Raw genomic sequence first — 54,926 nt, forward strand, 5'->3', positions numbered from 1 at the left:
AAATGGAGTGCAGATTAATTCGTCACTTGTGACGACATCTGCCCTGACTTGCACTAAATGTGCTTTGTATTTCTTGAATTAACAGGTACGTTTTGTCTTGTTTAGTTTTCAAAGATCATTTGTTAAGCGACCTTTATATTATATCTAAATCTTAATATAAAGTCAACAACTTTTTTTAATTTCTTTTTTTCTCTCATTGCCCGTTTTTGTGGCAACGAATAATAATATACCACCATATTAATAATAGTGCAATACTTTTTTTAAAAAAATATAATAAAAGAAACAACAGCCAATATACAGCTGTTGTTTCTAGGATGATTAGCGATGTCTCATTTGCGGGAATAATAAAACATCTCTAATAGAAGGTGAATTTGTCAAAAGCATAATTAACCGATCAATACCGATTCCCAAACCACCTGTAGGTGGCATTCCATATTCCAATGCTTCAATATAATCCTCGTCCATCATATGAGCTTCATCATTTCCTGCTTCACGTTCTTTAAGCTGGTCCTCAAACCGTTCTTTTTGATCTATCGGATCATTTAATTCAGTAAATGCATTGGCATGCTCACGACCGACAATAAATAGTTCAAACCGATCTGTAAAACGAGGGTCATCTGGATTCTTTTTAGCAAGTGGTGAAATTTCCACAGGATGACCGTAAATAAAGGTTGGTTGAATAAGAGTTTCTTCAATTTTTTGCTCGAAGAACTCATTAATGATATGCCCAACAGTCATATTTTCATTGATTTCAATCCCATGTTCCTTAGCGTATGTTTTTGCTTCATCTAAAGATACTTCTTTCCAAAAATCAACACCAGTCACTTCTTTAACAGCATCTACCATATGAAGTCTCTTCCACTCAGGTTTAAGGTCAATCTCATGTTCACCGTATTGAATTGTTGTAGTACCATAAACTTCTTCTGCAATGTGGGCAATGAGGTTCTCAGTCAAACTCATAATATCTTTATAGTCAGCATAAGCTTCATAAAGTTCAATCATTGTAAACTCAGGATTATGCCGAGTGGAGACTCCTTCATTACGAAATACACGTCCAATTTCATAAACTTTTTCTAACCCACCAACAATCAGCCTTTTCAAATGAAGCTCAATCGCAATTCTCATATAGAGCTCCATATCAAGTGCATTATGGTGTGTCATGAACGGACGAGCAGAAGCGCCTCCTGGAATATCGTGCATCATAGGTGTTTCAACCTCTAGATATCCATGGCTATCCAAGTATCTTCTCATTGATTGAATGATTTTACTGCGCGCGATAAATGTTTTTTTGCTATCAGGATTCATAATTAAATCTAAGTATCGTTGACGGTAGCGTTGTTCTATATCCTTTAGTCCGTGATATTTATCAGGAAGTGGGCGAAGTGCTTTTGCCAATAGTTCAAAGGATGTCGCTTTAACAGATAACTCGCCTACTTTTGTTTTAAACATCACACCCGTGATACCGACGAGATCACCTAAATCAGAGCTTGTAAATAATTCATACTCTTCATCTCCGACACTGTCTTTTCTTATATAAATCTGTATTTGTCCTTTTAAATCTTGAATATGAGCGAAACCAGCTTTACCTTTTCCACGTTTCGTCATCATCCGGCCAGCAACCGTTACTTTAATGGCTTTTTCTTCTAGTTCTTCTTTTGTGAACTCACTGTATAGATCATGAAGTTCAGCTGATTGATGGCTGCGTTCAAAACGCTGACCAAACGGATCCCTACCGCTTTCTCTTAATTGATTCATTTTGTCCCGTCTGACTTGCAATTGGTCGTTTAACTCTTCATGGTTTTGTTCTCCATGATTCATCAGTATCACTCCGTTACTTTTATTTTTTGAAAAAAGCAGAAAAACTGCCAGTTAAAACTGGCAGTGAGCAGAGGAAGGCTTTATCCTGCTTTTTCATCCTGAAGCTCTTTTGCCTCTACTTCAATCGTAAACGCATCCAAAAGCTGGACAAGTTCAGCTTTTGTTTCACAATGATTGATTTCATTCCGGACCTTCGCGTTTCCTCTTATGCCTTTTAAATACCAGGCTGCATGCTTTCTCATCTCGCGAACTGCCACATTTTCTCCTTTTAATTCAATTAAACGATCAAGGTGAAGCTTGCAAACAGAAATTTTTTCACGCACCTTAGGTTCATCCTTTAATTCACCTGTTTCAAGGTAATGAACCGTACGGTAAATCATCCAAGGATTTCCCAAAGCGGCCCGACCGATCATTACACCGTCTACTCCTGTTTCATCAAGCATACGTTTGGCATCTTGAGGGGTGTTCACGTCCCCATTTCCAATAACAGGTATCGAAACAGCCTGTTTCACCTCTTTGATGATATCCCAGTTTGCCGTTCCTTCATACATTTGCACACGGGTCCGCCCATGAAGAGCCACAGCTTTTCCGCCTGCCCGTTCAACAGCTCTAGCATTTTCAACTGCATAAATATGATTTTCATCCCAGCCCATTCTCATCTTAACAGTTACAGGCTTATCAACAGCTTCAACAACTGCAGAAACCATTTCATAAATTTTATTAGGGTCAAGCAGCCATTTAGCACCCGCATCACACTTCGTAATCTTCGGCACTGGACATCCCATATTAATATCAATAATATCAGCTGTTGTGTTTTGGTCAACAAATTTCGCTGCTTCAACAAGTGTTTCTTTTTCGCCACCAAAAATTTGTAAGCTCAATGGTTTTTCTCGCTCATCAATATAAAGCATCCCCATCGTTTTTGCATTGTTATAAAGGATCGCTTTATCACTTACCATTTCAGCGCACACTAATCCAGCTCCGAATTCTTTCACCGTTAATCTGAATGCAGAGTTACACACTCCTGCCATCGGTGCCAACACAACCCTGTTTTTTAATTCTATATCACCGATCTTAAACATTTTTTGTCCTCCTTTCTTATTCCTTTGGAGGGGATAATTCCTCCATTGTTAAATTTAAAGTTCTAGCTATATCTCTGACCATACGATCAGATGGTATACGATTTCCCCGTTCAACTTCTCCAAGAACAGAAACGGATACACCCAATGTCTTAGCGAGCCCTTCTTGGGTATAGCCTTTTAATTTTCTATACGCACGAATTCTTCTACCCCAGATTTCTGCTTCCATACCCTTACACCTTCTCGATTTTTTACATCATCTATAGACCCCTTAAAATCAGGAAAAATCTCTAGCAATGGGATGAGTACAAACAAGCGTTCATTCATTCTCGGATGGGGAATGATGAGTTGTTCTGTCTCAATATTTTCACGATTATACAGTAAAATGTCAAGATCTACAGTCCTCGGCCCCCACCTTATTTCTCGCGTTCGACCCAACTCACTTTCAATACTTTGCATCAACTGAAGCAATTTGAACGGAGAGAGGGACGTCTTAACTCCCACAACCATATTTAAAAAGGGGTCCTGTTCAGTATACCCGACAGGGTCGGTTTCATAGATTGAAGAAATATCAAAAACCGTCACACATGGGTGTTGATGGAGGAGTTGAATTGCTTTTTTTAAATAGACTTCCCGCGGAGCGATATTCGAGCCAAGCGCGATATATGTGGTGTGTTTCATGGGCGTGTTCTCGTCATTTCTATAGCTACAGATCGATAATGACCAGGTATCGGCGGATCAGGTTTTATCACTTTAACCGTACATTTCTGCACTCTTTCAAAACGCTTGAATACCTTCTCAGCAATCGTTTCCGTAATCGATTCAACAAGCTTTACCGGCTTTCCTTCGACAACCTCTTTGCACAACTCATAAAGCTCTGCATAATTAATTGTTGCTTCAAGACAATCCGTTTTTCCCGCCTCACTTAGATCTAAAAATGCAGTTAAATCGACACGAAATCGCTGTCCAAGCACATTCTCCTCTTTGTATACACCATGATAACCATAAAACTCCATGCCTTCGATATAGACTTTATCGATGATAAACGCCCCCTTTATCCATCATAGCATCCATCATTTTAGCCATTCTCGAGATTTGTTTGACATCATGCACTCTAACGATGTCACATCCTTTTTGAATGCCGAGGCAAACGGTAGCCCCCGTGCCTTCTGCCCGCTCCTCAGGCGGAAGATCCAAGACTCGTCCAATAAATGTTTTGCGTGAAGTCCCCAATAGGACTGGATATCCTAGCTGACAAAATGTCTCTAACTGTTTCATGACAGCAAGATTGTCGGAATAGGTTTTAGCAAATCCGATCCCAGGGTCAATCACAATATGGTGATCTTGGACTCCAGCAGTTTTTGCAATACTCACACTTTCCATCAGATCTGATATCATATCAGGTATTAAATTTGTATAATTTCGCTCTTTTCGATTATGCATTAAAACAATCGGTACATTATGTGTAGCTGCGATAGATGCCATTTGAGGATCTGCTTTAGCTCCCCAAACATCATTGATGATGACGGCACCTGCTTTAATGGCTTCATCCGCAACTTTCGCTTTATAAGTGTCAATTGAAATCGGTGCATCGATTTCCTGAACGAGCTTTTCAATGACAGGAATAACTCTTGTCAGTTCTTCATCAAGTGAAACCTTATCTGCACCAGGCCTTGTTGATTCCCCGCCGATATCAAGAATATGAGCCCCGTCTTTCACCATTTGGTTCGCATGGATCACAGCCCGATCGATACTGTTGTATTTTCCGCCGTCTGAAAACGAATCAGGTGTTACATTTAAAATTCCCATAATTAAAGTTTGATCTTCATATGACAATGTGTGATGTTTTGCAGTAAGCCGTTTTGAACGAATCAATGTTTGCGGTGTCATATCCTTCACCCTCTAAATCATTTATAGTCGTTTATTGTAGTTCTATCTTTAGCATATAGCTGTTGTAGACATTTTGCCATGTTTCCATTCTTTCCTGGATAGACAACATGACCAATTTTGTAAAACGGCACAATTTCTTGCACAGAATTGGTCATCCAAGCCTCATCTGCACGTAGTAAATGTTCCAATGAATATTCCCCTTGCATGACTTTTATATTCAATTTCTCCAGAAGCTCGATGACATAACGCCTTGTTACACCATCCAAAATTCCAGTTTTAAGGGAAGGTGTAAACACACTGTCGTTTATTTTCCAGAAAATATTAGAAATGATCCCTTCTGCTACAGCCCCATCATCCGTAAGAAAAATCCCTTCTTTTCCCGGATCATTCCCCAACTCCCTTTTTCCGTACAAGTTGTTTAAAAAATGATGAGATTTTAAGCGAAATAAGCCCTCAGGGGTATTTCTACGAACTTGTAGTACAACTCCTTCCTTTTCAGCAGGAACGGATTCCGGTTGAAAAGGGTTGATCAGCACCATAAGGACGGGATTTTTGTAAGGTTCAGCAGAAAGACCTGAACCAGCTATACCAGCAGATAGATTTACTCGAACCCTTGCATCTCCATTTGTTAGCTGATTGATCTCTAAAAGCTTTCCCAATATTTTCAGCACATCATCTTCAGTCAAGGATACTTCGATTTTCAGGTCGTCTAATGCTTTTTTAAGTCGTTCCATATGCCATTTTAAAAGAAACGGCTGACCTTGATAAAGACGAAATGTTTCAAACACACCAATGCCATATAAAAAACCATGATCAAGAGGAGAAAGTCTTGCTTCCTCCTCCTTCACATATTCACCGTTTAGATAGACGATCATGCGTTCACTTTCTTTCGGTAAATCTTAATAAAGTTTTTCAGCATTTCTTTTCCAAATGGTGTCATAATTGACTCTGGATGAAACTGAACACCCTCAAGTGGCAGTTCCTTATGCCTGATCGCCATGATTTCCCCTTCTTTTGTCCATGCAGACTTGATAAAACAGTCAGGTAATGTGTCATCCTTTACAATTAAGGAATGATACCTAGTAGCAATCAACGGGTTTTCAAGATTTTGAAAAATCGTTAATCCATCATGGAAGACCTCTGAAGTTTTCCCATGCATTAACCGCTCTGCTCTAATTACATGACCGCCAAATGCTTGGGCAATTGACTGATGTCCAAGACACACTCCGAAAATCGGAATTTTCCCTGCAAAAAAGCGGATCGCTTCAAGACTAATCCCTGCTTCATCTGGGCTGCATGGTCCAGGGGAAATCATCAAAAAGTTAGGTGACATATCCTCTATTTCCGCTACGGTGATTTCGTCATTTCTCTTCACAATCAATTCTTCACCAAGCTCACCTAAATACTGAACCAAATTGTAAGTAAATGAGTCATAATTATCAATCATCAATATCATAGCTCAACTCTCCTCTGCTCTTTTTTCTCTTCTTCACTCAACTTTAACGCCGTTACCATCGCAACTGCTTTTTTAAATGATTCTTGATACTCATGCTTAGGATTGGAATCAATGACAATCCCTGCACCTGACTGCATAAAAGCCTGACCTGCTTTAACAACAATCGTTCGGATGACGATATTAAAGTGCATATCTTGATTATATCCAATCCATCCTATAGAACCAGTATAAAGCCCTCGCCTCGTTGGCTCAAGTTCCTCGATAATTTCCATTGTTCTAACCTTTGGCGCTCCTGTAATTGTACCACCCGGAAATACAGCATGAATCACATCTACTGGATCACATTCTTCTCTTATTTCTCCACAAACATTTGAAACGATGTGCATGACATGGGAGTACTTTTCAATGACCATAAATTCGTTGACTTGGACAGAACCGTACTTTGCCACTTTACCAAGATCGTTTCGCTCTAAATCAACAAGCATCACATGTTCGGCACGCTCTTTCTCATTCATGATTAGTTCAGCGGCAAGCACCAGATCTTCGGTATCATCAGCTCCACGGGATCTTGTTCCGGCGATGGGTCTCGTCTCGAGCAGGGAACCTTTCTTTTTAATGAGTAGTTCGGGAGACCCGCAAATCACTTGAAAATCAGGTGTTTCTAAATATGCCATATAAGGTGAAGGATTGACTTTCCTTAACATTTTGTAGACTTCAAAAGGCGGTACAGTCAGCCTCTGTGATTGTCGCATAGAAAGATTGACCTGAAATACATCTCCGCTCGCAATGTATTGTTTTATTTTTTCCACCGCTTCAACAAAACCAGCCTCCGTAAATGATGGAGCAAACGTTACTCCATCACTTTCATCTTGGCTTACTCGTTTTGTATGTTCCCGAAGGTCTGACATCCACATCGTTTCAAGTATACCTAGTTTCACTTCTGCTTTCGTTTGATCTTCACCACAGTGAGTAATCAACCAAAGCATTTCCTTCACATGATCATAAACGGCTACATCATCAAATACTAGAAAAAATAAATCTGGTGTTTGCAAGTCATCGATCGCCAAAAGTTTAAACTTTTCAATATAGCGAGCATAATCATAACTTAAAAAACCGACTGCCCCGCCCTGAAAATCGGGGAAGTCAGCAATCGTTTCCGTTTTCAGTCTTTGAAACCATTCAGTAAACTGTACGAATGGGTCTCCTTCCCTGTATAATGTTTCTCCTTGATAACGAATTTTGGTAATACCATCTTTCCCCTCTGCTATAGCGACTGGATCAAGACCAGCTATACTGTATTCTCCACCTCTAGCGCTTTCCAGAAGAATGTGGTGATCTTTGCCTACTGCAAGGCATTCATACTGTTTCAAAAATTGTTCATAGGAGTAAGGTATTGTTCTGGCTACTGGCCTTCTTACTGTCATCTTATCATTCCTCTGCCAATAATCTACTGTTCTTATTGTAGCAAATCTTTTTTTGAGGAAAACAAGATTTAATTTCCAATCTGAAAAATCCCCCTAAGTATGGTCACTCAGGGGAATTTTTTTTTAACTATTAATCAAACTGATATAACGGAGTGCTTAAATATCTCTCACCATTGCTCGGAGTCACAGCCAGCACCTTTTTACCTTTTCCAAGCTTTTTGGCAACTTGGAGTGCGGCAAAGATAGCCGCTCCTGATGAGATTCCACCAAGAATTCCTTCTTCTCTTGCAGCTTTCCGAGCGAATTCAAATGCTTCTTCATTTTTTACTGTGATAATGTCATCATAAATATCCGTATTTAAAACCTTAGGAACGAAGCCTGCTCCAATTCCTTGAATTTTATGAGAACCTGGTTTTCCTCCCGATAGAACGGGGGAATCAGTCGGTTCAACGGCAACCACTTGAATAGATGGATAATTCTCTTTCAACACTTCTCCTACTCCAGTAATTGTTCCTCCAGTTCCAATACCTGCTACAAATGCATCAAGTTGATCAAACTGTTCAACAATTTCTTTTCCTGTTGTACGACGGTGGACTTCGGCGTTCGCAGGGTTACTGAATTGTTGAGGCATAAAGTAGCCATGCTCTTTCGCGAGTTCTTCAGCCTTTTTTATTGCCCCTTTCATCCCTTCAACTCCAGGAGTCAACACAAGTTCGGCTCCATATGCACGAAGAAGGTTGCGACGTTCAGAGCTCATTGTGTCAGGCATAACAAGAATTGCTTTAATCCCTTTTGCAGCAGCAACCATCGCTAGCCCAATTCCAGTGTTACCACTTGTCGGTTCAATTAAAGTATCTCCCTCTTTCAATAAACCTTTTTCTTCTGCATCTTCAATCATTGCTAGCGAAATCCGATCTTTTACACTGCTTCCTGGATTCATATACTCAAGCTTTACATATACATCAGCACTATCTGTCTCAACAAGGCGATTCAATTTAACAACAGGTGTATTTCCGATTAAATCATAAACAGAGTTAGCAACACGAACCATCCTGAGCACCTCAATTTCCGAGTATTTTTATTGGTATTATACCTAATATCAAAAAATTTTGTCAATCGTTTTAAGAAATAGTAAAAGTCCGCTAAGTGATTAGCAGACTTGATCATTCATCTCGAAGGGCTTCAAGCTCTTCCTTAGTAAATATATATGTTTCATTGCAAAAATGGCACTGCGCTTCCGCTTTTCCATCTTCATCAATCATTGCTTGAATTTCTTGTTTACCTAATCCAATAATCCCACTTGCGAATCGTTCTTTTGAACAATTGCATGTGAATTTGACAGGAATGGTCTCAAGCACTTCAGGTTCTTCCCCTAAGACGACACTTAGCACTTCTTCCGGTGTAAGCCCCTTTTGAATCAATTTAGAAATAGGTTCCATCTGAGAAAGATTCATTTCAAGCTTTTTAATCGTTTTCTCATCAGTCCCTGGCATTAACTGAAAGATAAACCCACCAGCAGCCAAAATGGTATGATCAGGATTGACAAGTACACCTACTCCTACTGAAGAAGGGACTTGCTCAGAAGCAACAAGATAGTATGTAAAGTCTTCCCCAATCTCACCTGAAACGATCTCGACCTGTCCCGTAAATAAATCGCGCAAACCGAGATCTTTAACAACACTTAATGTGCCAGAAGTTCCAACAGCTCTTCTAACGTCAAGTTTTCCTTGCTCATTTAATTCAAAGTGAATTTGCGGGTTTGATACATACCCTCTAACTTCTCCTTTTGCATTTCCATCAGCAATAATGGCTCCGACTGGTCCGCCTCCTTCAATTTTAACCGTCAGTTTATCATCACCTTTCAGCATAGCTCCCATCATGACGGTTGCTGTCATCGTTCTACCTAAAGCTGCTGAAGCTGTTGCCCATGTCTGATGACGGCTTTGTGCTTCCGAAATAGTTTCAGTTGTTCTAGCGGCATACGCACGGATTTTACCTTCATATGCCATCGCTTTCACTAAATAATCCATTTGTTATCCTCCTAAATACTCCCCACACGGTTCCGCTCATAAATTAATTCAAGCCCTTTTAACGTAAGAAACGGATCAACAATATCAATACAATCAGACTCCTCTGCAATCAATGACGCTAGTCCACCGGTTGCAATTACTTTTGGGTTTTCTCTTAACTGTCGTTTCATACGTTTGACAATTCCTTCAACCTGTCCAACATAGCCGTATAGAATTCCCGATTGCATAGCACTAATCGTATTTTTGCCAATAATGTTGTCCGGTCTGGCGATTTCAATTCTTGGAAGCTTTGCAGCTCTAGAATAAAGTGCTTCTGTGGAGATTGTAATTCCTGGCGCTATCGCTCCACCCAAATATTGTTTATCCTCGTTAATACAACAATATGTTGTAGCGGTTCCAAAATCAACGACAATCAGCGGACTCCCATAAAGATGAATAGCCGCTACCGCGTTTACAATCCGGTCTGCTCCGACTTCTTTAGGATTATCGTATTTTATGTTTAATCCTGTTTTCATTCCGGGACCAACAACTAATGGTTCAATTTGAAAATACTTTGTACACATTCTTTCTAAAGAAAACATAATTGGCGGCACAACTGATGAAATAATAATTCCTTCAATCTGATCAAACATCAAACCTACATAATCAAATAAGGAACGAAGGAGCATACCAAACTCATCCTCCGTTTTATGACGGCTTGTCTCAATTCGCCAATGATATTCAAGCTCTCCATTATGATACACACCGATGACGGTATTCGTATTTCCCACGTCTATCACAAGTAACAATCTGATCACCACTTTGATTAGTTTCTCTTACTTTAAGATAAAACATTCTACCCTCATACAATACACGATTAAGATTTGATTTGTAAACGAATCAAACCGCTAAAGAAATTGGCCATTTAGAAGTATCCGGCATTTTCATAAAAAGGATTGAAAGGATCAATGTACACCCTTTCCGTTTTTGCGAAGCATCCATCCTTTAAATGTGTCATACAGTCATTTTTGCGGGATTTACACCAACAAGTCTTCAATAGATGAACACAACTCATAACACTGTTCATGGGTAGGCGCGTGTGGCTTTAAAACCTTATCAATAAGAAAAACTGCCAAAAAGCTTGGCAGTTTTTCTTAAAAAAATTACTCTTTTTCATCGTTTTTTATTTCTGTATCTCTTTTATTAATGTTGACTTTCATGTCATCTGTTTGTTGTTCGTCATCTGAGAAATTACGTTCAGGAAGTTTTCCATGTTCCATCAGATGCTTAATTTGCTCAGCATCAAGCGTTTCGACTTTTAGCAATGTTTGTGCGATCAGTTCAAGTTTATCGCGGTTTTCAGTAAGAATTGTTTTAGCACGTTCATAACATTGCTTAATGAAATGCTGCATTTCTTTATCAATTTCATACGCAATCGCATCGCTGTAATTTTGATCATTGTTAAAGTCGCGACCCAAGAAGACCTGCCCTCCTTGGGACTGTCCGAATTGTAGAGGCCCGAGTTTTTCAGACATACCAAACTCTGTGACCATCCGTCTCGCAATCCCTGTTGCACGCTGAAAGTCATTATGCGCTCCTGTGCTGACTTCACCGAAGATAATCTCTTCAGCCACACGACCCCCTAACAACCCAACAATTTTGTCGAGAAGTTCCGGTTTCGTTTGGAAATAACGGTCTTCCTTTGGAAGCATTACCGCATAACCACCTGCTTGCCCACGAGGAACAATTGTAACTTTATGCACCATATCCGCCTCATCCAACACAAGTCCAATCACTGTATGTCCGGCTTCATGATAGGCCACAATATTGCGTTCTTTTTTGGAAATGACCCTGCTTTTCTTAGCTGGCCCTGCAATGACACGGTCTGTCGCCTCATCGATATCACGCATATCGATTTTCTTTTTATCTTGACGTGCTGCTACAAGTGCCGCCTCATTTAAAAGATTCTCAAGATCCGCTCCAGAAAATCCTGGTGTACGCATTGCAATTGCGTTTAAATTAACGGTTTCATCTAACGGTTTATTTCTAGCATGTACTTTTAGTACTTCTTCACGTCCTTTAACATCAGGGCGATCAACAGTAATTTGACGGTCAAAACGTCCCGGACGCAATAATGCAGGGTCTAATATATCAGCACGGTTTGTTGCTGCAATAATGATGATCCCTTCATTGGCACTGAATCCGTCCATTTCAACAAGCAACTGGTTCAACGTTTGTTCGCGTTCATCATGGCCTCCGCCAAGACCAGCACCACGTTGACGTCCAACAGCATCGATTTCATCGATAAAAATGAGACATGGCGCGTTTTTCTTAGCATTTTCAAATAAATCACGAACACGTGATGCACCGACTCCGACAAACATTTCAACGAAGTCTGATCCACTAATACTGAAGAAAGGTACGCCCGCTTCACCAGCACAAGCCTTCGCTAGCAATGTTTTACCTGTACCAGGTGGGCCAACTAAAAGTACACCTTTCGGAATTCTAGCACCGAGTTCAACAAACTTCCGTGGATCTTTAAGGAAGTCAACGACCTCGACCAGTTCTTGCTTTTCCTCATCTGCTCCAGCAACATCTTTAAACTTGACGCGTTTCTTCTCTTCTGTATAAAGCTTCGCTTTGCTTTTACCAAAGTTCATGACACGACTTCCGCCGCCTTGAGCTTGATTAAGCAGGAAGAAGAAAAGAATGAGGATAATAACAAAAGGGATTATGGTAGTAAAGAAGGTCATCCATCCGCTTGTTTCTGGTGCGGGTTCAACTTCAATCTTCGTTTCCTTAACCTTTTGCAGAATTTGATCTGATCCTCTTCCTTCAGGAACATGGGTTAAGAAATACTCGTCTTTGCTATAATTAGTTAGCTGTCCCCTGACCTCATAAACACCTCTAACAGGTTGAATGGATACACTTTCAACCTTCCCTTTATTAAGGTTTGAAACAAAATCACTATACGACATATTTTCGGTTTTCGGATTTGCGTTTTGGAAGAAGCTCACAACTCCGATCACAACTAATAAAATAAGTAAATAAAAAATGGTATTACGGAAGACCCGATTCATTCCTTACCTCCTCCCACAGTAAGCACAACTATGTTCAATAGTATCATAGAAAATCATTCCAATACAACAGTTATCCTTTTTATACACAACTCGCATATTAGCTCTCATAAACCGACGGTTTGAGTACTCCGATATACGGAAGATTGCGATAGCGTTCCGCAAAATCAAGACCATATCCAACAACAAATGCATTTGGTACTTCAAAACCGACATAATCTGCTTTAATGTCTGCCTTCCGTCCGCTCGGTTTATCGAGAAGAGTGACAATCTTGATGGACTTTGCTTTGCGATATCGGAAAAGCTCTACGAGGTAACTCAGCGTTAGCCCACTGTCAATAATATCTTCGATAATTAAAATATCTCGCCCCTCTACAGATGTATCCAAATCTTTAAGGATTTTTACTTCACCAGAGGAAACTGTAGAATTTCCATAGCTTGATACATCCATGAAATCCATTTCTAAATATGTATCAATATGCTTTAGGAGATCTGCCATAAACGGCATTGCTCCTTTTAAAACACCAATGGCCAACGGAAACTTATTGCTGTATTCTTCTGTCAAAGTCGCGCCAAGTTCTTTGACTTTATTTTTGATCTCTTCTTCAGAAATCAAAACCTTCTCAATATCATGTTTCATTCTCTGTTTGCCCCCTACACTTTTTCATGCTGTCTATATTGTAATACAATGCGCTCATTGTTTGTATCATCATGTTCTTCAAAAATGGTTTTTTTCAGACCGGGTATCCAAATAATCATTCCAACCGCGTCTGTCACAATAGGCCAACTGTCTCTTTTTTCGAGAGGCACTTTTTCATTAATAAATATATCTTTTACCTTTTTTGAACCATTCATCCCTTTAAGTTTCATTCTGTCCCCTTTTTTCCTTGTTCGTACATAAAGGGGGAATTGAACCTGCATTGGACTAGTTGCAAACATATCATTCCCTTTTGATACATCCTCTGGATCTTGCCTACGCACATGAATTGAAAAGCCGTTAGGAAGCAGCAGCTCTGTTTCATCCGTTCCATTTATTTCATAATGATAGGAGATATTTTCGCTTTGTATTGGAAGAAATGTAAACAAACATGTATGATAAGATTTGACTATCTTTAACCCATCTGGAAAGTCAAGTGAACCGGATGGTTCTTTTTTTGAAACCCATTCCAGAAACACTTCAATATGATGGGCAGAAAACACGGATGGAACGTTTTCATAAAGATAGTTTAATATTAGTTGAACTCCTCTCCTTTGTAAAGGCATTGGAAGGCTTAGAAGGTTTTCAATTTTGATTTCAACAGTAGAACTCGACTTTTTTGTGATGACTGTATTCATCTTCTCTTTCGTTAATACCTGTAAGAACAATTCATCTTCGGCCAACGCTTCACTGACGGACTGAAAGCGTTTATGTACATCTTCTGACTCTTTTTTCAATAGAGGGAGTACATGGTGTCTCAATCTGTTTCGTGTATAGTCATCTTTGTTGTTACTCGGATCTATCCTAAATGGGATTTGATTCACTTTGCAATATTGTAAAAGGTCTTTTTTTTCAAGTCCCAAAAACGGCCTTATTAGCCACCCACCTCCAAATTGGCGTTTTGGTTGAATGCCGGCAAGCCCTAAACCGATCGTTCCTTTTATCAACCTCATCAACATCGTCTCGATTTGATCATCGCCATGGTGGGCCAATGCCAAATATTGTGCTTGATGTTTTTCCATTTGCTCTTTAAAAAACTGAAAGCGGCATTCTCTTGCAGCTACCTGTTTATTCAGTTTTTTCTCATCAGCATACTTTTGAACATTGATTCGCCGTGTTTCACAAAGCACTCCCTTTTGATCGCAATATGTTTGAACAAAGCGCATATCTTCCTCAGATTCCCTACCTCTGAACATATGATCCACATGCACAGCAATCAATGTTGCAGTGCTTGGCATCATGCTCTTGAGAATATGGAGCAGAGCCATGGAGTCAGGCCCTCCGGAAACACCAACCATGACCGTTGTTCCATTAAATGACAGATTATTTCTTTTCATAAAATCTTCTATACTCTTCACAATGGTCCTCCACCTAATCGCAGGCTTATTTCAAAAGATATAAATATCCTAACACTTTCCCTCAGTCCCTGCAAAGAAGAGCTATCCGCTCACAACAAATTGTTAAATAAAAAACAAAACAATATAGGCAAAATAAAGAGCAAGTACACTGACTACAATGATGACTGTTTCAAATACTCCGCCTGATTTTTGATGTTTTTTCGACCGTTGCAACGATACTGTCTTTCGCCTATGTTTTGCAAGCCGTGAGGGAGAGGATTGGGAATGACGAACACTTCTTTGTTTAATAGCTGAACGGCCTGTCTCAAGTAAATCGAATTTCATTTCATCAGCCGTTTTGTAATTTCCCTTTAAAGCAGCCGCTAAAACTGTTTGATATGTTGTTAAAAATGGATGGTTGTTAATGACTGATAAAAGCTGGGTCCTTGGATTCTCAGTCTTCTTAAATTCCTTCTTTGTTACACAGTTCACCATGATCATAGCAACCGAAAACAGATCATATGATGGTTCTGCTCGTCTAGTTCCACATTCCCAGTACCCCCTATCAAAAAATTCTGTATACTCCTTAATCGCGCGACCTTCTTTTGTCGTTCCTCCAACATCAATACAGCGAATTCTTGCAGGAGACTCTGTCACAATCAAATTGTCAGGCTTTAAATCTCCAAATATCCACCCTTCTCGATGAATAATTGATAAATTTGACAGTAGTTGGCTGATTAAAACCGGTATCCATTCCTCTCCTTTGTCTTCTATATATTGCAAAAGAAGTGGTCCTTCAATATATTCCATGACATAAAATGATAGTTTTTGATGAGTTCCTGAAAGTGACATATCATCCACATCAAAAAAACAAGGCCCCATTGCACTTGCTTGGGCCCTTGAAAAAGATTTAAGCACATTCACTTCTGAGGTAATGGATAAACTATCATCACTTACTTTTAATGCCACCTGGCTTTGTTTTGAGTTTGCCAAGTAAACAACACCATTAGCCCCTTTCCCAAGCTGTTTGATAATCTTATATGAGTGATTGTTCCACTTTCCAACAACTGTTGAACCAGGCTTTAAGCTAGCCGCTAAACTTGTCGAAGCGTTTTTCATCATCTTCTAACATACTCCTTCTTGAGCGATTATTATTAAAATAGTTAATCGCTGCTCGGATTGCTGGTCCTGTTGGTGTAATGCCTCCCGCAGCAAGTCTAGAAAATAGAGAGGAAAGAGATTCAAACTTTGGTGTCCAACCCTGCACAAGTTCCACTTCTTGTTTTTTCCCGGGAAATATAAACATCGCAAATTCATTATCACCTATTCTTGAATTAAGGCTAATGGACAAATCAATTAATGCTTCTTTCACAGTTGGAAGTTTGGGATTCATGCTTGCGCTCGTATCAACAAGCACTAGGACATGTAAATGAACAGTTTCTCCAAGTTCATCAACTACATCCATCACTTCCCCGCGTTGATCAGGAGGTAGTTCATCCATTTCTGTCTGTTTACCGAGAATTTGTTTAAGTTCTTGATTAACTACACCCTGAAGAGTTTGTGTCATCGCTTTTTTCGTCACCATCTGAACAGTTTGTGACAGCTGTGAAGCGTAAACAACCTGATGAACACCACCTCCAGCAAGAGCGATTCCTTCAACTTCACTCATTGCAGATTGATCCATGGAACCTTCTTCCATAATCCCAATCACATTAACAGTTATTCCCTGTTCCTTTGCAAAAGCTGCTATTGCCTGAGGGTCTTCACCGCGGTTTGAACAGCCGTCCGTAATAAGCAAAATTTGATTTAAATGCCCATTTTTCATATTTATTCCTCCTGAACAAAGATATCTTTTTTCAATTCCATCTTCGCCAGAAGAAAATTGATTTATACGAATGCTAAGAAATCTCTTGATTCTTTCTAAAAAGACCCGTTGTTGGAATAGATGCCCATTTCGGTGTATTATGATCTATTTTGATGACTAGTACTGTCATATCATCATCTATTCGTCCCGATCTTGTCCGAATCACCTCTTCCATAATCAAATCGGCGATTTCTTGCGGATTTTCGGTTTTAAGCGACTTTAATTTTCTCTTCATCCATAAATCATAATTTTCCACATGACGTGGCCCTTCAAAAATACCATCACTCATCATGATCAGAATATCCCCTGCTTTTAATTGTTCACTGACAACATCAACATCAAATTCAGTTATAATACCAATTGGTAAGTTGCTGGCCTGCACTTTAATGATCTGCTCACTTCTTTTAATAAAACTCGGTGTTGACCCAATTTTTAAAAACTTGCAGTTTGCATTTTGCAAATCGAGAATGGCTAAATCAAGTGTGGAGTAAATCTCATCTGTTGTTCTTAACGAAAGGATACTATTAATTGTTTTAATCGCTACTTTTTCATCAATTCCTGACTGAAGAATTTTCTCAAGCAGCTTTATCGTTTCATTACTTTCAAGGTGTGCCCTTGCTCCATTTCCCATTCCATCACTGATAGCAGCAGCATATTTCCCCAGACCAAGTTCCATCATATTATAGCTGTCCCCTGAGACAAGCCCCCCTCCTTTGGCCGCATGCGCCACTCCTGTTTTCACCCGATAAGATTTTGCTGAACCAAAAGCCACATGACAATAGCCGTTCGGATGGCCGGCACACTGCTCAGCCTTTACAATAATTTGTTCTTCTAAAATATCGGAAAGCATTGGAGCAATTAGTTTTTCACATTCACCATGACCATTGCAATATGGAATACTCATTTCAATGTCAATATTACCTTGATCAAGACTATAGATTTCAACCTGTTGGATTTCAATACCAAAATGCTGAAGTGCCTCTGTAACCTGTTCTTCTTGAACAAAGTGCTGTTCTCGCTCCCTTTTGATTTCCCGAGAAAAATCGGCCATGACCTGAGAAACACCGAGAAGTTGTTCAGCAACAAGCCGCCTACTGTCATGAATTTTTTGTTTCAATGTTTGATTGGCTCTAAAGTGTGAGAGTTCGTCTTCTATCAATGCTTCAACCTGCTTCGATTTTGAACAATGCTGTTGAAACTCTTTCTTTAGCTTGCGGTTTTTGTAGTAATTTTTTTCTTCTGTTTCCTGCATAACCTGTTTCATGATCTCATATGTTTTATCAAAGTTCTCTACCCAGCACTTGTTTTTTTTATAACAAGATTGACAGGAGTATTCGGTAACAGAACTTAATAACAAGTCGATTTCTTTTTCTTTGCTCTCTTTGTTCGAAACAGAATGATAAAAGGTGGCAAAACTTTCGGATAAAGCATAAAAAATATTTGAAAACTGATCTACTTTTTGAGCTGTAACATCGCGAATTTTTCTTGCATATTGCTGCTGTTCTTGGGAGTGTTCAATCGTTCCAGGAATATACTTGGCCACCTTCTTTGTGATTGACTGTGGTGTTAATAAAAAGAGACCAATTGCGATCAAGGATTCATAAAGTGTCGGTATCAGCTCTGCTGAACCCTCTCCATATAAAGAAATGAGCAATGATCCAATTAGCAGACCAACCGCAGCTCCAACTTTTTTTCCTTCTTTCAACAACCCACCAAGCAGACCGGAGAAAGCCAACAGGCTCATCTGGTAAAGATTACCAATATTTGCAAGACTTAAAATCAAGCCAGTGACAACTCCAACTGTACACCCGATACTAGCACCACCGATAAATGCAAACACAAGAACCGTATATCGAGCTAATATGAGTTCAGCCTGCAAACCTTGAAAGGAAACTCCTGTTAATCCAGTCAAAACAGAAGCAATTAAAATCATAAAACAAATAATTTCCTCAATTTTTAAGGATTGTTTTGCTCGTTTTGATGTTACAATCGGTAAACTTTGCAAAAATATTAGTGTTAAGATAAAAGCTAAGCCAGCTTCGACAAATGCCATTACATAATAATAACTTGTGACTTTCCCATATTGTGCATAGACAAATGTGCATCTTGCCAATGCCATAGATAAAAAGATCACAACCGGTAATGTTCTGAATCCATCTTTTATAATCAGTGAGGTCATTTTTGAGCATATTGTAAACGACACAAGAGCTAACAGAACGAACAGAGAGTGCTGTACAGAGATACTTAAAGCCCCTGCAAGCAGAGCCAAACACGCTAAGAACGCTTTATCCTTCTTAATGAAAAGCATGACTCCGAAAAATGGCAAAGCAAAAGGGATCACTTCTGACAGAATGAAAGCTCGTCCCAATAAAAAACCGATCACCATGTAAATGAGCCCTTTATACAAAAAGAGCGAATACAACCGTTGTATGATAGACATCGTTATTTTGTTGAACCAGGAATTCATTTTTTGAATGACAGGTCCTATAAAGGGGTTATTAATTCTTCTTTCCGCTTTTTCCATGCTTTCATCTCCCACTCATTTATTCATTGCTTACCATTATAACGAAAGATGAAATAGGATTTTGTCAAAAGAAGGTAACGATTTCAAAGAAATTCTCGACGGTTTATGCAGTATGTTCCAATCTCTCTTGGTATGTCGAGTTTATTCTTGTTATTTTGCGAGACACAAAAAACCGATTTCATATAGAAATCGGTTTTTTAAATGACCCGTACGGGATTCGAACCCGTGTTACCGCCGTGAAAGGGCGGTGTCTTAACCGCTTGACCAACGGGCCTTATAAAATAAAGTAGCGGCGGAGGGGATCGAACCCCCGACCTCACGGGTATGAACCGTACGCTCTAGCCAGCTGAGCTACACCGCCATGTTTTTCTTTTAACGCACAAGTTCTATAATACAAAGATTTATCCAGTCCGTCAATAGAAATTATTAAATTTTTTTCTAAAATAAAAAGGCATCCGTTGGGATAAGACGAATGCCCTTCGTTTGTATTATATAGAAAGCAGCAAGTTAACCTCTTCTTGCTCCGCGCCCTCCACGTTTTGACTCCGTGTTGCGTTTTAGAGACGATAAGCGATCTTCACTATCTTTCAAAAACTTATTCATTTTTTGTTCAAACGTTTCTTTAGAGCGGAAATCATTTCTTGGTCTTGGTTGTGGACGGTCTACAGCCTTTTTGATGGACAAGCCGATCTTGCCATCTTTTTCAACATTAATGACTTTGACTTCAACTTGATCTCCAACTTTTAGATGATCATTGATATCCTTCACATAATTATCTGCGACTTCACTGATATGAACAAGACCTGTTGATCCCCCAGGCAACTCAACAAACGCTCCAAAATTTGTAATACCTGTTACTTTCCCTTGCAACTTGCTGCCAACTTCAATCGACATAAAAAAAGTGCTCCTCCTTAGACTTAAAAAAAATCATTTCTTTAATTATACATAAAGAAAAAATGAAGTTCAATAAGGCTATTTACTCTTCTCGTTAAACTTGAAGATAATTTCGCCTTTTTTTGACAAGTAATACTCCTTTCTGGCAAGCTCTGCGACATAGTCTTTATCTTTAAGTTTTGTGATCTCTTCCTTCAAGTCTGTTTTTTTCGCTTCCACTTTATGAAGTTTCTTCAAAAGTTCTGCTTTTTTTGCTTCCTGACTATCAATAGTTGAAGCTTGTGACCAGATTGTGCCACCCAGTACAATTGTAAAGAGCAATGCTACTGCCCCAAATACCATTAACCGTCTGTACAGACCGCGTTTTTTTCTTTTCAAATGCTGCTGCTTCCGCTCTATTTGATCTTTATACTCATTTTCAATTTGTGAAATATTATATTTCCTAGAATTGTTCAACACCAGACGGCCTCCCTTCATCTTTTTAAAATTTTATTAATTAAGATGATGAATAGTTTCTGTACTTTTGTTAAAAATCCTGCTCCTTTTTCAAAAAAATGTTTCACCTTTAGCTGAATAACTGCAGGGAGAAGTTTGAAACATTTATATACAATGGAATAGATTGGGTATGTTGCTATTTTAACGATTTTATATAAACATACCCCAAAAAAGCAAAAAAGACCATAGATATTTCTTATTGTAGTCCAGATGACGAGCAAAATGACGTGAAATGTCCATAAAAACGGACGTAATACTATTAGTTTCGTCATTTTTGCTAAGATCTGAAATATAAATACAAAAAAAGAAATCATCAAATCCAAAGCCGTCAAATAAATTTGTTTAAAAAGACTCTGGTAGACAGCAACCCCCAACAAAACCGCCAAGAAAATATAAAGCCTGAATTCACCTTCATTCACACAAAGTAACACATAGAAAAAAAGAAGGCCTTGTACCGCCCAAAACAAAAGGTCATGAATAAATAAGATCCATCTCGTTGTCTTAGAACGAATCACAAAGCATGTATAGGTATCAAGGGAGGCACCTAGCCACGCCCCCATTCCGGTCATGGCCAGCATTGTATAGAACTGTGTGGTCAGTGTCATTTAAACAACTTGCTAAAAAAACCTTTAGCTTTCTCCCCCTGCTGCTCATCCAAATAGATGAGATCGAGCACTCTACCCTTAATGGAGACAACACCTTTCTCTAAATCCAAATTTTTCATTTGTAAGTTTTCGCCTCTGACTGACAACATACCCATCACTGTTTCCAGTAAAAATTCCTCATTATCAAAACTCTCTACCTGTTTGACGCCGGAAATATCCAACAACTTGCGCCCCTTCATCATGACATCATGTTCAGGAGCAGAAGAACCGCTAGAAGAGTTGGGCTGATCAAAATATGCACTCATCGACTCATCCCCCATATTCTCATACTATTGATACTGCATTGTATGAGTTAGGGTATTTTTTTAGAACAAGCCTATTCTTCGTTGAGCTTTTCTTCCTTGAGAATCGTATACATACTGGCTGCTTCGTCTTTTTTTGTCGTATCTTTTAACTCATTGACTGTAACAGTGACAAGTTTTTGTCCGAAACGCACGACCAGTTCGTCTCCTGCTTTCACATCAGAACTCGCCTTCGCCTTTTGGCCATTAACTAAGATTCTCCCTTGGTCAGCTACCTCCTTAGCGAGTGTTCGTCTTTTAATCAATCTTGAAACTTTCAGAAACTTATCTAACCTCATCGTCTGTTAGCTCCTTTCCATTTTTTTAGCTTCATTCCATAGCTCATCCATTTCCTCTAGTGTCATGCTGACTATGTCTTTCCCTGAATGGTTCGCTGCTTGCTCAATATAGTTGAATCGCCTGTAAAACTTAGCATTCGTCATGGTGAGCGCTTCTTCAGGGTCAATTTTATAAAAACGACCAATATTAACTAAAGCAAATAAAATATCACCAAATTCTTCTTTTATTTTTTTGCTTTGGGCTTGAGAATTAGAAAGTTCTAAGGAGAATTCTTTCATTTCTTCATTGACTTTGTTCCAAATGTCATTTACATCAGACCAGTCAAAACCGACTTTGGCTGCCTTTTTCTGCAATTGGTTCGCTTTTGAGAGAGATGGCAACGGTTTTGGGACATCATCAAGCAGAGATTTTTCAATTGTTTGCTTTTCTGAGCTTTTAATCTCTTCCCAGTTTACCATGACGTCAGCCTCATCATGAACTGTGACATTGCCAAAAACATGCGGATGCCTTCTAATCATTTTCGCAGTAATTTCGCGAATAACATCATGAATGGTAAACAAACCTTCGTCATCACCGATTTGTGCATGCAATAAGACTTGCAACAGAACATCCCCTAGCTCTTCTACAATATGGTCCGGCTCTTCTTCATCAATCGCTTCTAGCACTTCATAGCATTCTTCAATTAAGTATTTTTTCAATGACTGATGGGTTTGCTTTTGATCCCAAGGACACCCCTCAGGTCCACGCAATTTTTGAATAACACGACGGAACATCGAAAACTCATGGTAAAGCAAGGTTTCATCTTTAACTGGAGGTACATAAACACTCGTTAAATTACTGATATTGACACTTCTGTCCAATTCGTAAAGAGGTACTTTCCTGATCTCCTCTTCACTGCTTCCGGCTGCCGTTACAATGACAATTTCGTAATCATCTGGAAGCTTTTCCATCAACGTCAATTTCACTTCTGAAGCTGTCATTTGGTCATATACTTGACAAATGATCACATGGTGACGAAGCTCAATTTCGTCTTCTGAAAACCGGATAGCATCAACTAACTGGAAACCTTCGATCGGATCGATGTTTAGAGCGTTAAATGTCGCATCTAGAAAGCTTTGACCTCCTTCCACTCTCACGGTCACTTGATGGTCTTTATGTCTTTCAAGCAATAGCTGAACTGTTTTTTCAGCAACACTCGGATGCCCAGGCACTGCATAAAGAATATCTTGATGCATGGCTTTCTGAAAAAGCTTTTCAACGATCTCTTCGTAGACCGCTTCAAATTGATCATGTTTCTCATAAATATCATCGAAAAAATACATATTAGGAATTTCTTTTGTTAGTTCCTTCACTAAAGGATGGTCTTGTGTTCTGCAATAGACAGCCTCAGCCTGTGTAAGACATTTATATATACCTAGTGTTAATTGATTGATATCGCCTGCACCAAGACCGACGACAGTAATTTTACCAGCCATACTATTCGCCCCTTTCTCGTTTAAATGTAAACAAATGGATTGCAAAAGGCAAAAGTTCGAGTTCCTCATCTGAATACACCTTTAATTTGATGATACTATACAAATAGGTAGCGCCACCGAGCACTACGCCAGTAAGACTTTCAAATGCGGCTATCCACCTGCTTTCTGTATCTATCACCATTTCAAATATATAAAGCCAAGCCACTAAAACCATTAACATCATGAAAGCTGAAATCAATAGCCCGCTCATATTGTAGTCAGAAAGCTTAGTCAAACTTTGCCTTTTCAGTTTTAAAAAGTTTAGCAAGGCAACAAAAGCGAATGATAATGCTGTTGCTAATGCCGCTCCTTCTATTCCGAACGATGGAATCAACATAACATTCAAAATCGTTTTTATCACTGTTCCTAATAAAACGGAGACAGCTGGAAAAAATGGATGTCCAAATCCTTGTAAAACAGCAGTTATTGTCATGGCAAGTGACGCAAAAAAGATCGATAAACTGAAAATCTGCAGCGCTGCCGTTCCTTCACTATTTTTAAACAGCATCATATTTACAGGGTCCAAAATGCAAATAAGACCGACTGCTGCCCCGATTCCAAGCGTCAAACTCGTTTTCATTGCATATTGCACTTTTAACTGCAAATTGGTTTCTTGCTGCTTCCGTGCCTTTGTAAGCGTTGGGACAAGGGCCGTCGCCACACTCACTGCAAAAACGGTTCCAAGTTGAAGTAGTGGCTGGCCTCTGTCATAAACACCTTTTATATGTTTTGCCTCTAGTTTGTCCAAACCATGATCGAGCAGTAGTGAATATAAATTGAATGCATCAACAAGCTGAATGAGAATGAGCATGAGACTGCTGACACAGATTGTCAGCGTATAAAATGATAGCTGTTTAATAACTGTTTTCGTATTCAGATTAGACACCTCTGATCGGTGTCTCCTGTCCCTCGTTACCCAAAACTTAGCCAATATAATAAATGCTGTAAGACCTCCGACAAACGAAGCAAAGGCTGCCCCCGCTCCAGTATCGTATAAAGAAAAACCTTGTTTAACCAACCACCATGTTAACAAGAGAATAACAGTGACTCGAACAAGCTGCTCCCCCATTTGTGAAAAAGCAGTTGGCACCATCCACTGTCTACCTTGAAAATAACCTCTGAAAAAGGATATAAACGGAAGCAGTAAATAAGAGAACGAAACAGCGCGAATCACCTGCTCAAGATCTGGGTCACCCATTAGCCAAGCTATACCTTTTGCTCCAGCGAAAAGAATCAAAAAACAACTTAAACCAATACCAGACAAAAACATCATCGAGATGCGAAGAATCTTTGCTCGGTTTTCAACTTCATAATCATTCATGATTTTTGAGATTGTCACAGGAAACCCGACAGTCACTAACACGACTGATATTCCTAACAACGGATATACTTGCTGATATATGTAAAAACCGACATCTCCTACTATATTTTGAAAAGGCACTCTGTACCCTGCGCTTAATACCTTTGAAAAAATTCCCGCTAGTGATAACACAAAAGCACCTTGCCAAAGTTGGCGTTTTTGTTCACTCAAAGTACGCATATCGTAAGCTCCTTCCTATGCGCAAAAACACACATGAACCGTGCTTATTATACCATACGGGCCCTACGACAATAAAAAAAGAACAGCCTGATTCTGCTGTTCATAAAAAAGATTTGGCAATCTCCTTTTATAAAGGGATTGCCAAAAAACGGTATAAGACCTATTGTTCCATTTGTCGTGCCAGAAAACCGGCAGCTGTTTCGACTGCTTTATGTTCAACTTCACCAATTGTTTGATCTTTTGAGAAAATCACGACAGCTCCAATTGGATCTCCATTGGCAACAATTGGGCCAATCGTATAGGAATTCACTTCTTCTTCAATCCCATCTATTAGCTGAATTGTTTTGTTTTCCTCTAATACAGAGTTACGCTGTTCCATCGTTTTTTCTACGATATCACCAATCGATTTGTTCATATAATCTTTTTTTGAGCTTCCAGATACCGCGATAAACACATCCCGGTCACAAATCAAAACAGAATGTCCCATACTATCATAAAGGGCGTCTGCATATTCCCTTGCAAAGTCACCAAGTTCACTGATTGGAGAGTACTTTTTTAAAATGACCTCCCCATCCCGGTCAACAAATATTTCTAAAGGATCTCCCTCTCGAATACGTAATGTTCTTCGTATTTCTTTAGGGATCACGACCCGTCCTAAATCATCAATCCGACGTACGATACCAGTTGCTTTCATCTGTGCTGCCTCTCTTTCTTTTGATGATATATATCTGGAGGATAATAATAGCGCAGTGTCCTTACAATTAACACTCTCCCTCCGCTCTCGTTGATTTGATTTTAGTATCCGTCACATCAGATGTAATATACATGAGAAACAAGAAAATTTTATGATGATGCAATCGTTTGCTTTTTAACATTTTGTAAACCTTTTAGGATATACAGCAATGTTTCAAGCCAGTCTTCTGGTTTACGATTTTTAATTTGAATTGATATTTTTAATTTGTTGCCATCCATCCCAAGACCGATCTGCCTGCCATACTTACTACCCAATTCAAACAATTTCTGCCCGTCAATTTCTGAGCTGGCCTTTTCATCAATTGTCAGTCTTACAGCTTCTTTGTCCTGTTTAATAAGTTTGACACGCTCTTTAATGGCGTACACTTTCATTTCGGCAATGGCAAATAAATATTCGACTTCTTTCGGATATTCGCCAAAGCGATCAATCATCTCATCCTGAAGCTCACTTTTTTCTTCTAGTGTGACAATCGATCTAAATCGTTTATACATATCTATTTTTTGTTTGCCATCTGTTACATAGGTTTGCGGAATATATGCATCAAGTTCTAAATCAATTTCCGATTCAAACCGTTCAATTTGCTGTGTATCTCCTTTGCGGGCTTCAATAGCTTCCTTGAGCATCTGTGAATACAAGTCAAAACCGACAGAATCTATAAAACCATGCTGTTGTGCGCCGAGAAGATTTCCCGCTCCCCGAATTGTCAAATCACGCATCGCAATTTTAAAGCCGGAGCCTAGTTCAGTAAACTCTTTAATTGCTTGAAGTCTTTTTTCTGCAACTTCTGTTAAGACCTTGTCTTTCCGATAAGTGAAATATGCATATGCGACCCGATTTGAACGTCCGACACGACCCCTTAACTGATAAAGCTGAGAGAGTCCCATCTTATCACCGTCATATACGATTAATGTATTGACATTCGGAATATCAACACCTGTTTCAATGATGGTCGTACTCACAAGTACATCTGATTCACCCTCTAAAAAATTCAGCATAACTGATTCGAGTTCATTTTCTGTCATTTTCCCATGAGCATATGCAACTTTCGCATCAGGTACAAGCATTGATATTTCTTCAGTCTTTCTTTCAATATCTTCCACTCTGTTGTACAGGAAGTAGACCTGACCGCCTCTGGCAAGTTCCCGTTCAATTGCTTCTCTCACGAGTGCACCGTTATATTCAACAACATACGTCTGAACCGGAAAACGGTTTTCCGGTGGGGTTTCAATAACTGATAAATCTCGAACGCCAAGCATGGACATATGAAGAGTTCTCGGAATTGGTGTTGCTGTTAAAGTTAGAACATCTACATTTGCCTTAATTCTTTTAATCTTTTCCTTGTGCGTAACACCGAACCTTTGTTCCTCATCAATAATTAATAAACCTAGATCTTTATAGACGACATCTTTTGATAGTAACCGATGTGTTCCAATCACAATATCAACCGTACCATTTTTCAAACCTTTAATCGTCTCTGTAGCTTCTTTTCTTGTACGAAAACGACTTAGTAACCCAATAGTAACCGGATAGTCCTGAAAACGCTCCAAAATCGTTTCATAATGCTGCTGTGCCAATATTGTTGTGGGGACAAGGATCGCAACTTGTTTACCATCTGCAATTGCTTTGAAGGCTGCACGAATGGCTACCTCTGTCTTGCCATAGCCGACATCACCACAAAGCAATCGGTCCATCGGCCGCTCTTTCTCCATGTCCTTTTTAATTTCCTGTATAGACCTCAGTTGATCTTCTGTTTCTTGGTATGGAAAAGCGGCTTCAAATTCACGTTGCATTTCATGGTCTGGTGAAAACGCATATCCCTTGCTCGCTTCCCTTTCCGCATATAGCTTGATCAAATCATCAGCGATATCTTGGACAGAGGATTCAACCTTTTTCTTGACCCTCTTCCATTCGCTTCCTCCTAGTTTGTACAGTTTAGGTTCTTTTCCCTCAGAGCCTACATACTTTTGAACTTGGTCAATTTGATCAACAGGAACATAAAGCTTATCACTACCTTGGTAATGAATATTAAGGTAATCTTTGTGAATTCCATTTATTTCAAGGGTTTCAATCCCTAAATACTTTCCAATCCCATGGTTGACGTGTACAACATAATCACCAACCTGGAGTTCGGAGTAGCTTTTAATTCTTTCTGCATTTGTCAATTTTTGCTTTCTAGGTTGCTTTTTCACTCGTTTTTTAAAGAGTTCTTCTTCTGTAATAACAGCCAATTTTAATAATGGAAGTTCAAAGCCTGTTTGAAGATTACCCTCCATAATGTATGTCTGACCTTGGGCAAGCACCGCGTCTGGGCTAGCCTGGGCTGCCTCTATTTCATAGTCTGACAAAACAGATGCTAGTTTTTCGACACGCTCTTTTCGATCTCCAAGAAATACAGTTGTATATTTTGACTTTTTAAATCGCTCAAGCTCGCTTTTCAGCACATTCATTTGACCGTGAAAACTTTGCATTTGCTTACTGGAAACATTTACGATATTTTGCGGACTCGTATGCTGAACATGTCTTAAAAACAAGGAATAATATAAAATCGGCCGCGACTGTTTTGACATCAGTTCGTGAAACGGAAATGACATGGATATGTCTTGAAGAATTTTGCCTTCTTCAAGAAGACTTACCATCCATTCCGCTTCTTCTTTTTGTAGCTGGTCTTCCATTTCATGTATACGGCTAATTTCATCTAAAATTAGCAATGTATCGTTTGGAAAGTAGTCTAGTAAACTAGCAGGTTTCTCGTAAAAATAGGAGAGATACTTCACCATTTCTTGACTAACGTTTCCTTCAGTAAGCCTCTCTCTGTCTTCAGCTATATTTTGCTGAAGAATCTCTTTTCGCTTATCTTCTTTCAGTTTTTTAAGACTGTTGGCAAGGCCTTGATCAATTTGTTCAAGCACTCTTTTCCTGTTTTCTTCGCGGACAATCAATTCCTTGGCAGGACCGATTACCACTCGTTGGCGGGTTTCTAAGGAGCGTTGATCATCCGTATTAAATATGCGGATTGAATCAATTTCAGTATCAAATAGTTCGATTCTGACCGGATTCTCTTCAGTTAATGAATAGATATCAATAATCCCACCGCGAATACTAAAGTCACCTGGAGCGGCAACCATATCGGTTCGTTCATAGCCTATTTGAACAAGGGTTTCAATCAGTTTTTGCTGATCAATTTCATGGCCAATATCAATAGATATCTGACTGTTTTTCCATAACTCCATAGGAGGTAGCATTCTTCTGACGGCTGCTGCCGGAGCAACTACTACCGGAGTTTCACCACTTGCAAGCCGATTCAAAACGTCTAGCCTTTGTGAACGCAGTTCAGGGCTTGCAACCGCGATTTCGGACGAAATCAATTCGTTAACCGGATATAAAAGAACAGACTTATCTTTTATCAGTCCTGTTAAATCGTCTGTTATCTTTTGAGCTTGATAAAGGTTATGCGTAATTATTAATAATGGTCGATTCGTTTCCATTGATAAAGCCGAAGTGAATACTGATCGGGCAGATCCAGAAAGTCCCGCCAATAATTGTTCTTTCAGTCCTTCATTCAAACCACTAACAATGGATTTAAAGTCATCGCTTTCCGCAACATAGAATTGAATATTTTTCAAATGTGCCCCTCCTCTCTTCCTCAAATAGAAAAATGCTTTGGTCTAGTCCCTACACCAAAGCTTTTATTGAATAAATGACTGATATTGATGAAAATCCGGGTTTCGTTCTAGTGCTTCCTGACAATCTTCACATATCGTCATTACATGTAAATCCCCATTATCCTTATAAGAAATCATATCATTTCTTTCCTCAGCTGTTAAATGGTGAAAACCTAATTGTTCACTATTTGCATAAATATGGTCTAGACTGCCCACTTTAACACCACAGTGACGACAGTAATAATGTAAAGCCATAAGGGAACCTCCAATAGCCAGTCTTTTTAAGACTAGTATGAACCGGTCTTAATCATCTTATACCTTTACATTAAATTCGTTCATCACTTCTAAAAAAGATTTTTCCAACGAGGATGAACAGGCTTCAATCGTTTTTTGAATAGCTTTCTCAATGGCGGGCGCTTCTTCAGCAGAAAAACCACCAAGAACATAGTCCGTTATTTTCATACCATTTATCGGACGACCAATCCCGATTCTGAAGCGGTTAAATTCAGATGTTCCAAGATGCTGAATAATGGATTTAATTCCGTTGTGCCCGCCTGCGCTCCCCCTTGTTCTTAAACGAATTTTTCCAGTAGGGAGATCCAGATCATCATAGATCACTTTCAGATTGTCAGTTGGGACTTCATAATAGTCTAGAAGCGGTCTTAAACATTCACCCGATAAATTCATATATGTAAGTGGTTTAACAAGTAGAACCTTTTCCCCGGAAACAACTCCAACCCCATATTGTCCATTGAACTTTGCTTTATTAAGTGTTATATTCCATTCCTTCGAAAGTTCATCAATAAGCATAAACCCTACATTATGTCTCGTTTTTTCATATGTTTTCCCTGGGTTTCCTAAACCTGCAAACACAAGCATGATTTTTCTCCTCCCTTAATGGACCCCGTGCTTCTCTAGTGTTGAGGGGAAGAATCTTAATTCTCCTCATTCTAGCACAAAAGACGTAACCTCGGGAGGGTTACGTCTTAAGTCTTTATTCATCTTTTTCCTCTCCATTGCTCTCTTCTGGTTCTTTTACGTTTTGAGCAGCTGACTCAGCTTCAGTTTCCACTTGTTTTTGTGGAGGTAAAATAGAAGCGATGACTTCATCTCGTTCATGATTGAATGTAAAATCACCCTCTGGTTGAATATCTCCAACCGTTAAAACATCATTGACCTGAAGCCGAGAAATATCTAAGTCAATCGTTTGAGGAATGTTATTTGGCTTCGATGTGATAGATAGCTCATAAAGCGGTTGCTGAATAACACCACCTTGCTTGACTCCCTCAGCTTCTCCTGTCAAATGAACAGGGACTGCTGCTTCCATCTCCGTTTCCATATCAACCACTTTGAAATCAGCATGAACAATTGTATCTTTTAATGGATCTGTTTGAAGTTCAGTAACCATAACGGCATGTTGTTTACCATTTACATCTAAATGAATAATCGTGTTTTTCCCTTCAGCACGCAATATTTTAAAAAGCTCAATACTATCGAGTGAAACGGACATGTTCTCCATGTTCTTCCCGTATATGATACCCGGTACATGTCCGAATGACCGGATTTTTCTCAAGGAGGAATGTTTATGGTCCATTCTTTCTTCCGCTTTTAATATTGCCATTTAAAGCACCATCCTATCGTTAGATTGGTTTTCTTAAAACCATACCCATAACGACAAATCTTTAAACCTGAATGGGAAAATTAATCAAACAATAAGCTGACCGATTGTCTTTCATGAACGCGAATAATCGCTTCTGCCATTAGCGGTGCAACGGAAAGTTGTTTAAATTTATCAATTTTTTTATCTTCTGGAAGCTCAATACTGTTTGTTACAACAAGTTCTTTAATTTTAGAATGCTCGATTCTTTCAATTGCCGGTCCTGAAAGAACAGGGTGTGTACAACATGCATAAACTTCAGATGCGCCACTTTCGACAAGCGCATTTGCTGCCAGTGTGATCGTTCCTGCTGTATCGATAATATCATCGATTAATATTGCTGTTTTGCCTTCTATATGACCAATTATATTCATCACTTCAGCTACATTTGGTTTCGGACGACGTTTATCAATAATGGCAATTGGTGCTTTTAAACGATCCGCCATCTTGCGAGCGCGTGTGACCCCACCATGGTCAGGTGATACAATCACAATATCGTCCAAACCCTTCTCTTCAAAATAATTCGCTAAAATCGGAACACCCATTAAGTGATCAATCGGTATATCAAAGAATCCTTGAATTTGTGGTGCATGCAAATCAAGTGCAATCACGCGGGTAGCTCCAGCTGTTTCAAGCAAGTTAGCCACAAGTTTGGCAGTGATCGGTTCACGAGCACGAGCTTTTCTGTCTTGACGAGCATAGCCATAGTATGGCATAACGATATTGATCGTTCTAGCTGAAGCCCGCTTTAATGCATCAACCATAATTAAAAGTTCCATAATGTGTTCGTTAACCGGAGCACTAGTCGATTGAATGACATAGCAGTCACAGCCGCGGATGCTTTCTTCGATATTAATTTGAACCTCACCATCACTAAAGCGCTTAACGGAACACTGACCTAGCTCAACTCCAACCACTTCTGCAATTTCCTTTGCAAGATCCGGGTTCGAGTTTAAAGAAAAAATCTTCAAATTGTCGTCTTCATAATGATTAGACATGTTAAACCTCCGATTTAGGATTATTTTTTGTGTAGCTTTTTCGTGTAGTCTTCTTTGTTGACTTGTTTTGCTCTCGCAATAGACAAAGCCGCACCAGGTACATCGTCCGTCACTGTAGATCCCGCGGCAACATAAGCACCCTTTCCAATTGTTATAGGTGCGATTAAATTTGAATTGCAGCCGACAAAAGCACCATCTTCAACTTTTGTTAAATATTTATGTTTACCGTCATAATTCACGGTGATCGAACCACATCCGAGATTCACATCTTCACCAATTTCCGCATCACCAATGTAACTGAGATGAGAAGCTTTGCTACGATTCCCAAATTCCGTTTTCTTCACTTCTACGAAATTGCCGATCCTTACTTCATTGCCGATCTTTGAGTCAGGTCTGATATGAGCAAACGGACCAATCATAACATCATCACCGATCTCACTATTCATAATCACAGACTGTTTAATCACTGTTCTGTTACCAATTTTACTATTTTCCAGCTCACTGTTTTGTCCGATAACTGAATCCTCACCGATTTCAACCCGACCTTTGATCATAGTTCCAGGGTAAATAACAGTGTCTCTGCCAATAACAGCTTCCGCTGAGATATACGTGTTGTTTGGATCAATTAAGCTGACCCCGTTTACCATGTGACGGTTATTAATGCGCTGTTTCATGTAGGTTTCTGCTTGAGAAAGAGCAACTCTGTCATTAACTCCGAGTGTTTCTTGAAAGTTATCCGCTTGATAAGCGGCAACAGTTTCACCTTTTTGTTTCAAAATCTCAATCACATCGGGCAGATAATATTCTCCTTGAACATTATCATTAGACACTTGCTCTATCGCCTCAAAAAGCATTTCATTATCAAAACAATATGTTCCTGTATTAATTTCTTTTACAAGCCGCTCTGCTTTTGTCGCATCCTTATGTTCGACAATTTTCTCTACAATGCCCGTCTCATTGCGAATGATTCGTCCATAACCTGTTGGATTCTTTGCCATTGCGGTTAAAATTGTAACCTTTGCCTTTTGTTCTCGATGCTCTTTGAGCATGGCTTCCATTGTCTCAGCAGTTAATAATGGTGTATCACCGCAAACGACAATTGTCGTACCTGTTTCATTTGCAAGAATTGATTTTGCCTGCTTAACAGCGTGGGCAGTACCTAATTGTTCTGCTTGAAGAGCATACTCACTTTTGCTTCCCAGCTGGTTTTTAACGTCATCTGCACCGTGTCCGACAATTGTGACAAGTTTAGCCAATGATAGTTTAAGAACTTCATCAACAACATGCTCAACCATCGACTTTCCGCAGACAGGATGAAGAACTTTATATAGCTTTGATTTCATTCTTGTTCCTTGACCAGCTGCTAATACAACTGCAAACCGCTTATCCATTTATTGGCCTCCATTATCCCTATTATCCATAAAAAAATATATCCTAAATATGAGTTGATTTCAAGCAAGCTCAGAATAGAAATTCTCATATAAACTAATAATTTTAAGGTTACTGTAGTGTCCTCGTTTTTTAAAACTTTTTTAAATTATAATCCTATTAACGATTTCGCTGTATTCAATTGTCAGCTTTACTCATCAGACAAAACCATAAATTGTTATTTTATCACATGAAAAAAGGGCTTTTTGATTAAGCCCTTTTTAAGAAGCACCAGCTTCTTCATATTCTATTTCCTCAACATCACCCAAACGATGGTATTCATTTAGCACCGCATCCTGAATTTTCCCTCGGGTACTTGAGTTAATCGGATGAGCAATATCACGAAACTCTCCATCAGGTGTACGCTTACTTGGCATCGCAACGAAAAGACCATTGTTTCCATCAATTACACGAATGTCATGAACGACAAATTCGTGATCCAGCGTGATGGATGCAATCGCTCTCATGCGACCATCGGTATTCACGCGGCGTAATCTTACGTCGGTAACTTCCACAGTAGTTCACCACCTTTTCCCAATATAAAAACATTAAATTACTAATTCAACGGTTTTTTTTATTTTCCTGCATAATTAAAAATATTTTTGTAATATTGGGATTAAAAAACACTCAATTGTCAAAAATTCCAATAAAAAAAGTGATTTCATCATGAAAATCACCTTTTTTATACATAGTCAGCTATTTTACAAGCGCAATCACTTCAATTTCAACCATAGCATCTTTTGGTAGCCTTGCAACCTCAACACATGACCTCGCTGGTTGATAGTGATCAAAATATTGTCCATACACTTCATTCACATCTGTAAATTGGCTCATGTCAGCTAAAAACACAGTCGTTTTCACAACCGTTTCAAGCGAAGCTCCAGCCGCCTTTAGAACGGCTTTTAAGTTGCGGAAAACCTGATGTGTCTGTTCCTTTATATCACCTTGTATCATTTCACCTGATGGTGTTAACGGAATTTGTCCTGAGCTATAAAACATGTTATTGACGATAATCCCTTGTGAATAAGGTCCAATTGCTTGAGGCGCATCCTTTGTCCGTACAACCTTTGTCATTTCAAACTCTCCTCTTATTATAAATTTGAAAACACCATGTCTGTTTCCCCAGTACTTCCCTCTTTGATAAGTTCTTAGGCTGACGTGCCAGTATGGTCTGCATTGTAAAATTGCACATTTTCTTTTGTATAGGTATGACCAACTTCAATCATTTTTTTGAAAGAAACGCTGGAAATTTCCATTTTCTATTTCAACAGTTTTATCCTTCATATCAATTTCTGAAAGAGTAAGAAGTGACATATACTCATCTACTAGCCGTTCTTTCACTCCCTGTGCCTCGACAAGAACTCCGATACCTGCTACACGAGCATTAAACTCATCCAATAAATTGATCATCCCATTGATGGTTCCGCCTGCCTTCATAAAATCATCAATGATTAAAACATTTGAACCCGCTTCTAAATTACGCTTTGCAAGTGACATCGTTTGAATACGGTTGGACGATCCAGAAACGTAGTTGATACTAACTGTTGACCCTTCCGTAACCTTATTATCTTTTCTAACGACCACTGTCGGTACATCCATATAGCTGGCTACAGCGTAAGCAAGAGGGATACCTTTTGTCGCCACTGTCATAACGACATCAATCTCTCTTTCAGCAAAAACGGAAGCAAATAGTTTACCTGCTTTTGATAAAATCGATGGTTTTCCCAGAATATCTGTTAAATATAAATAGCCACCTGGCAAAATCCGTTCGGAATCATTTAATGACTGCCTAAGTGTACGAACAAAGTCCTCTGCTTCATCAAGTTTTACCTTTGGTATGTATTTCACACCGCCTGCTGCTCCTGGAACTGTCTGTAGTGTACCTATTCCTTGCTGCTCAAAGGTTTGCTTAATAATAGTTAAATCCTCACTGATTGATGATTTAGCAGATTGATACCGTTCTGAAAAGAAGGTTAATGGCACTAAGACATGCGGATGGGTCAACAAATAGTTTGTTAAATCCACCAATCTGCCGCTTCGACGAAACTTCATGCACTTACCTCCAAAATCCGAATATTTTTAAAATTACTATAACTTATCATACGGTTTTATACAAGTTTGTTTTGTTCACCGACCATTCGGACAGCATAAACCTGATCACAAAAACCTCTTAACCCATTGTAAATCCTTTGTACTTTTGACTCATATTGTACGAGCCCAAACACTGTCGGACCGCTTCCACTCATTAAAACCGCATCTGCACCAAAACGTTTCATCTGATTTTTAATCATTGCAACTTCAGGGTGATGTTTGAGTGTAACTGATTCAAGGACATTACCAAGTTTATTGCACATGTTTTGAAAATTTTTCTCTTTAATAGCAGAAACCATCCCTTTAACATCAGGATGTTCAACTTGGTCAAGTTTTAACTGCTTATATACTTCTGCTGTTGAAATACCAAGAGTCGGTTTTGCAAGCACAACCCAGCAGTGGGGCGGGGCCTCAATTAGAGAAATTTTTTCTCCTCTGCCTGTTGCAATAGCTGTTCCTCCATATACACAAAATGAAACATCAGATCCGATCTCTGCACCAAGCTCGGCTAGTTCTTTTAAGGAAAGATTCAATTTCCACAGACGGTTCAGCCCTCTAAAAACGGCTGCAGCATCACTGCTTCCTCCCGCCAGTCCTGCTGCAACAGGAATCACTTTCGTAATCGATATAGAAACACCTTTTTTTATTCCAAATCGCTTTTTCATAAGCGCTGCTGCCTGATAAGCAAGATTTCTCTGGTCATCAGGAACAAACCGGTTATGTGAAGAAACGACGACTTTATCCTCTGCCAACTCTGACAACTCAACCCGATCAGCCAGATCGATTGTCGTCATCACCATCTCAACTTCATGATATCCGTCCAAACGCTTATGGTGAACATCCAGCGATAAATTAATCTTAGCCGGCGCTTTCTCTAAAATACGCAATCCATTCACCTACTTCTCCATCTAAACATAAGTATCCACATTGTAACATATTTTGAAGTACAGGACGTACAAATGCATGCGTCGCGGCAGGACGCCGCGTCTTTAGCATGCGATCCTTATTCGTAAGTACAAATGCATGCGCATCAGGCTGGACGCCGCGTTTCTAGCACGCTGACCGAACCCGGTTAGCAGCAGAGTAGATATTATGTAGTTATCAAAAAACGGAGGACATCTAAGGCCCTCCGTTTGTCACTGTTTTATTGTTTTTTTGATTCCTGAGCCATATGCTGTTCTGCTAATTCGATTGCTCTTTTTACCATATTCCCGGCATCTCTGGCACGAATTGCTCCCCAGCCTTCATTTTTAACTGTATCGTAAAACCCAAGATCTTTTGCCAGTTCATATTTCAATTCTTCTGACATGATGCTCCTGCGTCTGCCCAAACGAAACAGCCCCTTTCATAAAACAAGTGACATTTATAGCTTTTCTCTAGGTCAATCAAATCTTCCCCGAGAAATATTGGATAAAATAAAAAGCAGCAAACATGTTGTCCACTGCTAATTAAAGAGCTACTGAGCTTGTCGTATCATCAGAAAATCTCAATTCAACCGTCTCAGTAAGAATATCTGCATAACTGTATGAAACTCTTTCGAACGAATTCTCGTCTTGATCTAATTGTATCACAAAAACAGAAGGGTACGTCTCAGCTAAAATGCCCGAACGCTCAATCGTTTTTCGGCGACCTCCGTTTGCTTTTAACGTAAGTCTTTTTCCCAAATGCCCGTCAAGCGATCTTTTTATATCGGACAACGTTTTGGCCATTGCATCCACCTCACTAAATTCATTATACAACAACAGCCCATTTTTGTCAAATAAAATTTAAATTATATCAACGTTAGTGAGCTATTGTCAATAAAATATTTGTGACAAATTTTACTTTAACTTTCCCTTATTTTCCTCGTTTTACGTGTTTTTATGTATAATTTTTAAATAAAGTTGTGTTTTCAACAAAAAAACCCGCCATAAGCGGGATTAATTTGTTGTCTTATATGGCATTCCTATTCTCAGCAGTCCTCGTGTTTCAATCCCCCCCAGTCCTTTTTCCCTTGTTAAGGTATTCCTGAGCACTTCCCAGACGTTAATTCTGTCCATAAATGGAGTAAAGCTGAGTTTCGCGACGATATAGACTGGATCAAGCGCATGGATGTTCACTCTTGAAGGGGAACTCGCAAAATTGGCACCAGCTTTAATTAATGATTCAAAATGGGATTGGCAAGCACCAGCAAAAATCACAAGTTGATCAAGATGGGGAACTTTTTTTCTTGCTTTTTGAACAGTTTCAATAAAATCTTTTGAATGTCTATAAGCATTTATGTTGTTAATATTCCCTTTGTGCTTGGAATAAGCGTCATGGCCAGTAATTACGAGAAGATCTGGTCGATATTCGTCGAGCAACTCCTCAATAACAGAAGCCATTTTCTTTTCATGGCAATGAATACCATACACCGGAACACCGATCTTTTCATACAATGTCAAACACTTTTTTAAATATGTCGAATCCCCATCTAAGTGAAGAACTCTTCCAGGCATGTGAAAATATTGTTGTTCATTATTATACTGGTTTGTAGCTCGGTATTCGTGTTTCTCACGAAGAAGTCTATAATCATGCCGGAGCATCTCCAGAGATTCCTTCATTTTCGATTCTTCTTCCTGTTTTCTTTCCAGCCGTTCAGCTTCGCGAACAATCTCTAGATCCGCTAAATACGCATCAGCAATTAACCTGACTTCATCTCCGTGCAAAACAGCAATTGGCTCGCCTTTTGCCGATTGTTCAATAGAAATAATTCGAAATACAATATCTCTTTGATACGATTTTCTGACTACCATGTCGCCTATTTGAAATTGCATGCTTTTCACTCCACACATAAACTAAGACCCTCATCATTTATAAATCAAACAGCGTCGAAAAAATTAAAGGTACTTCTGTAGCCTATGTGCCTCATGCTCAAGTGGTGACATTCAGCAAAAAAGCCCTTCTTATTTACAGAAAGGCCTTTGATAAGTGATCAGAAAGAACGGCGAATTCTTCAATACTAAGTGACTCCCCTCGTCTCTTTCCATCGATTTCTGATTCTTGGAGCGCTTTTTCAATCAATGATTTCTTTTCTTTTCCGTTTGGTAAATTGTTAACAAGGTTGTTTAAAAGCGTTTTTCGACGCTGAGCAAAACTTGCTTTGACAATTTGAAAGAAAAACACCTCATTGCGCACGGTCACAGCCGGGGTATCTCTTAACAGCAACCGTATGACTGCTGAATCAACATTTGGCTGTGGAATGAACACGGTCTTCGGAACAGTCATCACCGTTTTCGGATCAGTATAAAATTGAACTGCTATCGATAATGAACCATATTCCTTTGAAGAGGGTTTTGCAGCCATACGGTCCGCCACTTCTTTTTGTAACATCACAACAATTCCTTTTAATGGAAGGTTTTCCTCTAAAAGTTTCATAATGATTGGCGTGGTCACATAGTATGGCAGGTTGGCCACCACCATCACCTCATCACAATCTTGAAACTGGTCAACCATCACTGTTTGAATATCTGCTTTCAAAACATCCTGATGAAGAACAGTTACATTATCATAAGGAGACAGTGTATCTTTTAATATCGGCAGTAGCCTTTGATCAATTTCAAAAGCGACTACTTTTTTAGCACGTTTAGCAAGCTGTTCAGTCAAAGCGCCGATTCCTGGCCCAACTTCAATGACACCTGTTTTCTTCGTTACTTCAGCATGATCAACGATTCTGTCCAATATATTTGTATCGATTAAAAAATTTTGCCCCAAGCTTTTTTTAAATGAAAATCCGTATTTTTCAAGGACTTCTCTTGTTCTTATAGGGGTGGCGATATCTTTATTCATTCTCTTCCTCCCGCAGCACAGTCTCTAGTGCGCTTAAATAATCACTCTTTTTAATTTGAAACATTTGCAATCGTTTTTCCAACTGTTTACCGTTTGTATAACCAATATTTAAGATGTCGCCCAGCCGTTCTCGTCTTTTTTTTGCTAAGGGGCCACCGATCAAGCCGGCCTCGATCAAATCACGGGTTCCAATTTCGGCTTCTACTACTTCCATTTCTTCCTGAACCGTTTTTAAACATGTCCGGATACTTTCAAGTGATGCATGTTCGACACCGATTCCTCGGTTGTTTTTAGGTTTAGCCAAATGTTTAGGTAAAAATGCATGTTTACAGCCTGGTACTTTTTCAGCTATTGTTTTACGAATCTTCTCCCCTGGATAGTCAGGGTCGGTGAAAATAATAACTCCTCGTGTTTTTTGTGCGAGTTGGATTTGCTTTATCACATCTTCTCCGATCGCAGACCCATTTGTTTCTATCGTATCAGCATCAACAGCTGACTTAACTTTTGCTGTATCGTCACGTCCTTCAACAACGATAATTTCTTTAATTTTCATGTTTTCCTCCGAATGATAAAAAAGCTTTATTACATTTTCGAAATAACTGAAACCTTTTTGTAATAAAACCGTCTATAATATTGATGACAAGATGAATCTATTATAACGAAAAAAACAGAGGGGTCAAAATCCCTCTGCTTCCATAAAAATAAAATGGTATATTTAGTTCAAAACCTTAATTTTAACTCGTTTGTTTCCCCATCGATATGCAGATGGTTTATTAGGGAAAAATACATCTATTTTGCGACCTTTAATCGCTGATCCTGTATCAGCTGCAATTGCATAACCATAACCTTCTACATGCACTCTAGAACCCAATGGAATAACACTTGGATCCACTGCGATCACCTTAGAACCAGGGTTGGATTTTAAATTAAAACCTGTAGCTGTGTTGCCTGAGCATCCATTACAACTAGCCGTATAGGCTGTGGAAGAAACATAAAATTCTTTTTTTGAGGGTTCATTGCTGCGTGATACATTGGCGCGTGTTTTAGTAAACGTTTTGTTTTTTGTGCCAATAGCAATTACTTTTGGCTTGCTTTCGGTTGCCGTTTCCTTTTTAATTAATTTTCTAGAAAGCTCTTTGCCGTTTTTCATAACAACAGCGTAATGTTTTTTAAGCTTACCATGTTTACCATTTTGAATTACTTTTTCTTTGCCTTTGTCAAGAGATGCATCCGCTTTTTTCTTTACGTCATACGGTATCTTCTCTTCCACTACATCGGTGACTTTTTTGATGCGAGTAATGTAAATGTCTGCCTGATCTTTTGTCAGTTTTTTATCAAGCGCAGGTTTGATTTCATCATCGCCATTTACGCTGATTTTATGGTGTTTTAAAAAGTCAGCGACCGTAGTCGAAGTTGTCCAAAGGTCTTTATTTTTACCGGCATCTTTTACAGTGACCTTAAAAGCTCTTTGTAAAGTCAGCCTCATATCTTTCTTTATCTCTTGATCAACTGAAGGTTCAATTTGATCATGTTTCCCCAACTTTATATCTAGTTTTTCAAGAAGCTGACCGACTGTCCCTGTTGTTGTCCAGATCGCTTTTTCTTGCCCATCTATTGTGAATTGAACACGTTTTGAAGCGACATACTTGACCTTCATATCGCTAGTAATTTTTGTATCTTCCGCTGGAGAGATATGATCCTCTTTTCTCGTCTCTACATCTAGACTTTTTAAAAGCTCACCCACTGTTTTTGCATGTGTGCGAACGCTTTGTTTTTTTCCGTTAATAGATACCGAGATTGATTTTTTAGTAAGCTCATGCGCTCCATAAGCAGTTCCGCTTCCTGCTACTAGCAAGCCACCAGCAAGCAGAATCCATCTGCCTTTACTAAGCTTTACGGAAAACAGCCTTCTCATTTTTTGTATGATGAAAAACGCCTCCTTCTCCTCGGAGAGATTATATAGAGTATCTTCAAGCCTGTCAACCCTCCTTTCATTTCCATCACTAGCCAGCCTTCTCTTTTATTATGAAAAATTGACTGCCCAAAAGGAAGAAAGACTAGTCGACATCTATCCTATGAGTGTAAACAGACATGTAGAACTTTTGAGAACAATCTCCCGAAAAGACAAGCTTATCCAATACTCGATATCACATATTGTCACTTCATGTTAAAAAGTTTTTTTGCATTTTCGGTCGTTTTGGCCGCTACTTCCTCATAAGTTAACCCCTTAAGCTCTGCTATTTGTTCAGCGACAAATTTTACATAGCTCGGTTCATTTCGTTTTCCTCGAAAAGGATGAGGTGTTAAATAAGGACAGTCTGTCTCAATTAAAACCCTGTCTATAGGAATTTGCTTGGCAACTTCTTTTGGTTTTTTTGCATTTTTAAAGGTGATGGGGCCACCGAAGGATATATAAAAGTTCATATCTATGCATTCCTTAGCAATTTCTGCACTTCCAGTAAAACAATGCATAATACCTCCAACTTGTTCAGCCCCTTCTTCACGTAAAATGGTGATCACATCCTCTGTTGCATCACGGTTATGAATGACAATTGGAAGGTTGACTTGTTTTGCTAAGGCAATTTGTTTTCTAAATACTTCTTTTTGAACATCTTTCGGTGATTTATCCCAGTGATAGTCCAGACCCATTTCCCCAAGCGCCACGACTTTCTCATGAGAAGAAAGTTCTTTTATCCATGATAAATCTTCATCTGTCAAATCAATGGCATCAACTGGATGCCAACCGATTGCAGCATAGATAAACTCATATTCCTCAATGAGTTCCATCGCACGGTTTATCGTTGGACGGTCAAAACCGACAACCACGATATGTTCAACTTTTTCTTCCCTCGCCCTAGCAATCACTTCTTTTAAATCTTCATGATACTGTTCCGCATTTAAATGTGCATGTGTATCAAATAACATCAAATGTTCACCCTTTTTATCATATATTGTCAATAAAAACAAAAGGTGTTCGACGAAATGTTACACGTGAAACACCTTTTGTCTATTTATTTAATTCGTGTTCCATTAGCCAAAGAACTGTCTACTGAAGCCAGTGAAAAGTTACCTTGATCTCCACCTGCTAAAATCATTCCTTGTGACCATTCTCCTCTTAACTTAACTGGTTTTAAATTAGCGACACAAATGACTTTACGTCCGACTAATTCTTCCGGTTTGTAATGCTCAGCAATTCCTGAGACAACTTGTCTTTTTTCAAAACCTAAATCAAGTTGTAATTTTAACAGCCGATCTGCTTTTTTTATCGGCTCAGCCTGAATGATTTCAGCAACCCGAAGATCTGTGTTCATAAATTCATCAAATGTGATTTCTGAGACTTCTTCTTTTGCCGGCTCCTTTTTTAATACCGTGCCTTGCATTTTTTCTTTAATATATGCGACCTCTTCTTCAACTTCAAGCCTTGGGAATAACGGATCTCCTTTTTGAACCTGAACCGATTTCAGCTGCCCAAAGGAGGCAATACTTCCCCATGTTTTGTAAGATGGGTCTGTTATACCGAGCTGGGAGAAGATTTTTTCAGGTGTTTGTGTTAAAAATGGTTGCAACAAGACTGCAGTAATTCGCAGTGATTCTGCCAGATGATACATCACAGACTGAAGTTCCTGTTCTTTTTCCTGATCTTTCGCCAGGACCCAAGGTGCTGTTTCATCAATATATTTATTTGTCCGGCTAACAAATTGCCAAAGCGATGTTAGCACAACAGAGAATTCCATATTTTCAATGGCCTGTTCATAAGCTTGAATGGTTTCTTTAGCGAACGATGATAAAGGTTCATCAAAAGGTGTTATCTGACCTTGATAAGATTGAATGTTTCCATCAAAATATTTGTTGATCATGGCAATTGTTCTGTTTAAAAGGTTTCCTAAATCATTTGCCAAATCATAATTAATCCGCTCTACAAATCCTTCTGGTGTGAATACACCGTCAGAACCAAATGGCACTTCACGAAGCAAATAGTATCGTAAAGCATCAAGGCCATACCTGTCGATTAATGTTACCGGATCTACCACATTTCCTTTTGATTTAGACATTTTCCCGTCTTTCATCAATAACCAGCCATGAGCAAATACCTTTTTTGGTAAAGGCATATCTAAAGCCATCAACATAATAGGCCAATAAATGGTATGGAAACGGACAATTTCTTTTCCAACGAGGTGAACATCGGCAGGCCAGTATTTTTTATAATGCTCATCATGATCAGTAGCAAATCCAAGTGCCGTTACATAGTTAAATAATGCGTCTATCCATACATATACGACATGCTTAGGATTACCCGGAACTTTTATCCCCCAGTCAAATGTTGTCCGGGAGACCGCTAAATCCTCTAGCCCTGGTTTTATAAAATTATTAATCATTTCGTTTTTACGTGATTCAGGCTGAATGAATTCAGGGTTATCCTCATAAAATGCAAGGAGACGGTCTGCATATTTTCCCATCCGGAAGAAGTAAGACTCTTCTTTAATCAATTCAACAGGGTGACCGCTATCCGGACTTTTTCCGCCAATAACTTCCCCTTTTTCATTACGCTCTACATCAACGAGTTGTGTTTCTGTATAGAACGTTTCATCAGGAATACTGTACCAACCTTCATATTCATCAAGATAAATATCGCCTTGATCAAGAAGCTTTTGAAAAACCTTTTCAATGACGGTTTTATGACGAACTTCTGTTGTCCGAATAAAATCATCATTAGAGATATCAAGTTTTCTCCAGAGTTGTTGAATGTCTTTTGCAGCTTGATCTACCAATTCTTGTGGCGTTATATTGGCTTGGTCTGCTTTTTGTTGAATTTTTTGGCCATGTTCGTCAGTACCCGTTAAATATCTCACATCATAGCCTCTTAGTCTTTTATACCGAGCCATGGCATCACCTGCAACGGTTGTATAAGCATGTCCAATATGTAGTTTTCCACTCGGGTAATAAATCGGTGTTGTAATATAAAACGTATTCTTTTCTTCCGACATGATGGAACCTCCCAATTAAAATGTCAAAAAACTCCCGCCAAAAAGGACGAGAGCGGTGTCTTCATTCAGTCATAGCCTTATTTATGATCCTCTTTATATGATACCATCTTAACCTTTAAGTTCAAGAAAATATACATATCAATAACAAATGATTATTCGTATTGTCATTTTGTTCATATCGAGGAAATATAATACTTCGACAAAAAAAGCTTCCATTGTCGAATAATGTCGTATATAATCAATATGAGGAAAAACCTTAGTTCAAAAGTCTTGATTTAAAGACATATACACTGGTTTTATCATCTTCAATTCCTTTTACATCAGTTCAATTCAAGATTATTTAACTATATGCGCTAATTTTTACAAACAATAGAAAGAAAAAGATTGACGTATATTGGAAACCTTGATATGCTAGGACTGTAAGGATTTTGTCGAATAATGACGAAGATAATAACACCAATTAAATAACTATTTTTAGGGAGGAGAACAAATATGAAATCTACAGGTATTGTACGTAAAGTTGACGAACTAGGACGCGTGGTGATTCCGATTGAACTTCGCCGTACGCTAGGAATTGCTGAAAAAGACGCTCTTGAAATTTATGTTGATGATGAAAAAATCATTTTGAAAAAATATAAACCAAACATGACTTGCCAAGTAACAGGTGAGGTTTCTGATGACAACCTTAAACTTGCTAACGGTAAATTAGTACTTAGCCCTGAAGGTGCTGAACAAATCATTAAAGAAATTCAAGCACAACTTCAATCTCAAAAATAATTATTTTAAATATATAAAAATTGCTTTATCAATGGCTGTCAAGTCTTTCTTGACAGCCATTATTTATTAAGCTGGATGATCGGTTTTTTCTAAAAACCAAGTGCCCGTGGGTATCCGTTTGCCCTTATCTCAACCGCTTTTATGACAAACAGTTTTTTATTTTTCATGATTAATATGATATGCTTCATAAATTTTACGTTTTTGGACGTTACGATCAATGGCTGTTTTTTTTATGGCTTCCTTTGTATGAAGTCCTTGATTAATATAATATTCAACATGTTCTTTTTCCGAAAGATTTTCCCACCAACTCGCTTCTTCAAAATGATTTTCTTCTTCACATCCTTCAACCACGAGACAAAACTCGCCCCTCACCTGTTCTTTCTCGAATAAAGCTAACACTTCTTCAATCGTTCCTCTTATAAATTCTTCAAATTTTTTTGTTAATTCTCTTGTCACTGCAATTTTTCGATTCCCAAATATGTCATGCATTGCTGTTAGTGTCTCTTTCAAACGATGTGGCGCTTCATAAAAAATCATTGTTTCTTGTCTGTTTTTTAGTGTGTTCAGTTGTTTTTTTCTTTCGCGCTTGTTTCGGTCTAAAAAGCCGAAAAAGAAAAACGGCTGTGGTACAAGACCTGAGGCAATCAATGCTGTTAAAGCTGCATTTGCACCAGGCAAAGGTACAACATAACCACCAATATCGGTGAAATCTCGAACAATTTCCGCTCCTGGATCAGAGATCGTTGGCATGCCGGCATCACTGACTAACGCGATCGTTTTTCCTTCCTTTAACCATTCTAATATTTTATGACCGCTACTTTCCTTATTATGTTCATGATAGCTAACTAGCTGTGTCTCAATTTGGTAAACATGGCATAGTTTTTTTGTCTGTCTCGTATCCTCTGCAGCGATTACATCAGCCTCTTTTAATACATGAATAGATCTGAATGTCATATCCTCTAAATTACCGATTGGTGTCGGAACAAGATATAAGATTCCCATATCCGATTTTTGATCAAAGCTCTTCTGACGATTGATGATCAACACCCTCTTTTCTCCGCCGTTTTTATTTTTAGATAATGTTCTTTATTTTTTCGCGATAATTTTTTGAAACGATACTCTGCCTGCATAGCTTCTCTTTTCGTTGAAAACCGTTCGGAATAATGGAGTGTGACTGGCAGTCTTGCCCTTGTATATTTAGCTCCTTTGCCATCATTGTGGGTCTTTAACCGTTTTTCAAGGTTATTCGTATACCCTGCATATAAACTGCCGTCCCGGCATAACAGTACATAAAAATAATGGTTATCACCTGTCTCCATATAATATCTTCCTTATCTCTTTTGTATATTGATTGTTTTTATCATATACAAACAGCGGTGGTAAGATTTTCAGATCAGGCCGGCCATTTTTTATTCCTTCAACTAAAATGGTATTTGCCTCTTTATCATGTTTTGGATAAACAAATTGTACACGTTTCGGCTCAATCTTATATTCCCTCATCAACTCAAAAATTTCAAGGAGCCTTCCCGGTCTATGGACAAGCGCCATTTTTCCACCCTGCTTTAAAAGTTGGCTACTGACCCGAACCACATCTTCCAATGTGCAATAAATTTCATGTCGAGCTATAGCAAGATGTTCATTAAGATTTTGCTCCGTTTTTTGAGGTGTTTTAAAATAAGGAGGATTACATGTTACAACATCGGCTTTATTATATCCTAGCACCTTTGGCATATGATTCAGATCATCTTTAATAAACTGAATTTGTTGTTCAAGACAATTGTATACTACACTCCGCTGTGCCATATCATACAACCTCTCTTGAATTTCAACCCCAGTGATCGTTGCTTTAGAACGGGTACTGAGAAGCAGTGGAACAATGCCATTTCCCGTACACAGATCAATAATGTTACCTTTTTGAATAGGGACATATGTAAATTTTGACAGCAATACCGCATCTAATGAAAATGCAAAGACTGTCGGGCTCTGTACAATTTTTAAATCCTCGGCAAGTACATCATCAAGTCGTTCATCATCTCGTAATTGAATCATCATTTTGTCCTTTCCCACTATAATCTATTCTTGGTGACTACCCGTTAAAAGGGCTTCCGTTTGACCGGAAGCCCTCCTTTTATTTTTTATTTAAAAATGACAGACAAAACAAACAATCTCCCTCTTTACGGACACTTCCATAATGGATGTTACAAATGTGGAAACCTTCCTGATAAAGGCGCGCCAAATTATCATGGCCTTCTCCAATATCAATAAGTCCTGTCTTCTCGGTTTTTGACTCTTTTGTACCCGATTTTGCTACTTTCAGCCTTTGATCTGTCTCTTCTAAGCGCTTGCGCAAATGTTCATTTTCCAAGTGCAGATGGTTATTCTCTTCGATCATTTCCCCAATATGCTGTTTAAGATCTCCAAGCTGACGGTACAATGAACCGATCTGTTCTTCTAAATTTATGACTGTATCAAACAATTCTTTTTTATCCAAGGTTTCACACCTCGTTAATCTGTGGTTTGGGCAGATACGACACCTTCTTGTAACAGTTCATCCCACGTGTATTCCACAACTCTTTCATTATTTGTCAATTCGACTTGAAGGATGCGTTCAAGAATATTCAGTCCAACGACTTTCGCTGGACCGTTGGATGTTGCAATGACTTCTCCAATATCAGGAAGCTGTTCTTTAGCCGTTTCATATTCATCATTTTCATACTTTAAACAGCACATAAGCCGTCCGCATAGACCGGAAATTTTCGTCGGATTAAGTGAGAGATTTTGATCTTTGGCCATTTTGATAGAAACAGGTTCGAAATCGCCAAGAAACGTTGAGCAGCAAAGCATTCTTCCACACGGTCCGATACCGCCAAGCATTTTGGCTTCATCCCTTACACCGATCTGTCTAAGTTCAATTCTAGTTTTAAATATAGCTGCCAAATCTTTGACAAGCTCTCTAAAATCGACTCTTCCATCAGCCGTAAAATAAAAAATCACTTTGTTTCGATCAAATGTGAATTCGACATCAACCAGTTTCATCTCAAGACCATGTTCATATACTTTTTTCTGACATATTTCAAAAGCTGACAGAGCCGCTTCTTTGTTTTCTTCAACAATTAGACGATCACGTTCATCAGCCACCCTGATCACTTTTCTTAAGGGCAAGACGACATCGTGCTCATCTACTTGCTTATTGGCGACAACAACCTGGCCATACTCAACCCCTCGTACTGTTTCAACGATTACACAGCTGTCTTTATCTATCTGATATCCGTTTGGATCAAAATAATATATTTTGCCCGCTTTTTTAAAGCGAACGCCAATCACATGATACAAGCTTATCCCTCCTGCAGCATTAAAACCAAGTGCTCCATTAAACTATGAGCATTAACATTGGAATAAAGCCGTTTTTTTGCTTCTAAAACAGCAAGTATTTGGTTTGTCAATCGTTGTTGTGTGGATTGTAATGCATGCTGTTTTAATATTTGGAATAAGTCCTGAAAAATAATTTTATCTTCATGTCCTATCTGAATGGACAACACATCACGATATATGAATAAAAGCATATCAAGACCCATTTGTTGATGGTCTTTCTCCTTAAAAAAGGGCATCCATTGATCTTGAATATAAAAAAAAGCATGTCCTTTTCTCTGGTGTAAGACTTCATACAATTTTATCACTTTCGCTCTAGTCTCTGCAAACTGTTCATTTCGACTTAATTCGAGCGCTTCTGATAAACTGCTAGTCATATTCGACAAAATGGGTGCTAGGTTCGGAGAGATCTCTTGTTTAATTAATTCTTTTTCAATTGATTCTGGTAATAATGATTGAAATGATAGAACCTGACATCTTGATCTAATGGTGTCCAACAATTTATGGGGTTGTTCTGTTAACAGGATGGCAATTGTTTCATTGCTTGGCTCTTCTAAAAATTTTAACAGACTATTGGCGGCATTTGTTGTCATTTTATCTGCATGGGAAATGATATATAGCTTCTTTTGCGACTCCAAACCTGTTTTTGCGAATTCTTCCTGCAATGACTGAATTTGCCCTTTTTTAATCGACAATCCATCAGGAAAGACGGCATGGACATCAGGATGGTTGCCGGAAGTAATTCGCTGACAATTTCGACAAGATTCACAAGGTTCGCCTTTTTGTTCAAGACAAAAAAAACTTTTCGCCAACAAAAAAGCTGCATCTAATTTACCTGTCCCTTTACGCCCTTCAAACAAATAAGCATGTGCCAGCCGATTTCTTTTTATACTATTTTGCAAAAGCCGCATCACTTTTGGTTGAAGTGCCTGCATTTCTTTCCAAGTTATAGCCATAACATCACTCTCTATGTGTAAAGGTTAATTAACAAACCCTTTATTTGCCCAATCCGTTCCAATAATTCAATAGAAGGTTTTTCTCGATCCATTAATTCCTCTGTCAATTGGACGAGCTTTTCATCAAGTTCTTTTACAATGTTCAGCGTCCTGCTGTTTCCATATAAATCAAAACTTCTCGAATTTTCTACGGTTAAACCATTCTCAACGGCTTCTTTTACAAAACGTTTGATCATCCCTTTAAATCTAGCCAAATCTTTAAAATTTCTCGACTTCGTCAGCCGTTTCCCAAACGTTTCAATATCGGTCAAAAGCATTGTTAACTGTTCAAACCTAAGCTTTTCGCCCTGTATACTAATTTTTTCTTTAAATGAAGAGGTCGTATTTTCCCCTCTAACAGGCTGAGTCTGCTGTTTTTCTATAATTGTGCGTAATTCTTGACTTATTTTCATATTTTCAATCCTTAAAATTGATGGAATTGTTCAATCGGCAATACAAAAACGGTTGCTCCGCCTACCTCAACTTCAACAGGGTAAGGGACATAAGAATCGGCATTTCCTCCCATTGGAGAAACAGGTGCAATCAATTGATCACGTTTACTTCCGTTTTCTTTAATCAGATTGAGTGCTTTATCAACTCGAATATCATCAACACCCAACATAAAGGTTGTGTTGCCAGACCTAAGGAAACCGCCAGTTGTTGCAAGCTTTGTTACACGAAAATGATGATCAGTTAAAGCCTTTAACAGCCGATTACTATCTTGATCTTGGACAACAGCTATAATTAATTTCATTTGAAACCCCCCTATTTGTTTAAAACAACTTAGGATGTTCTTATAATCATTATAACAGCGATTAACATTGATTTGTAAGCAACAATTGTAAAAAGCTTAAAATCATTGGGGGGTTTTCAGCATAGTATATGCTGTGTATCATAACGTATTCTCAATCAATTGCCGAGCAAAATTTAAGATCCTTCTCAAGAACCGAGAAGATTACAGAAATGAATGAAGTTCCTGTTCAATCATTTCATAAACGTCTTTGACTACATGATCAATAGGCTGGCTGGCATCCACGGTCCGAAAACGCCTCGGGAACCGGCCCATAACCTCTTGATAACCTTGCAAAACACGATGATGGAAGTCGATTTGTTCAAGGTCAAGACGGTTTTTCTCGCGTGAATCATTGACATGAATCCGTTTCATTCCTTCTTCTGGATCAATAGCAAAATAGATTGTAATATGAGGCATCATCTCTCCAATTGCAAATTGATTAATGGACAGTACTTCATCAATCCCAAGTCCTCTAGCATATCCCTGATAAGCGAGAGAACTATCAATAAATCGGTCACACAAGACGATTTTTCCTTTTTTAAGTGCTGGTTGCACCTTTTCAACTAAATGCTGTCTTCTTGCTGCTGCATACAGAAGTGCTTCTGTTTTAGGATCCATGTCTGTATTATTAGGATTTAAAATAACCTCACGGATTTGTTCAGCTATTTCAATCCCACCTGGCTCTCTGGTTGCAAGTACAGGATATCCGTTTTTCGTTAATTGTTGTGTCACTGCCTGAAGGATCGTTGTCTTTCCAGCTCCTTCAGGACCTTCCAATGTAATAAATAAACCGCTCATAATTTCTCCTCTTCTATATATACCATTAATTGTTTGTTTTTCAGCAGGCTGCTTCCTTGAATATAGGCATTTAAATCAATCAGCTTTGCTAACTGGTGAATAACACCTTTGGTCACCCTTTCTCCTGCCATGATGAGGGGAATCCCTGGTGGATATGGGATGACTTGTTCCGCACTTACCCTGCCGACTGCATCTCTGAATGAGACTGATTCTGTTTTAAAAGCGGATTGTTTCTTGCTTGAATAAGGTAGGGTTGTCACTTTTTCAAGCGGCTGCATGCTGCACGTCTCATTTGAAGGTTCAGCTGATGTTTGTTTCATTTCCTTTTCAATCTTTCTGATCAGCTCTTTTGTTAGCTTACTTTTACCTCCTGGCGGTAAAACAAACAATACTTGCCTTTCATCTGCCAATTCAGGATGCCAACCATTTGTCTCGAAAATATTTTTCAATTCATAACCAGAGTGGCCATATTTTGATCTGATCGATAATTTTAATGGATCTTGCTGAATAAGAGGGTCTGTTGGAACAATGATCTCTATCCCTTTCATCTGCAATAACGATTGTTTCATGTCCTGTATCTCTTTTTCAATCTGCTCAATTTTGTTCGCTTTCATTATTTTTTCAAGATAGGCCCTTGCTAAGTCTAGTGAAGCCATGATTGGATATGATGGACTGCTACTTTGTAAGACAGTCAAATAGTGCGCCAATTTGTCCCTGTCGATTCTTCCACTGTTTAAATGCAAGTATGATCCCATTGTCATTGCTGGAAGTGTCTTGTGAGCAGATTGGACAACTGCATCAGCTCCAGCTTGTAGGGATGACTGAGGAAAAGACCCCCCTAAGACAAAATGCGCACCATGTGCCTCATCTACGAGAACAGGTATATGATGTTGGTGTGCTTCTGTAATTATTGGCGTTAAATCAACTGCATGTCCATAGTAATTAGGGGATGTGATCATTAACGCTTTGGCCGAAGGATATCTTAATATAGCGTCTTTGACAGTCTGATGTAAAAGATGTGTAGCTACTGCCATTTTCTCATCGATTTCTGGTGTCAAAAACACCGGATGTGCCCCACTTAGTTCTATTGCATGAAAAACCGATTTGTGACAGTTTCGCTGAACAAGTAAAACATCTCCCGGCTGGCAAACAGACAGAATCATCGCAAGGTTTCCAACTGTTGATCCATTAACTAGAAAGAATGTTTCTTTAGCTCCATAGAGTGATGCGGTTAAATCTTGGGCTTTTTTTATAACCCCTGAAGGATCATGCAGATCATCAAGTCCTGTTAATTCAGTCACATCTATTTTTAGGATGGATTGGAAAAAGGCTCTTGCTTCATCAAAAAAGACATCTCCATTGTGATGTCCCGGAACGTGAAATGATTGTGTATGTTCATCGGCATGGTTGACCAATGCTGTATATAAAGGTGTTTTCATCTTAATCGATTCCCTTTAATATGCCTAGAGCATGGCTTCCGGCATTTTCTTTTTTTTATTATAACCTTCAAGATGGAGAACAAGGAAGATCTTTTGGCAAATCTTTATTCTCAAGCGTCCTTTCCTTCTGTCTGAAGGCGTTTTGCCCGGCCAGCTTCTTCAAAGTTTAAAGTCTCTTTAAGTACACGAATTAAATGATCCTGCAAATTTTTCAACGTTTCAATCTCAACATCTTTTCCTTTAACTGTTTCGGCTGTACTGTTTTTCATAATTTCAGAATTTTTTACCACTACCTCAGAAACTTGCTGTTGAGCTATTGTAGCATGTTGTTGTCTCAGAAGAGTTAAAGCGATCGCTACTTGGTTCTTCCAAAGAGGAATTGCTGTCATAAGCGCTGACTGAATCTTTTCGATCAGCACTTGGTTCGTATTTTGAATCATTTGAATTTGCATTGCACTTTGTTTGGTGATTTCTCTACTGATGATTAAATCATGTAGCCGTCTTCTTAAACGATCAGCCTTATTTGCAGACAATTCCTCCAGTTTCAATTGTCCAGCTACAATATATAGATTTAGCTTTTCATTGTATTTTTTATTTTCTTCTAAAAGCTGTTCAAGTATCTCAAGATCTTTGATCAACGCTTTTTTTGAATGCTCTAGTTTAACACTGACTCTGTTCAGTTGAACGCCTGTCTTTTGATATCTAGAGATGGTTTCTTGGACAGAGCAAGATGTTTTTCTGATCAATCGGAAAAACATCTTGTTTTTTTTCGGATATAACATATCAGGGTCAACTGCCTCGAGCATCTTAACAAAATCATTTACGATCAGCCCTATACCGGCGACATCGTTTTTTCGAACATACTCAAGCATGATATCTGTGAAATGTGCTAAGTTATCTTGTACATTGATTCCGTAGCAATCAATTGTTAACTGTTGTGTTGGATCAATCTGTTCAGCCAGCTGAAATACTTGCAATTGCTTTTCCTCCGACAATATATGAACCCGTTTTCCCATTCTATCTGAAGAACTTACATCGTTAGAAAGCCAATCAGCAAATCCATTCATTTTATCTTTTCTCCTACGTTCTTAAATGAATGTTTTGCAACATCAAGTTCGTATTGCAAGTGGTCAATGTCTGTTTTTAGTAAATCGTACAGGTCATTTTCTAATTGTTTGGTTAATTCAGCAATTGTTAACCGGGTTTCACTCAAAACCATTTCCACATTCGTATTTCGTTTCGGTTGTGATGCTAATAAGGCATATTTTTCGGTTAGTTCCACAACCAGATCTAAATTTTGATAATAGAAACGTTCTACTTGATAAAATCGACTAGGTTCTTCTTTTGTTAGCCAATAAATTTTTCTGACCATTCGATAGATTTCCACGTTTTGCTTTAATGTTTGAAGACTTTTAACTGAAAAAATTAATTTTCTTAGACGGGCAATTTTCACTTTTGCTTCTTTTAAATTTTGCTTAATATAACGATAATCCCGCCTCGTCAGTTTGTTTTCTTTTCTTAACAAGAAAGTTCTATACCATTTTCCTCCAAAATAAACTGAAATCCAAGTTGCCACTGCATAAACGGAAGACAACAGAAACGTTTGATCAAAGACAAAAAAGCAGGTCAACCAAAGGAGCACAGATATGGAATTAGCGGCTAATAGAAGAAGCAAAAATAAGAAAAAACGTTTCATACATCATCTACTCCTTTTAAAAGATACAACAAGTATAGATATAAGAAAAAGACATCTATATCTGGATGTCCTAACTGCTTTGTAAATCTATATTGTGCTATTTTATTATACCTTGCCTCATCAAGAACTTAAAGACCTGCCTCCTTTGAATACAAAAAAAGACCTAAAAATCGGTCTAAGAATATAAAGGTGGTGTACGAATACCTTTTAACTTTTTAACATATTCAGAGTATTGAGGATCAGTTGTTGATGTTGATATTATCTTTTTTTCACATTCTTCACATATAAATTTCGTATAAAGGTGAATACCTTTCATTTTTTTTTCTTCACAAATCATACATGCTTCCCCAGAATCACGCTTTTTCATCATTCCACCTCCATAAATTTCATTATTTCCAACTATTGATACTTGTATACAAAATTAAGAATGTTTTTGAAGGTTAGATTAGTATATGTAGGCTGACATCATAAAGTGTTTGTTTCAGGTGACAGTTGTTAAATCCATTTAAAAAATCAGGGTCTATAATTCACTATCACCAGCACTGGATAAACATAGACCATGTTTGTTTTCGCCTTATGAATCTAAAAAGCCGGCGGAATCAGACTCTAACAATCTTCAACCGCCAGCCTTTCAATTTTTTTCAACAATCTAAAAGCCCAGCTTATTTAAGCTGGGCTTGATACCATAAGTTGCTTGGCGACGTCCTACTCTCACAGGGGGAAACCCCCAACTACCATCGGCGCTGAAGAGCTTAACTTCCGTGTTCGGTATGGGAACGGGTGTGACCTCTTCGCTATCGCCACCAAACTAAA

56 protein-coding genes, 2 tRNA genes, 1 rRNA gene and 2 pseudogenes are annotated in these 54,926 nt (G+C 38.7%); 1 reads left to right on the plus strand and 60 read right to left on the minus strand.

The window, feature by feature from the left end; all coding sequences use genetic code 11:
• Positions 1-318 precede the first annotated feature (318 nt).
• The 46 genes and pseudogenes from lysS to metG all read right to left on the minus strand — a co-directional run bounded on the left by lysS (position 319) and on the right by metG (position 44,246).
• On the minus strand, positions 319-1,818 hold the full coding sequence (gene lysS, locus PDT38_RS17930) for a lysine--tRNA ligase (protein ID WP_270803447.1): 1,500 nt from the start codon (positions 1,816-1,818) through the stop codon (positions 319-321).
• A gap of 80 nt (positions 1,819-1,898) precedes the next feature.
• Positions 1,899-2,900 carry a tRNA dihydrouridine synthase DusB gene (dusB, locus tag PDT38_RS17935; protein WP_270803448.1) on the minus strand — a complete coding sequence of 334 codons (1,002 nt, stop codon included), beginning with the start codon at positions 2,898-2,900 and terminating at the stop codon, positions 1,899-1,901.
• A gap of 16 nt (positions 2,901-2,916) precedes the next feature.
• On the minus strand, positions 2,917-3,126 hold the full coding sequence (locus PDT38_RS17940; protein ID WP_270803449.1) for a helix-turn-helix transcriptional regulator: 210 nt from the start codon (positions 3,124-3,126) through the stop codon (positions 2,917-2,919).
• Positions 3,078-3,578: a 2-amino-4-hydroxy-6-hydroxymethyldihydropteridine diphosphokinase gene (gene folK, locus PDT38_RS17945; protein ID WP_270803450.1), complete on the minus strand. Its 501-nt coding sequence runs from the start codon at positions 3,576-3,578 to the stop codon at positions 3,078-3,080. The genes PDT38_RS17940 and folK overlap by 49 nt, the downstream gene beginning before the upstream one ends.
• The gene (gene folB / locus PDT38_RS17950; protein WP_270803491.1) at positions 3,575-3,937 is read right to left on the minus strand and encodes a dihydroneopterin aldolase; all 363 of its coding nucleotides are present in this window, start codon (positions 3,935-3,937) and stop codon (positions 3,575-3,577) included. The genes folK and folB overlap by 4 nt, the downstream gene beginning before the upstream one ends.
• A complete protein-coding gene (gene folP / locus PDT38_RS17955) occupies positions 3,930-4,787 on the minus strand; it encodes a dihydropteroate synthase (protein WP_270803451.1) in 858 nt (285 codons plus the stop codon). The genes folB and folP overlap by 8 nt, the downstream gene beginning before the upstream one ends.
• 17 nt (positions 4,788-4,804) lie before the next feature.
• Positions 4,805-5,662, minus strand: coding sequence for an aminodeoxychorismate lyase (gene pabC / locus PDT38_RS17960; protein WP_270803452.1), 858 nt, complete (start codon positions 5,660-5,662; stop codon positions 4,805-4,807).
• A complete protein-coding gene (pabA, locus tag PDT38_RS17965) occupies positions 5,659-6,243 on the minus strand; it encodes an aminodeoxychorismate/anthranilate synthase component II (RefSeq protein WP_270803453.1) in 585 nt (194 codons plus the stop codon). Before pabA ends, pabC begins: the two co-directional genes overlap by 4 nt.
• Positions 6,240-7,667, minus strand: coding sequence for an anthranilate synthase component I family protein (locus PDT38_RS17970; RefSeq protein ID WP_270803454.1), 1,428 nt, complete (start codon positions 7,665-7,667; stop codon positions 6,240-6,242). Before PDT38_RS17970 ends, pabA begins: the two co-directional genes overlap by 4 nt.
• A 130-nt stretch (positions 7,668-7,797) precedes the next feature.
• Positions 7,798-8,718 carry a cysteine synthase A gene (gene cysK, locus PDT38_RS17975; protein WP_270803455.1) on the minus strand — a complete coding sequence of 307 codons (921 nt, stop codon included), beginning with the start codon at positions 8,716-8,718 and terminating at the stop codon, positions 7,798-7,800.
• Positions 8,719-8,830: 112 nt separating this feature from the next.
• Entirely contained in the window at positions 8,831-9,697 is an 867-nt protein-coding gene (gene hslO, locus PDT38_RS17980; RefSeq protein WP_270803456.1) for an Hsp33 family molecular chaperone HslO, read from the minus strand.
• Between the two features lie 11 nt (positions 9,698-9,708).
• Positions 9,709-10,485, minus strand: a complete 777-nt coding sequence (locus PDT38_RS17985; RefSeq protein ID WP_270803457.1) for a type III pantothenate kinase — start codon at positions 10,483-10,485, stop codon at positions 9,709-9,711.
• A 354-nt stretch (positions 10,486-10,839) separates the two neighbouring features.
• On the minus strand, positions 10,840-12,756 hold the full coding sequence (gene ftsH, locus PDT38_RS17990) for an ATP-dependent zinc metalloprotease FtsH (protein WP_270803458.1): 1,917 nt from the start codon (positions 12,754-12,756) through the stop codon (positions 10,840-10,842).
• Between the two features lie 97 nt (positions 12,757-12,853).
• Positions 12,854-13,393: a hypoxanthine phosphoribosyltransferase gene (gene hpt / locus PDT38_RS17995; protein ID WP_270803459.1), complete on the minus strand. Its 540-nt coding sequence runs from the start codon at positions 13,391-13,393 to the stop codon at positions 12,854-12,856.
• Positions 13,383-14,808: pseudogene (gene tilS / locus PDT38_RS18000) on the minus strand (tRNA lysidine(34) synthetase TilS). The gene hpt and the pseudogene tilS overlap by 11 nt, the downstream one beginning before the upstream one ends.
• A 102-nt stretch (positions 14,809-14,910) precedes the next feature.
• A complete protein-coding gene (locus PDT38_RS18005) occupies positions 14,911-15,909 on the minus strand; it encodes a protein kinase domain-containing protein (protein ID WP_270803461.1) in 999 nt (332 codons plus the stop codon).
• The gene (locus PDT38_RS18010) at positions 15,875-16,618 is read right to left on the minus strand and encodes a VWA domain-containing protein (protein WP_394356311.1); all 744 of its coding nucleotides are present in this window, start codon (positions 16,616-16,618) and stop codon (positions 15,875-15,877) included. Before PDT38_RS18010 ends, PDT38_RS18005 begins: the two co-directional genes overlap by 35 nt.
• A 67-nt stretch (positions 16,619-16,685) precedes the next feature.
• Entirely contained in the window at positions 16,686-19,175 is a 2,490-nt protein-coding gene (spoIIE, locus tag PDT38_RS18015) for a stage II sporulation protein E (protein ID WP_270803463.1), read from the minus strand.
• 202 nt (positions 19,176-19,377) lie between these two features.
• A tRNA-Glu gene (locus tag PDT38_RS18020) sits at positions 19,378-19,449 on the minus strand.
• Between the two features lie 13 nt (positions 19,450-19,462).
• Positions 19,463-19,536, minus strand: a tRNA-Met gene (locus tag PDT38_RS18025).
• A gap of 146 nt (positions 19,537-19,682) precedes the next feature.
• Positions 19,683-20,069 (minus strand): S1 domain-containing RNA-binding protein, encoded by a 387-nt coding sequence (locus PDT38_RS18030; protein WP_172299251.1) that lies wholly within the window; start codon positions 20,067-20,069, stop codon positions 19,683-19,685.
• Between the two features lie 78 nt (positions 20,070-20,147).
• On the minus strand, positions 20,148-20,525 hold the full coding sequence (locus tag PDT38_RS18035; RefSeq protein ID WP_270803492.1) for an FtsB family cell division protein: 378 nt from the start codon (positions 20,523-20,525) through the stop codon (positions 20,148-20,150).
• 17 nt (positions 20,526-20,542) lie between these two features.
• Positions 20,543-21,169 carry a spore cortex biosynthesis protein YabQ gene (gene yabQ, locus PDT38_RS18040; protein WP_270803464.1) on the minus strand — a complete coding sequence of 209 codons (627 nt, stop codon included), beginning with the start codon at positions 21,167-21,169 and terminating at the stop codon, positions 20,543-20,545.
• Entirely contained in the window at positions 21,166-21,474 is a 309-nt protein-coding gene (yabP, locus tag PDT38_RS18045) for a sporulation protein YabP (protein ID WP_172299247.1), read from the minus strand. The genes yabQ and yabP overlap by 4 nt, the downstream gene beginning before the upstream one ends.
• A gap of 71 nt (positions 21,475-21,545) precedes the next feature.
• The gene (locus PDT38_RS18050) at positions 21,546-21,809 is read right to left on the minus strand and encodes an RNA-binding S4 domain-containing protein (protein ID WP_270803465.1); all 264 of its coding nucleotides are present in this window, start codon (positions 21,807-21,809) and stop codon (positions 21,546-21,548) included.
• Positions 21,810-21,815: 6 nt separating this feature from the next.
• Positions 21,816-23,285, minus strand: a complete 1,470-nt coding sequence (locus PDT38_RS18055; protein ID WP_270803466.1) for a bifunctional methyltransferase/pyrophosphohydrolase YabN — start codon at positions 23,283-23,285, stop codon at positions 21,816-21,818.
• Between the two features lies 1 nt (position 23,286).
• Positions 23,287-24,864: a putative polysaccharide biosynthesis protein gene (locus PDT38_RS18060; protein ID WP_270803467.1), complete on the minus strand. Its 1,578-nt coding sequence runs from the start codon at positions 24,862-24,864 to the stop codon at positions 23,287-23,289.
• Between the two features lie 160 nt (positions 24,865-25,024).
• Entirely contained in the window at positions 25,025-25,558 is a 534-nt protein-coding gene (spoVT, locus tag PDT38_RS18065; RefSeq protein WP_270803468.1) for a stage V sporulation protein T, read from the minus strand.
• Between the two features lie 149 nt (positions 25,559-25,707).
• Positions 25,708-29,241 carry a transcription-repair coupling factor gene (gene mfd / locus PDT38_RS18070; protein ID WP_270803469.1) on the minus strand — a complete coding sequence of 1,178 codons (3,534 nt, stop codon included), beginning with the start codon at positions 29,239-29,241 and terminating at the stop codon, positions 25,708-25,710.
• A gap of 63 nt (positions 29,242-29,304) precedes the next feature.
• Positions 29,305-29,535, minus strand: a complete 231-nt coding sequence (locus PDT38_RS18075; RefSeq protein WP_172299237.1) for an anti-sigma-F factor Fin family protein — start codon at positions 29,533-29,535, stop codon at positions 29,305-29,307.
• A gap of 57 nt (positions 29,536-29,592) precedes the next feature.
• Positions 29,593-30,159, minus strand: coding sequence for an aminoacyl-tRNA hydrolase (gene pth, locus PDT38_RS18080; RefSeq protein ID WP_270803470.1), 567 nt, complete (start codon positions 30,157-30,159; stop codon positions 29,593-29,595).
• A 115-nt stretch (positions 30,160-30,274) separates the two neighbouring features.
• Positions 30,275-30,901, minus strand: coding sequence for a 50S ribosomal protein L25/general stress protein Ctc (locus tag PDT38_RS18085; protein WP_270803471.1), 627 nt, complete (start codon positions 30,899-30,901; stop codon positions 30,275-30,277).
• Positions 30,902-30,981: 80 nt separating this feature from the next.
• A complete protein-coding gene (locus tag PDT38_RS18090; protein ID WP_270803472.1) occupies positions 30,982-31,935 on the minus strand; it encodes a ribose-phosphate diphosphokinase in 954 nt (317 codons plus the stop codon).
• 20 nt (positions 31,936-31,955) lie between these two features.
• Positions 31,956-33,326 carry a bifunctional UDP-N-acetylglucosamine diphosphorylase/glucosamine-1-phosphate N-acetyltransferase GlmU gene (gene glmU / locus PDT38_RS18095; protein ID WP_270803473.1) on the minus strand — a complete coding sequence of 457 codons (1,371 nt, stop codon included), beginning with the start codon at positions 33,324-33,326 and terminating at the stop codon, positions 31,956-31,958.
• A gap of 258 nt (positions 33,327-33,584) precedes the next feature.
• Positions 33,585-33,878, minus strand: coding sequence for a septation regulator SpoVG (spoVG, locus tag PDT38_RS18100; RefSeq protein ID WP_003178198.1), 294 nt, complete (start codon positions 33,876-33,878; stop codon positions 33,585-33,587).
• Between the two features lie 181 nt (positions 33,879-34,059).
• Complete coding sequence (gene ridA, locus PDT38_RS18105; RefSeq protein WP_270803474.1) at positions 34,060-34,437, minus strand: 2-iminobutanoate/2-iminopropanoate deaminase; 378 nt, start codon at positions 34,435-34,437, stop codon at positions 34,060-34,062.
• 144 nt (positions 34,438-34,581) lie between these two features.
• Entirely contained in the window at positions 34,582-35,415 is an 834-nt protein-coding gene (purR, locus tag PDT38_RS18110) for a pur operon repressor (RefSeq protein WP_270803475.1), read from the minus strand.
• A gap of 56 nt (positions 35,416-35,471) precedes the next feature.
• Positions 35,472-36,341 carry a 4-(cytidine 5'-diphospho)-2-C-methyl-D-erythritol kinase gene (gene ispE, locus PDT38_RS18115; protein ID WP_270803493.1) on the minus strand — a complete coding sequence of 290 codons (870 nt, stop codon included), beginning with the start codon at positions 36,339-36,341 and terminating at the stop codon, positions 35,472-35,474.
• Positions 36,342-36,598: 257 nt separating this feature from the next.
• Positions 36,599-36,784, minus strand: a complete 186-nt coding sequence (locus PDT38_RS18120; protein WP_270803476.1) for a small, acid-soluble spore protein, alpha/beta type — start codon at positions 36,782-36,784, stop codon at positions 36,599-36,601.
• A gap of 118 nt (positions 36,785-36,902) precedes the next feature.
• Positions 36,903-37,163, minus strand: coding sequence for a biofilm formation stimulator Veg (gene veg / locus PDT38_RS18125; RefSeq protein ID WP_172299221.1), 261 nt, complete (start codon positions 37,161-37,163; stop codon positions 36,903-36,905).
• Between the two features lie 210 nt (positions 37,164-37,373).
• Positions 37,374-38,249 (minus strand): sporulation peptidase YabG, encoded by an 876-nt coding sequence (gene yabG, locus PDT38_RS18130; RefSeq protein WP_270803477.1) that lies wholly within the window; start codon positions 38,247-38,249, stop codon positions 37,374-37,376.
• A gap of 133 nt (positions 38,250-38,382) precedes the next feature.
• Entirely contained in the window at positions 38,383-39,261 is an 879-nt protein-coding gene (gene rsmA, locus PDT38_RS18135) for a 16S rRNA (adenine(1518)-N(6)/adenine(1519)-N(6))-dimethyltransferase RsmA (protein ID WP_270803478.1), read from the minus strand.
• Positions 39,254-39,814, minus strand: coding sequence for a ribonuclease M5 (rnmV, locus tag PDT38_RS18140; RefSeq protein WP_270803479.1), 561 nt, complete (start codon positions 39,812-39,814; stop codon positions 39,254-39,256). The genes rsmA and rnmV overlap by 8 nt, the downstream gene beginning before the upstream one ends.
• A 162-nt stretch (positions 39,815-39,976) precedes the next feature.
• Positions 39,977-41,176: a G5 and 3D domain-containing protein gene (locus PDT38_RS18145; protein ID WP_270803480.1), complete on the minus strand. Its 1,200-nt coding sequence runs from the start codon at positions 41,174-41,176 to the stop codon at positions 39,977-39,979.
• A 242-nt stretch (positions 41,177-41,418) separates the two neighbouring features.
• Positions 41,419-42,186, minus strand: a complete 768-nt coding sequence (locus PDT38_RS18150) for a TatD family hydrolase (protein WP_270803481.1) — start codon at positions 42,184-42,186, stop codon at positions 41,419-41,421.
• Positions 42,187-42,272: 86 nt separating this feature from the next.
• Positions 42,273-44,246: a methionine--tRNA ligase gene (gene metG, locus PDT38_RS18155; protein WP_270803482.1), complete on the minus strand. Its 1,974-nt coding sequence runs from the start codon at positions 44,244-44,246 to the stop codon at positions 42,273-42,275.
• Between the two features lie 492 nt (positions 44,247-44,738).
• On the opposite strand from metG, the gene PDT38_RS18160 reads away from it, so the two are divergent.
• Positions 44,739-45,023 (plus strand): AbrB/MazE/SpoVT family DNA-binding domain-containing protein, encoded by a 285-nt coding sequence (locus PDT38_RS18160; protein WP_172299207.1) that lies wholly within the window; start codon positions 44,739-44,741, stop codon positions 45,021-45,023.
• Between the two features lie 156 nt (positions 45,024-45,179).
• Here the strand turns inward: PDT38_RS18160 and rsmI are convergent, their stop codons facing one another.
• The 14 genes and pseudogenes from rsmI to rrf form a co-directional block, all read right to left on the minus strand.
• On the minus strand, positions 45,180-46,064 hold the full coding sequence (gene rsmI / locus PDT38_RS18165) for a 16S rRNA (cytidine(1402)-2'-O)-methyltransferase (RefSeq protein ID WP_270803494.1): 885 nt from the start codon (positions 46,062-46,064) through the stop codon (positions 45,180-45,182).
• Positions 46,039-46,342, minus strand: a pseudogene (locus PDT38_RS18170) (GIY-YIG nuclease family protein). The gene rsmI and the pseudogene PDT38_RS18170 overlap by 26 nt, the downstream one beginning before the upstream one ends.
• Positions 46,329-47,072, minus strand: a complete 744-nt coding sequence (locus tag PDT38_RS18175) for a tRNA1(Val) (adenine(37)-N6)-methyltransferase (protein WP_270803495.1) — start codon at positions 47,070-47,072, stop codon at positions 46,329-46,331. Before PDT38_RS18175 ends, PDT38_RS18170 begins: the two are co-directional and overlap by 14 nt.
• Before the next feature lie 79 nt (positions 47,073-47,151).
• Positions 47,152-47,514: a DNA replication initiation control protein YabA gene (gene yabA / locus PDT38_RS18180; RefSeq protein WP_270803483.1), complete on the minus strand. Its 363-nt coding sequence runs from the start codon at positions 47,512-47,514 to the stop codon at positions 47,152-47,154.
• A gap of 14 nt (positions 47,515-47,528) precedes the next feature.
• Entirely contained in the window at positions 47,529-48,356 is an 828-nt protein-coding gene (locus PDT38_RS18185; RefSeq protein WP_270803484.1) for a PSP1 domain-containing protein, read from the minus strand.
• A gap of 2 nt (positions 48,357-48,358) precedes the next feature.
• Positions 48,359-49,348 carry a DNA polymerase III subunit delta' gene (holB, locus tag PDT38_RS18190; protein ID WP_270803485.1) on the minus strand — a complete coding sequence of 330 codons (990 nt, stop codon included), beginning with the start codon at positions 49,346-49,348 and terminating at the stop codon, positions 48,359-48,361.
• An 11-nt stretch (positions 49,349-49,359) separates the two neighbouring features.
• The gene (locus PDT38_RS18195; protein ID WP_270803486.1) at positions 49,360-49,800 is read right to left on the minus strand and encodes a YaaR family protein; all 441 of its coding nucleotides are present in this window, start codon (positions 49,798-49,800) and stop codon (positions 49,360-49,362) included.
• An 11-nt stretch (positions 49,801-49,811) separates the two neighbouring features.
• Positions 49,812-50,141 carry a cyclic-di-AMP receptor gene (locus PDT38_RS18200; RefSeq protein WP_172299195.1) on the minus strand — a complete coding sequence of 110 codons (330 nt, stop codon included), beginning with the start codon at positions 50,139-50,141 and terminating at the stop codon, positions 49,812-49,814.
• Positions 50,142-50,342: 201 nt separating this feature from the next.
• A complete protein-coding gene (gene tmk / locus PDT38_RS18205) occupies positions 50,343-50,978 on the minus strand; it encodes a dTMP kinase (protein ID WP_270803487.1) in 636 nt (211 codons plus the stop codon).
• On the minus strand, positions 50,975-52,417 hold the full coding sequence (locus PDT38_RS18210; protein WP_270803488.1) for an aminotransferase class I/II-fold pyridoxal phosphate-dependent enzyme: 1,443 nt from the start codon (positions 52,415-52,417) through the stop codon (positions 50,975-50,977). The genes tmk and PDT38_RS18210 overlap by 4 nt, the downstream gene beginning before the upstream one ends.
• Positions 52,418-52,527: 110 nt before the next feature.
• Entirely contained in the window at positions 52,528-53,484 is a 957-nt protein-coding gene (locus tag PDT38_RS18215; protein ID WP_270803489.1) for a toxic anion resistance protein, read from the minus strand.
• On the minus strand, positions 53,481-54,113 hold the full coding sequence (locus PDT38_RS18220; protein ID WP_270803490.1) for a 5-bromo-4-chloroindolyl phosphate hydrolysis family protein: 633 nt from the start codon (positions 54,111-54,113) through the stop codon (positions 53,481-53,483). The genes PDT38_RS18215 and PDT38_RS18220 overlap by 4 nt, the downstream gene beginning before the upstream one ends.
• Before the next feature lie 175 nt (positions 54,114-54,288).
• On the minus strand, positions 54,289-54,480 hold the full coding sequence (locus PDT38_RS18225) for a sigma factor G inhibitor Gin (protein ID WP_172299185.1): 192 nt from the start codon (positions 54,478-54,480) through the stop codon (positions 54,289-54,291).
• A 325-nt stretch (positions 54,481-54,805) separates the two neighbouring features.
• Positions 54,806-54,921: ribosomal RNA gene (rrf, locus tag PDT38_RS18230) — 5S ribosomal RNA — on the minus strand.
• Positions 54,922-54,926: the final 5 nt, after the last annotated feature.

The sequence above is a fragment of the Bacillus changyiensis genome (genome assembly GCF_027706145.1).
GTDB classification, from domain to species: domain Bacteria; phylum Bacillota; class Bacilli; order Bacillales; family Bacillaceae; genus Bacillus; species Bacillus changyiensis.

Coding starts and splice junctions, on each gene's coding strand:
- PDT38_RS18005 (WP_270803461.1), bottom strand. CDS start 15,909: ATGATGAAAAACGCTTCGACAAGTTTAGCGGCTAGCTTAAAGCCTGGT.
- ftsH (WP_270803458.1), bottom strand. CDS start 12,756: ATGAATCGGGTCTTCCGTAATACCATTTTTTATTTACTTATTTTATTA.
- folP (WP_270803451.1), bottom strand. CDS start 4,787: ATGACACCGCAAACATTGATTCGTTCAAAACGGCTTACTGCAAAACAT.
- yabG (WP_270803477.1), bottom strand. CDS start 38,249: ATGCAATTTCAAATAGGCGACATGGTAGTCAGAAAATCGTATCAAAGA.
- PDT38_RS18090 (WP_270803472.1), bottom strand. CDS start 31,935: ATGTCTAATCATTATGAAGACGACAATTTGAAGATTTTTTCTTTAAAC.
- PDT38_RS18195 (WP_270803486.1), bottom strand. CDS start 49,800: ATGAAAATAAGTCAAGAATTACGCACAATTATAGAAAAACAGCAGACT.
- ridA (WP_270803474.1), bottom strand. CDS start 34,437: ATGACAAAGGTTGTACGGACAAAGGATGCGCCTCAAGCAATTGGACCT.
- PDT38_RS18030 (WP_172299251.1), bottom strand. CDS start 20,069: ATGTCGATTGAAGTTGGCAGCAAGTTGCAAGGGAAAGTAACAGGTATT.
- PDT38_RS18085 (WP_270803471.1), bottom strand. CDS start 30,901: ATGGCAATATTAAAAGCGGAAGAAAGAATGGACCATAAACATTCCTCC.
- folK (WP_270803450.1), bottom strand. CDS start 3,578: ATGAAACACACCACATATATCGCGCTTGGCTCGAATATCGCTCCGCGG.
- PDT38_RS17970 (WP_270803454.1), bottom strand. CDS start 7,667: ATGACAGTAAGAAGGCCAGTAGCCAGAACAATACCTTACTCCTATGAA.
- purR (WP_270803475.1), bottom strand. CDS start 35,415: ATGAAGTTTCGTCGAAGCGGCAGATTGGTGGATTTAACAAACTATTTG.
- pabA (WP_270803453.1), bottom strand. CDS start 6,243: ATGATATTGATGATTGATAATTATGACTCATTTACTTACAATTTGGTT.
- rnmV (WP_270803479.1), bottom strand. CDS start 39,814: ATGAAAATTAAAGAAATTATCGTTGTTGAAGGACGTGACGATACAGCA.
- PDT38_RS18210 (WP_270803488.1), bottom strand. CDS start 52,417: ATGAAAACACCTTTATATACAGCATTGGTCAACCATGCCGATGAACAT.
- pth (WP_270803470.1), bottom strand. CDS start 30,159: ATGCTTGTGTTTGCAGGTTTAGGAAACCCAGGGAAAACATATGAAAAA.
- metG (WP_270803482.1), bottom strand. CDS start 44,246: ATGTCGGAAGAAAAGAATACGTTTTATATTACAACACCGATTTATTAC.
- PDT38_RS18060 (WP_270803467.1), bottom strand. CDS start 24,864: ATGCGTACTTTGAGTGAACAAAAACGCCAACTTTGGCAAGGTGCTTTT.
- dusB (WP_270803448.1), bottom strand. CDS start 2,900: ATGTTTAAGATCGGTGATATAGAATTAAAAAACAGGGTTGTGTTGGCA.
- rsmA (WP_270803478.1), bottom strand. CDS start 39,261: ATGAATAAAGATATCGCCACCCCTATAAGAACAAGAGAAGTCCTTGAA.
- PDT38_RS18225 (WP_172299185.1), bottom strand. CDS start 54,480: ATGAAAAAGCGTGATTCTGGGGAAGCATGTATGATTTGTGAAGAAAAA.
- veg (WP_172299221.1), bottom strand. CDS start 37,163: ATGGCCAAAACGTTGTCCGATATAAAAAGATCGCTTGACGGGCATTTG.
- PDT38_RS18220 (WP_270803490.1), bottom strand. CDS start 54,113: ATGAAACGTTTTTTCTTATTTTTGCTTCTTCTATTAGCCGCTAATTCC.
- PDT38_RS17940 (WP_270803449.1), bottom strand. CDS start 3,126: ATGGAAGCAGAAATCTGGGGTAGAAGAATTCGTGCGTATAGAAAATTA.
- yabP (WP_172299247.1), bottom strand. CDS start 21,474: ATGAGTGCATATTTTGATCAGCCCAACTCTTCTAGCGGTTCTTCTGCT.
- PDT38_RS18145 (WP_270803480.1), bottom strand. CDS start 41,176: ATGAGAAGGCTGTTTTCCGTAAAGCTTAGTAAAGGCAGATGGATTCTG.
- hpt (WP_270803459.1), bottom strand. CDS start 13,393: ATGAAACATGATATTGAGAAGGTTTTGATTTCTGAAGAAGAGATCAAA.
- cysK (WP_270803455.1), bottom strand. CDS start 8,718: ATGGTTCGTGTTGCTAACTCTGTTTATGATTTAATCGGAAATACACCT.
- pabC (WP_270803452.1), bottom strand. CDS start 5,662: ATGATCGTCTATCTAAACGGTGAATATGTGAAGGAGGAGGAAGCAAGA.
- yabQ (WP_270803464.1), bottom strand. CDS start 21,169: ATGACACTGACCACACAGTTCTATACAATGCTGGCCATGACCGGAATG.
- hslO (WP_270803456.1), bottom strand. CDS start 9,697: ATGGATTATTTAGTGAAAGCGATGGCATATGAAGGTAAAATCCGTGCG.
- PDT38_RS18215 (WP_270803489.1), bottom strand. CDS start 53,484: ATGAATGGATTTGCTGATTGGCTTTCTAACGATGTAAGTTCTTCAGAT.
- glmU (WP_270803473.1), bottom strand. CDS start 33,326: ATGGATAAGCGGTTTGCAGTTGTATTAGCAGCTGGTCAAGGAACAAGA.
- spoIIE (WP_270803463.1), bottom strand. CDS start 19,175: ATGGAAAAAGCGGAAAGAAGAATTAATAACCCCTTTATAGGACCTGTC.
- PDT38_RS18150 (WP_270803481.1), bottom strand. CDS start 42,186: ATGTTATTTGATACACATGCACATTTAAATGCGGAACAGTATCATGAA.
- tmk (WP_270803487.1), bottom strand. CDS start 50,978: ATGAGCGGTTTATTTATTACATTGGAAGGTCCTGAAGGAGCTGGAAAG.
- PDT38_RS18075 (WP_172299237.1), bottom strand. CDS start 29,535: ATGGCTTTACATTATTACTGTCGTCACTGTGGTGTTAAAGTGGGCAGT.
- spoVT (WP_270803468.1), bottom strand. CDS start 25,558: ATGAAAGCAACTGGTATCGTACGTCGGATTGATGATTTAGGACGGGTC.
- PDT38_RS18200 (WP_172299195.1), bottom strand. CDS start 50,141: ATGAAATTAATTATAGCTGTTGTCCAAGATCAAGATAGTAATCGGCTG.
- lysS (WP_270803447.1), bottom strand. CDS start 1,818: ATGAATCATGGAGAACAAAACCATGAAGAGTTAAACGACCAATTGCAA.
- PDT38_RS18175 (WP_270803495.1), bottom strand. CDS start 47,072: ATGATTCAATTACGAGATGATGAACGACTTGATGATGTACTTGCCGAG.
- PDT38_RS18055 (WP_270803466.1), bottom strand. CDS start 23,285: ATGGCTGGTAAAATTACTGTCGTCGGTCTTGGTGCAGGCGATATCAAT.
- holB (WP_270803485.1), bottom strand. CDS start 49,348: ATGGCTATAACTTGGAAAGAAATGCAGGCACTTCAACCAAAAGTGATG.
- PDT38_RS18160 (WP_172299207.1), top strand. CDS start 44,739: ATGAAATCTACAGGTATTGTACGTAAAGTTGACGAACTAGGACGCGTG.
- PDT38_RS18050 (WP_270803465.1), bottom strand. CDS start 21,809: ATGAGGTTAGATAAGTTTCTGAAAGTTTCAAGATTGATTAAAAGACGA.